A 57,671-nucleotide genomic window follows, 5' to 3' on the forward strand; every position below is an offset into this window, starting at 1 on the left:
GGCGACTTCGTCGCCGCGGCCGAGACGGCAGGGGCGCCCGTGGCCGGCGGTGAACAGTGGTGCGATGCCGAGGTGCTGCGCATCCTGCGGCGGCGGTCGCTGGCGGCGCTGCGGGCCCAGGTGGAGCCGGTCAGCACCGCCGCCTACGGGCGGTTCCTGCCGGCCTGGCATCGGGTGCGCACGGCCGAATCATCGCGCTCCCCAGGCCATTCGGGGTTGGACGGCCTGATGTCGGTGATAGATCAGCTGGCCGGCGTACGGATGCCTGCCTCGGCGATCGAGCCGCTGGTGCTGGCCCCGCGGGTCCGCGACTACTCCCCCGCGCTGCTCGACGAGCTGCTGGCCACGGGCGAAATCACCTGGTCGGGGGCAGGCTCTATTTCCAGCGGTGACGGCTGGATCACGTTGCACCCCAGCGAATCCGCGCCGTTGACGCTGCCCGGGCCCGCCGACATCGAATTGGGCGACGCCCACCGCGCCGTCCTGGACGCGCTTGCACCGGGGGGCGCCTACTTCTTCCGCCAGCTCACGCAAAGCGGGTTCGGTGAGTCCGAGCTCAAAGCGGCACTGTGGGAACTGGTCTGGGCCGGCTGGATCACCGGCGACACGTTCGCCCCGGTGCGCGCCCTGCTCGGTGGCACCGGAACCCGCAAGCGCTCGGCGCCCACGCACCGGTCGCATCGCCCGCCGCGCCTGAGCCGATATAGCCTCGCTCACCCGCAGTCCCGGCCCGCCGACCCGACCGTCGCCGGCCGATGGTCGATCCTGCCGCCCCCGGAGCCGGACTCCACGCTGCGCGCCCACTACCAAGCGGAACTCCTGTTGGGCCGCCACGGCGTGCTGACCCGTGGCGCGGTGAGCGCCGAGGGCGTACCCGGCGGATTCGCCACCCTGTACAAGGTGCTGAGCACGTTCGAGGACGCCGGCCGGTGCCAGCGCGGCTACTTCATCGAATCGCTGGGCGGGGCGCAATTCGCCGTCGTGTCAACCGTCGACCGGTTGCGCGCCTACTCCGAAGGGGTCGATCCCGAACGGCCCGAGTATCACGCGGTCGCGCTGGCCGCGGCGGATCCGGCCAACCCCTACGGCGCGGCGCTGCCCTGGCCCGATCCCCGCGGCGAGGGCTCGGGGTCCGGGGGGCCGGGAGCACGACCGGGCCGCAAGGCCGGTGCGCTGGTAGTGCTGGTCGACGGCGAGCTGGCCTGGTTCCTCGAGCGCGGCGGGCGCTCGCTGCTCACGTTCACCGACGACCCCGCCGCCCATCTCGCGGCGGCGACGGCGCTGGCCGATCTGGTCTCGTCCCGGCGCGTGGCGTCGATCCTGGTCGAACGCATTGACGGGATGCCGGCCTTACAGCCCCGGCCGGACGGACCCGGCCCGGTCGACGCGCTCTCCGACGCCGGTTTCGCCCGGACTCCACGCGGAATGCGGCTGCGCTGACATGCCCGAAGGTGACACCGTCTGGCACACCGCCGCCGTGCTGCGTGAGCGCCTGGTCGGCGCCACCCTGACCCGGTGCGACGTCCGGGTGCCGCGGTACGCCACCGTCGACCTCACCGGGCGGGTGGTCGACGAGGTGCTCAGCCGCGGAAAGCATTTGTTCATCCGGGTGGGGGACGCCAGCATTCATTCGCATCTGAAAATGGACGGCAGCTGGCGGGTCGGAAACCGCTCGGTCCGGGTCGACCACCGCGCGCGCATCATCTTGGAGACCGACACCGTCCGCGCCGTCGGCGTCGACCTGGGTGTGCTGGAGATCCTGGAGCGCGAGAGTGACGGCGAGGCGGTGGCGCACCTCGGACCCGATCTGCTGGGCGAGGATTGGGATCCCGCGCTCGCCGCCGCCAACCTGATGGCCGACCCGGACCGGCCGATCGCCGAGGCGCTGTTGGACCAGCGCCTGCTGGCCGGCGTCGGCAACGTCTACTGCAACGAATTGTGTTTCCTTTTCGGGCATCTACCCACCGCGCCGGTGCGCGACATCGCCGACCCGCATCGGCTGGTCTCACGCGCGCGGGACATGCTGTGGCTCAACCGCTTTCGTTGGAACCGGTGCACCACCGGCGATACCCGGGCGGGACGACAGCTGTGGGTCTACGGTCGATCCGGTCAGCCATGCCGCCGGTGCGGTACCCGGATCAACTTCGACGACTCCGGGGATCGGGTGACGTACTGGTGTCCCTCCTGCCAGCGCTGACGCGCGTGGCCGTGCTTGGCGGGCCTAGTCGCGGGCGTGGGCGAGGAAGAACTGGGCGATGGCCTCGGATCCGTCGAGCGCGCGGGTGGTGGGACCGATGACGGCCGCAGGCAGATACTGCTTGCCGCCCGGCCAGGTGTGCCCGCCGCTGTCGATCTTGCAGAACACCACTTCGGTATTGTCCGCGCATCCTGTGGACTGGTAGCGGCGCACGACCGTGCCGTCGCGGACATCGGGCAGCGCCTCCATCACCGGCTCTCCTTGGCAGCCATCGATCGAGCGCCACTTGTCCACCATGCTGTCGGCCGAGATCGAGTGGCTGACCCCGCCGCGGCCGCGCACCGTACCGCCTTTGAAGGGCACCAGCGGATCGGCGGTCCCATGGGCTTCCCAGACCGACACCGGTCGCGACGGATTACATGCCACCCCCACGCCCAGCGTCCCGGCCACCGGCGCGACCGCGGCGAAGACGTCGGCGCGGTCACACGCCAGCCGGTTGGTCATGAAGCCGCCGTTGGACATCCCGGTGACGAAAACGTGCCCGGGCGCGACGCCGTAGTCGTTCTGCAGCTTGTTCACCAGGCCAACCAGGAAGGCCACATCATTGATGTGGCGGCGATCGGCGGGCGAAGCACCACGCCCGTCGGCCCAGCTCTTGTCATAGCCGTCGGGGTAAACAACCAACAGGTTGTGGGCATCAGCAACGGTGTTGAAGCCCGTCAGGCCGCGCTGCGAGAACCCGGTACCGCCGCCACCGTGCAAACTGAGCACCAGCCCGACAGGGTCGCCCACCGGCACGTGCAACATGTAGGTTCGGTCCATGCCGCCGGATCGAAAGGTGCCGGAGATGTCTCGAGCGCTAGCGGCCGACACGTGCCGAACGCCGCAGCCGACCACGCATATCGCCACCACACCGAGCCACCACCACCGCGCGTACGCCATGTCGTCAGATCACCGGCGGCGCGTCGCCGATGGCTCGGCGGTGACGCGCGTCCGACTGCGGAGCAAACGCTTGTGTGGCATGCACCGCATTATCGGCGATACGGCGCCGGGCGACGCCGCGAGATGCAAGCATGCGAATTAGCCCGCCTTCAGCAAGCAACGGCACTTCTGTTCCACGGGAGTATCAGAAATGACGAGCACCCAGATGCGCAAGCCTGTCCGGCCGCTCCTGGCGATCTGCGTGCTGCCGGTGGCCGGGCTGCTCGGCATGCTGGGGGCGTCCGCGACCGCTCACGCCACGTCCGCCGATGACGCATTCCTGGCCGCACTGAAAGCCAAAGGCATCAACTACGAGTCGCCCGAAGCCGCGGTCAACTCCGGGCATACCGTCTGTCACGAACTCGATATGGGCCAGTCACCGGAACAGGTCGCCAACAACGTCCTGTCCAGCAGCAGCCTGGACAGCTATCACGCCGGCTATTTCGTCGGGGTAAGCATCAAGGCGTACTGCCCGAAATACGCGGATTCGGCGGCGTCGTCCGGGTCCTGAGATCGCTTCGGCTGAGCCCCTCAAGACAGGATCCAATCGAGCCGGCTGGCACGCCGCTAGCCCGAAGGACGGGGGCCACTGTCGCCAAAGCGATTGGGGAAACTCGTTGTTCACGATCGGTAAACCCACCAGCCACTCGCTCGCGCCGCGATCGCCGATTACACGTGATGGTCTTGACTCACCGGGGTCGTCGAACCCCGGAGATTCTGCGAGCAGGTGGGTGACATGGAGCAATCAAAGCGGTTGCAGCTCAAGCCATATCGGGCTGTGTCCGAGCACATCGACGGCGCCTGGTGGCCGCGGTCGACGAACCTGGCCGACGAGCTGCCGGGCCTGGTGGCGTCGTTGTCCGGTCGGCTGGGGCGGGTCGTCATGGTGGGCTACCGGCGCAATGGCTGGCACAATACGCCCGCGGTGGCGGAAATCGACGGGCACACAATCGAATTACTGGGCTTCGCCAGCGACGAGGAGGCCAGCGTCATCGTAATGGGCGGCAACGGCCGCCACCTCACCCTGCATGTCATCCGGCCGGACAGCGATGAGGACGACGCCCGTCGGGCACTCGACGCGGTGCGCGCTTCCACCGCTCCCGCTGCCGCGGTTCCCCCGGCCGCCCGGGCCACGGTTGGGCGATCGGCGGCGGACGTGGCCGACAAGCTGGCCCGTTACGAGGGGCTCGGTGACGAAAGGCGCAACGCCCAGATCAGGCGCTGGTGCGAAGAGACGGCGCAACGATTCATCGACGCCCCGGTGCAGACGTTCGTCCCCATCCTGGTCGAACACATCGTCCGCAACCGCATGATGGAGTCACGCATGCAGCGCTATCCCGCCGACGGCGGCCTGTGCATGACGGTGCCCGGCAGCTCCGCGCCGTACTCGATATCGTCGTAGTCGCGTCCCTTGCGCCGGCGGCCGCTCGCCGAATTACCCGTCGGACGCATCGGGACCATCGGGAGCATGGGGGTCTGACCGGTCCCGGTAGGCAGCGCGGAAACCGCCGACGCAAGCTGCACCGGCGCCGAAGATCCGAGCATTCCGACCGTCGCGGGCGGCATGGTCAGGTTGCCGAGCGAGATACCGACGCCCAGCGTGGCCTGGGGCGCCAACGATCCGGCTGCACCGAGCAGGGTCGCGTCCGCCGACGACAGCGCCGCGGTGCCTTCGGCCAGGCCGCCGATAATGTCGGGTCCCAGCGACCCTATCGACGCAAACCCCTGGGCGGTCTGCAATTGCGCGAACACACCGAGCAGGTTGATCGGAAATCCACTGGCGGCGAAGAATTGGTTCGCCCAGCTACTCCAGTATTTGAACCAGCCCGAATTGGGGTCGAAAGTCGTTGCGGCGGTAAGGTTTTGACTGACCTGACTGACCCCGGAGAGATTGACGGCGGTCTGCGTACCGGAATTGGCGGTGGTCGTAGCCGGCACCATGGCGGCCTGTCTCGTCGGCGCCGACGGATCCGAAACCGGAGGCGGCAAAGAGAACTGGGGCGGTTTGAGGGTGCTCGCCGAGGTCGCGGCGTAGCGGACCAACGCCGCCGAGTTGTTGACCCACATGGCGTTGTACTCGGCCTCGGTCTCGGCGATGGCCGGGTAGTTGATCCCAAAGAAGTTGGTGGCCAACAACACCGCCAGCCGCGCGCGGTTCGCGGCGACCCGCGAGGGGTGCACCACCGTCCAGTGCGTCGACTCGAATGCCGCGGTCATGACTTCGACCGACGTGGCGACCTCCTGGCACTGCTGCGCTGTGACGCGCAACCAGTCGAGGTAGGGCTCAAAGGCTTGGGCCATCGCCAGCGACGATGGGCCCTGGTACGTCGTCATCAGCCACGACAGCTCCGCGGTGTAGCTGCCTGCCGCCTGCTCCAGCTCGGCACTCAGCTCCTGCCAGGCGCCGGCCGCCGCGATCCATGACCAGGCGCCAGGTCCAGCATGGATCAGCGCCGACGTCGCCTCCGGCGGCAGCATCCAGAAATCCATGAACCTTTACCTTGGTGAAGAACGTGGGTCAGGCGAACGCTCCGCGTCGGCCCGTCCGGCGATTCGCGGTTGAACGAGGGCGGGACATCGAGGTGTCCTGCTGGTGGTCGCCGTTGACCTGCACGGTGGCGGAATCCGGCATCCGCGGTCGTGGGGCGCCATCGGCTCATCCCGCCGATGGGTTTCGAGGCATCACTTTGCCCTTGACCTCCTGGCCGACCGCGACGTCCTCGTACTTCTGCTGTTTGCGCTTGCGCCAGCCGGTTCCCGCAGAGGCCGTCGTCGGCGGCACCATCATGGGCATCAGGGGGATCCCCGATTCCCCCGCCGGCAGCGGCGAGGCGGCGGACGCGAGCTGCACCCCGGTCTGCGTGCCCGGCAGCAGCCCCACGACGGCGGGAGGCGCGGTCAGCTTGCCCAGCGACACCCCGACGCCCATTGCGCCCGTCGGCGCCATTCCCGCGCCGATACCCTTGACCGCGTTAGACAGGCTCGCCGTGGCCGCCCCGAGGCCCTCCGTGGCCGCCCCGAGTCCCTCCGACAGGCCGCTGCCGATGTCACCGCCCACCGACTGGACCCCTTGGGCGGTCGCCAACTGCGCCCACACACCGAGCAGGTTGATCGGGAAACCGGACGAGATGAACTGGTTGCCCCAGGTGCTGAAGTAGCCGAACCACCCTCCGTTGGGGTCTCCGCCGCTGCCGAAGAGGCCGCCGAGCGTCGAGTCTGCCGTGGACACATTTTGAGCCACGTTGCCGGCGGCCAAGAGGCCGGCATTGTTCACCGCCAGCGCTTGCCTGGACGTCCCACCCGGATCGACGGGGGACAGCGGCGAACTGAAGTTCGACAGCTGCGTGGTTGCCTGCGACGACGACGCCTGATAGCGGACCATCGCCGCCGAGTTGTTCGCCCAGATGGTCTGATATTCGTTCTCGGTCTCGGCGATCGCCGCCGTGTTGGTGCCGAACCGGTTCGTCGCCAGCAGCTGCGCCAGCCGCGTCCGGTTGGCGGCCACCACCGAGGGATGAACCACCGTGGACCGGACGGTGGCGAAGGCCGACGCGGCGGCCTCGGCGGACGTGGCCATCTGCGCGGATTGCTGGGCGGTCTCGCGCAGCCAGAGCAGGTAAGGCTGAACGGACTGCAGCATGGCCATCGCCGACGGTCCGTCCCAGGAATCGATGAGCGACGACAATGTCGAGGCATACGTGGAGACCGAATTCTCCAGCTCGACGGCCAGGCGCTGCCAGGCGCCGGCGGCCTCGATCAGCGAGCCCGCCCCCGGCCCGGTGTGGATGAGCGTCGAGGTGACCTCGGGAAGTGCAAACAGATCCATCACATCTCACAATGCCCATGCTGAGAACGCCTCAGCAAATTTGCGTTGGCCAGGCCGCGAAGAACCCTGAAACTCTGCACGTCGAAGCCTGTCACCTGCAGTCGGGACCTCCCAATTCGACCGCTACGTGTTAGGACACCCTATACCCAAAGCTGAGAGCGATTTGACATTTGCTGGCCAGGGGCACTTACGCGACACCGTCCGTTTTTCACACGGTCACCGAGGCGCCGCGGTTCACCACGACGATCCGGTCCCCCAGCCCTCGGTGCTGCATTTCCCGGGTGAAGTCGGCCAGCGGCGAGGCAAAGGCCGCGTAGTCGTCAAAGTGCACCGGGACGGCCTTCGGCAGGGCCAGCATCGCAACGAGTTCGGCGCCCTGACGGCCGTCCATCGTGACCGTCAGCCCGAACGGCAGCCGCCCGCCGGCCGGCAGCCGGGTGCCGCCGAGGTGCAGCATGCCCACGTCGATCGGGTCGAACCTGGTGGGAATCTCCCTGAGCTCCTCGATCAGCAGGGTGTCGCCGGAGATGTATAGCCGGCGCCGGGGCGAGCCATCGTCGGCGGCGACCTCCACCATGGTGCCCATCACGGGCGGGAGGAGCCGCTGACTCCACCCCGGCGCGTGACGCCCCGGCAACGACGTGAGGGTGAGCGTGGTGCCGCCCTTCGTGATCGTGTGCTGCTGCCAGGTGGTCAGGCCCCGCGCCTGCGCGAAACCTCGCTTGTGTAGCCGTTTGGCGGCGTGCGGGGTGGTGACGACGGGCAGCGCATGGTCGAGGCCCTTCTGCGACACCCGGTCCCAGTGATCGCCGTGCATGTGCGACAGCACGATCGCGTCGATCGGGGGAAGTTCGCTGATCTGTAACGCAGGCTCCTTGAGCCGCTTGGATACCAGCCCATGGCCGAGGTAGGCGCGTTGACCCTGGTGCAAGAAGTTGGGGTCGGTCAACAGCGTCAGCCCGCCCGCGGAAATGAGCGTGGTGGCGTTGCCTACGAACGTGACGGTGATGTCCATAGCCGCGGGCTACCCGGTCCCGCGCCTTCCATGCCGCCAGCAGGCTTCCATGCCGCTAGAAGGGTGGTGGATCGTCGGCGCCGGGCGGGCCGGGACCGCCGCTCGGGCTGCTGTCGGCCCGCCGGCCCAGGCGGGCATCGCGATTGTGCCGTCGCTCGGCCGCGATGCGTCCGGCGCGGTTCTGGGCGCGGGTGCGGCGCCGGGTGGGCATCATCGCCGTGCGGTCATCGCAGTAATCGGGCGCCACGTCGGACTCGGCGGCCGCGATCGCGCCGGCGCCCTGGCACAAACTTGGGAACAACAGTGCGCTGCCCGGCGTGGTGACATAGGTTCGGCCGGCCGGTGAGGTCAGGATCAGCGTCGCGTCGGGTAGTTGTATTTCGCGCCAGCCCCAAAAAGTTTTCACCAAATGATGTGTGCGGCAATAGCATTTGAGGTTCGACGCGTGCGTGCGCCCACCGTTCGCGTAGGGAATCGTATGGTCCACGTCGCAATTGACGGCGGGCTGGTCGCAGCCGGGCCAGCGGCACGTCAAGTCGCGGCAACGCACGAAATCGGCCAGCGCCTTCGACGGCACATAACCCGGCTCGGGCGGCGCATCGCCGGGGTGAGTCAGCGGCGCCAAGGTGGCCGAGGCGGCCAGCTCGGCGACCAACTCCGGCGCAATCAGGCCCTCGACGCCCAACTCGTAGCCCGGCACCGACCCGCTGCCATCCACACTGCCGCGCTCGGCGATCACGTGGATCACCACCGGGCCCGCGGACCGTTTGCCGGCCGGGCAATCGCGGCGCCCGCATCGGCATCCCAGCCGGTCGGCGCCGCCCGCCAACGCCCCCAACGCATCGGCGCGGCGCTGTTCTCGCGTGCGCGGGTCGTGCCCACACACCGTGGCGGCCAAGGCGTTCAGGCGCCGGTCCAGTAGATGCGCATCGGGGGCGAGCAGGCTGCCCTGGATATGCGACAGGCCGTCCCCCGCGTCACCGATCCAGATCTCCCGCTGCACCACGCGCTCCCGCCGGCGCCGCACCGCATCCGCGTCGGCGTGCGCGACGACCTTGTCGACTTGCGCGGCCAGCCGGCCGGGAGTCATCGACGGCCAGCGCGCCACGTTGGCCGCCAGCCGGGCGTCCACCGCCGCCAGCACCTGCGGGTCGGTGATTAGGTCCGTGCGGTACACCACCGTGGCGAACATCCGAAAGTCGATATCGCCGGCCCTGAAGACCTCGCCCACCGCGGCAGCCGCTCCCGCATGGCGCGGGCGTAGCGCACCTTGCTGCCGGCCAGGCCCTGACCGATCCGCAGCTCGGCGGCGACCTCCGCGCTGACCGCCGCCTCGGTGTCGACGGCCCAGCTCTCGGTCTCCGCGCAACGTGACAGCCGATACCCGAACAACTCACCGATGGCCGCGAGCTGTGCGGCCGCCGCCCGATTCTCGGCGCGCGCGGCCGCTCCGACGCTTTCCAGCAGTCCCATCGACACCGGCGTTCGCGACGGATAGTGCCGCTCGAACAGTTCGTCGAAGTATTCGATCACCTCAGGTGGTGAACGGTGACCCGACGCCTGCTCGAACATAGGTTCGACTATGCCACGGCCCACCGACAACCGTTCGGCGCAGCCTCACACCTATGGCTCGGCTCGGCGGCTGACGAATTCCCGCCGCACGCCGGTCAGCGGATCGGCGAACTCGATGCGCTGCGCCAATAGCCGCAGCGGCGTGCTGAAGTCGTCGGCCGCCACGTCAATGATGCTGGGATACAACGGATCGCCCTCGATCGGTATCCCCAGCGAGGCCATGTGCAGGCGCAGCTGATGGGTACGCCCGGTGCGGGGGCTGAGCCGGTACAGCCCGTCCGGTGACACCAGCTCCACGCGGGTCTCGGCATTGGGTGCGCCGGGCTCGCACACGGCCTGTAGGTGGCTGCGGCGCTTGATGAGCCGGTTCTTCACCACGCACGGGAGCTCCAGCTGCGGGTCGACGGCGGCCCTGGCCAGATATGTCTTACGGACCGATCCGCGAGAGAACAGCGTCTGATAGGCGCCGCGCACCTCGCGCCGTGCGGTGAACAGCAGCACCCCGGCGGTCAGCCGATCCAGCCGGTGCGCCGGGCTCAGCTCGGGCAGCTCCAGTTCCCGCCGCAGCCGCACCAGCGCGGTCTGCGCGACGTGGCGTCCGCGCGGCATGGTGGCCAGGAAGTGCGGCTTGTCGACGACCACGATGTCGGCGTCGCGGTGCAGCACCGGGATGTCGAACGGGACAGGCACCTCGTCCTGCAGCTCGCGATACAGGTAGACACTCGCGCCGGCGGGAAGCACGGTGGTGGCGTCGATTACCGCGCCATCGGCGCCGACGACCTCGCCGGCCAGCACCTTGGCGCCGGCCCGGGCGCCGAACCGGGCGGTGAGCTCGGCCAGCACCGGCCCGCCGCGCAGCCGCACCCGGGCTGGGCCGAGTCCGTCGCGCACGGGTAGCGGTGCGGGCTTCACCACAGGCTCAACTAAGCGGGACCGGCTCGAGGATCTCGGCGCGCGCCTCGGGTGCGCTGGCGCGCAGTTCGTCGGCGGACACGTCGTCGGGCTGGGCCTGGGACAGGATCTCGGCCTCCACCCGGGCGGTGTAATTCGCGACCTCGCGCCCGATCTCCTCTTCCGACCAGCCCAGCACCGGCGCGACGACGTCGGCGACCTCGCGCGCGCAGTCGACGCCGCGGTGGGGGTATTCGATGGAGACGCGCATCCGGCGGGCCAGGATGTCCTCCAAATGCAAAGCGCCCTCGGCGGTTACGGCATACAGCGCCTCCACCCGCAAATAGCCCGGCGCCTCCTTGATGGGCTCGAGCAGGTCGGGGCTCTGCGCCGCCAGCGCCAGCACGTCACCGATCAGCGAGCCATAGCGGTCCAGCAGGTGACGTACCCGGTAGGGATGCAGGCCCTGCAGTTGGGCGACGTGTTCGGCCTGGTTGATCAGCGCGAAGTAGCCGTCGGCGCCCAGCAGGCTGACCTTCTCGGTGATCGACGGCGCCACCCGGGCCGGAATGAATTGGGCCGCAGCGTCAATCGCGTCGGCGGCCATCACCCGGTAGGTGGTGTACTTGCCACCGGCGATGGCCACCAGGCCCGGCGCGGGCACCGCCACGGCGTGTTCCCGGGACAGCTTGGACGTCTCCTCGCTCTCCCCGGCCAGCAGCGGCCGCAGCCCCGCGTACACCCCGTCGATGTCGGCGTGCGTCAGCGGGATGGCCAGCACGGTGTTGACGGTTGAGAGGATGTAGTCGATGTCGGCCTTTGTGGCCGCGGGGTGGGCCAGGTCCAGGTTCCAGTCGGTGTCGGTGGTCCCGATGATCCAGTGGCTGCCCCACGGGATGACGAACATGACCGATTTCTCCGTGCGCAGGATGATCGCGACGTCGCTGACGATGCGGTCGCGGGGCACCACCACATGCACGCCCTTGGACGCCCGGACCTGAAAACGCCCGCGCTGCTTGGACAATGCCTGGATCTCGTCGGTCCACACCCCGGTCGCGTTGACCACCACGTGCCCGCGAACCTCGGTGATTGCGCCGTTCTCGGAGTCGCGGACGCGCACACCGGTCACCCGGTCGCCTTCGCGCAGCATGGCGACCACCTGAGTGGAGGTGCGCACCACCACGCCGTAATGCGCGGCGGTGCGCGCGACGGTCATGGTGTGCCGGGCGTCGTCGACAACCGTGTCGTAGTAACGGATTCCGCCGATCAGCGAGCTGCGCTTGAGACCCGGGCTCAACCGCAATGCGCCAGCGCGCGTCAGATGCTTCTGCGCCGGAACGGATTTCGCGCCGCCGAGCCGGTCGTACAGAAAAATCCCGGCGGCGATGTACGGGCGTTCCCACATGCGATTGGTCAACGGGAACAGGAACGGCATCGGCTTGACCAGATGCGGTGCCAGCGTCGTCAGCGACAGCTCACGCTCGTAGAGCGCCTCGCGCACCAGGCCGAACTCGAGCTGTTCGAGATAGCGCAGGCCGCCGTGGAACATCTTCGACGAGCGGCTCGAGGTGCCCGAGGCGAAGTCACGCGCTTCCACCAGCGCCACCTTGAGACCGCGGGTCGCCGCGTCCAGCGCGCAGCCCGAGCCCACCACGCCGCCACCGATCACCACCACGTCGAACTGCTCGGTGCCCAGCCGTTCCCAGGCGGCCTCGCGCTGCCGCGGCCCCAGCACGGAAACCGGTGAGCTGCGCTGGGTGGGCGCGTGAACGGATTCAGTCACGGCCAGGACTCCTCACTGGGGAAACTCTCGGTTACTCGTCAGTAGGACGTGCTGCACCAAGGCTAACCACTAATCCAGATCGTCGTGCGCCATGAGCCGCCGCGCGGCCTCGGTGACCGAGCCGGACAACGACGGGTAAACCGCCAGCGTCTGCGCCAGCTCGTTGACCGTGATCCGGTTGGTCACGGCCACGGCGATCGGCAGGATCAGCTCGGACGCGATGGGGGCCACCACCACCCCGCCGATGACCACGCCGGTGGCCTGGCGGCAGAACAGCTTGACGAAGCCCTGGCGCAGCCCCGACATCTTGGCCCGCGCGTTGGTGCGCAGCGGCAGCATGACCGTGCGGGCCGGCACCGAACCGTCATCGATCATGGTCTGCGGGACGCCGACGGCGGCGATCTCGGGCCTGGTGAACACCGTCGCCGCCACCGTGCGCAGCCGGATCGGGCTGACGCCCTCGCCCAGCGCGTGATACATCGCGATCCGGCCCTGCATGGCGGCGACCGAGGCCAGCGGCAAGAGACCGGTGCAGTCACCGGCGGCGTAGATGCCTGCCACCGAGGTCCGCGACACCCGGTCGACGGTCAGGTAGCCGCCGCGGCCCAGCTCGATGCCGACCCGGTCGAGGCCCAGGCCGCCGGTGTTGGGCACCGACCCGATGGTCATCAGGGCGTGGCTGCCCTCAACCGTGCGCCCGTCGGCCAGGGTGACCAGCACGCCGTTCTCGGTGCGGGTCACCGATTGCGCGCGGGCGTTCTTGACCAGCTCCACACCGCGTTCGGAGAACGCCTCCTCGAGGACCAGCGCCGCGTCGGCGTCCTCGTACGGCAGCACCCGGTCCCGGCTGGCCACCACGGTCACCGGCACGCCCAATTCGGTGTACGCGTGCACGAATTCGGCGCCGGTGACCCCCGACCCGACCACGATCAGGTGCTCGGGCAGCGCCTCCAGGTTGTAAAGCTGGCGCCAGGTGAGAATGCGCTCGCCGTCGGGCGGCGCCGACGGCAGCACGCGCGGGCTGGCGCCGGTGGCGATCAGCACGACGTCAGCCTCGTACTCGCTGGTGACGGGGCCGTCGGGCCCCGGATCGCTATGGGTCGCCCTGATGCGGTGGCAGGCCAGGCCCGGTGTGGGGTCGATCAGCTCGCCGTGGCCGGCCACCACGTGCACGCCCATGCTCAGCAGCTGGTCGGCGATGTCGGCGGACTGCTCGGTGGCGAGTTGCTTGACCCGGGCATGGATCTGCGGCAGCGAGATCTTGGCGTCGTCGATGTCGATCTCGAAGCCGAGTCGCGGCGCCCGGCGCAATTCGGTGCGCAGCCAGGTCGAGGCGATGAACGTTTTGGACGGCACGCAGTCATCCAGGACGGCCGCCCCGCCGATGCCCTCGGAGTCGATCACGGTGACGCGGGTTGTGTCCGGGTGCGAGGTCGCGGCCACCAGCGCGGCTTCGTAACCGGCCGGGCCTCCACCGAGGATCACGATGCGGGTCACCACAGCCACCAACCTAACGAAGCCGCGGTGGCCCTGCGAATGCTCAGGGAAGACCCGCCAGCATCGGCCGTCTAAGCTTTCCCCGTGCCGCTCTACGCCGCTTACGGGTCGAACATGGATCCCGAGCAGATGCAGAAACGCGCGCCACATTCGCCGATGGCCGGAACCGGCTGGCTGCACGGATGGCGGTTGACCTTCGGTGGCGAGGACATCGGCTGGGAAGGCGCGCTGGCCAGCGTCGTCGAAGACCCGGATTCGAAGGTGTTCGTCGTCCTCTACGACATGACACCGGCGGACGAGAAGAACCTGGACCGCTGGGAGGGCTCGGAGTTCGGCGTCCACAAGAAGATCCGGTGCCGCGTAGAGCGCATCTCGTCGGACACCGACACCGACCCGGTCCTGGCATGGCTGTACGTTTTGGACGCCTGGGAGGGCGGGCTGCCGTCGGCCCGGTACCTGGGTGTGATGGCTGATGCCGCCGAAATCGCCGGGGCACCAAGCGATTACGTGCACGGCCTGCGGACCCGCCCGGCCCGCAATATCGGCCCGGGCACCAGCGCCTGACCGGGCGGCCCGACGCCGTCCACCGAAAATCGTTCGCCCGACGGCGATCGGGCGGGTAGAAAGACAGACCGACGATGCGCGCCGCGATTCGCCGCGGCGCCGCCCAGGAAGGAAAAACGGCTGTCCATTCTGTCCATACCGCTGGTCGCCGACGCGGTGGCGCGCGCCTTCTCCGCCGCCATCAATCCCACCCCCAAGGCCGCCGTGCGATTCCCGGAGATCGCCGGCCACACCTCTGAAGTCACCATCGATACCCGCCACGGGCCGGTATCCGCCACCGTCTATCACCCGCCGGCGGCGACGAACCCGCCCGTCTACGTCAACGTGCACGGCGGCGGGTTCGTGGTCGGACACCGCGAGCAGGACGATCCCTGGTGCCGGTACCTGGCCGCCAACGCGGGCGTGCTGGTGATCAACCCCGACTACGTCCTGGCACCGGGGCACCGCTTCCCCACCGCGGTGTACCAGATTTATGACGTCGTGCGCTGGGCGGCCGGCCCCGACCGCGGGTGGGACGGCACCCGACTGTGCGTCGGCGGCCAAAGCGCGGGCGGCAACCTCAGCGCCGCGGCCGCGCGGCTCGCGCTGGAGAACGGTGGCCCCGACATCGCACTGCAGGTGCTGCATTACGCGCCGCTGGACCTGGTCACGCCCAGCCGCGACAAGGCGTCGACGGTCGGCCGCCGGGCGATCATGAAGCCGTGGATGAGCGAGGTCTTCGACACCGCCTACATCCCCGAGCCGGCCCAGCGGCGCGACCGCCTGGCCTCGCCCGCCTGGGGCGACAACGCCGATGCCATCGCGGGCATCGCACCCGCGCTCGTCGTGACGGCCGAGCACGATCGGCTGCGCGACGAAGCCCGCAGGTACGCAGCCAAACTCGACGCCGCCGGGGCGTTAGCGGAGTACCACGAGGTGGCCGGCGTCGACCACGGCTACAACATCATGAGCGGGGCCGGTGACGTGACGCGGCGCAGCTATGCCCATATCGCCGAACACGTCGTCCGCGCCACCGGCGCCTAGGACCGCTCGAAGGCGGCCGACTGCTCGACGATGTTCGTCATCACGCGGACGCCGATCGGCAGGGCCCGCTCGTCGAGGTCGAACGTCGGCTGGTGCAGGTCCAGCTGAGGCCCTACCCCCGGCCACACCCCCAGCCGGGCCATCGCACCGGGAACCTCCTCCAGGTACCAGGAAAAGTCCTCGCCACCGCCGGACTGACGGGTGTCGGCCAGCGCGTCGGGGCCGATCTGTTCGATCGCGTGGGTGAGGATGCGTGTCGAAACGTCCTCGTTGACCACCGGCGGTACGCCGCGCCGGTATTGCAGCGTGTGCTCGATGGCGAGCGGCGCCAGCAGCCCGGACACCGTCTCGCGGATGATCTCCTCCATACCCACCCAGGTCTGCCGGCTCGCGGTGCGCACGGTGCCGGCCAGCACGCCGGTCTGCGGAATGGCGTTGGCGGCCACGCCGGCGTTGACCGCGCCCCAGACCAGCACGGTGCCGTTGCGCGGGTCGATGCGCCGCGACAACACCCCGGGCAACCCGGTGATCAGCGTGCCCAGCCCGTACACCAGGTCGGCGGTCAGGTGTGGGCGCGACGTGTGGCCGCCGGGCGAGTACAGCGTGATCTCTATCTGGTCGGCCGCCGAGGTGATGGGGCCGTGCCGGACCGCGACCTTGCCGACCTCCAGCCGGGGGTCGCAGTGGAGGGCGAAGATTCGCGACACCCCGATGATGGCGCCGGCCGCAATGGCATCGATCGCCCCGCCGGGCATCAGCTCCTCGGCGGCTTGGAAGATCAGCCGCACCCCCACCGGAAGCTCGGGCACCGAGGCCAGCACCAAGGCGGTGGCCAGCAGGATCGCGGTGTGTGCGTCGTGACCGCAGGCATGGGCCACGCCCGGCATGGTGGAGGCGTACGGAACGCCGCTGAGCTCGGCCATCGGCAGGGCGTCCATGTCGGCCCGCAACGCGATCCTGGGCTCGTGCTGGGGTCCGATGTCGCAGACGAGTCCGGTTCCGCCCGGCAGCACCTTCGGGTTGAGCCCGGCTTCGGCCAGCCGCTCGGCGACGAACTGGGTGGTGGCGTACTCCTGGCGGCCCAGCTCCGGGTAGCGGTGAATGTGGCGGCGCCATTCGACCAGGTCTTGGTGATGGGTGGCCAGCCAGGAATCGGCGGCGCCGACCAGGCTCATGATTGCCCCCCGCCGCGCCTGCGCTCCTGCGCGTCCATCACCCGGTCGCGCTGGGCGGGCGTCTGGGCCAGCTGAACCACGGTGCGCGCCAGCATGATCGCGCCCTCGACTACCGCGCGGTCGGCGCTGGGTCCCGCGGCGGCGTCGGCGAAGGCGCGCTGGTGAACCATGGCGCCCCCGGCGTCGACCCCGACCACCGGGTGGATCCCCGGCAGCACGTGCGTGACGTTGCCCATGTCGGTGCTGCCCATGGGCAGCGTCGCCTCGTACTCGCGGGCCACCGGCTCCCGGCCGAGCCGGCACATCTCGTCACGGAAGGTGTCGGCCAGCCATTGGTCGGGCTTCAGTTCGTCGTACGGGGGCGCGGGGATGTCGATTTCGTATTCGCAGCCGGTGCCCAGCGCGCCCGCGGCGAAGCACGAGTACATCCTGCCCTCCAGCTCGCGCAGCGAGTCCGCTTCGACCGCTCGCATCGCGTACTGAAGCGCCGCGTGCCCGGGGATGACGTTGACCGCCTGGCCGCCGTTGGTGACGATGCCGTGCACCAGCTGCCCGGGCGCGAGTTGCTGGCGCAGCAGCCCGATGGCCACCTGCGCGACCGTGACCGCGTCGACGGCGTTGATTCCCAGGTGCGGCGCGACGGCCGCGTGGGATTCCTTGCCGCGGTAGTTGACCGTCGCCTCGGACAGCGCCAGCGAGCGCGCCCCGGCGATGTCGGCCGGGCCCGGGTGCAGCATGACCGCCGCGGCGATGTCGTCGAACACCCCGGCCTTCAGGAGCAGCGCCTTGCCGCCGCCGGCCTCCTCGGCCGGCGTCCCCAGCAGCGAAACCCGCAGGCCCAGGTCGTCGGCCACCTCGGCCAGCGCCAGGGCGGTGCCCACCGCCGACGCCGCGATGATGTTGTGGCCGCAGGCGTGGCCGATCTCGGGCAGCGCGTCGTACTCGGCGCAGATCCCGATGGTCAGTGGCCCGCTGCCGAAGTCGGCGCGAAAGGCGGTGTCCAGCCCACCGGCGGCCGCGGTGATCTCGAAGCCGCGCTCGGCGACCAGCGCCTGCGCCTTGGCGCAGCTGCGATGCTCGGCGAAGGCCAACTCGGGCTCGGCATGGATGTCATGGGACAACTCGACAAGGTCGGCACCACGCCGCCGCACGACATCTTCGACGCTGTCTAACGGGGTTATGGGCACTCTCGCAGTATGTCGCAGTATCTTTTCGCGGCCCAACCCCGCCGGGGCTACACCCGCCCGGCGATGAATCCGGCCGCCTGGCCAGGGTAGGGCGGCGCGGAGTAGTCGTGGTGCGCGTCCCGGTCGCGGCCCCCGACAACACAGACGGGATCACCCTCGCTGCACAGGTCGATGGCGCGGCCGGCGAAGGCGCCGGTCGACGACAACGGTGTGTTGAAGCGGTTGCCGGGGTTGCCGAACACCGCGACCGCCGCGATCTTGTCGGCCAGGCCGGGATCCAACGCGGGAGCCGATCCGAAGTTGCCGATGCGCTGTCCGACCGGCGGCACCCCGGCGAGCATCGAGACCGCGGCGGCGCCCTGCGAGAAGCCGCCCAGCACCAGCCGCGTGGACGGGCACTGGCCGACCATCTCGGCGATGTGGTCGCGCGCGTCGTTGGCGCCGTCGGCGGTGGTCAGAAAGTTGTAGCTGGCCGGATAGTTCACGGCATAGGAGTCGACGCTGCGCGAACCCAGCGCGGGCTGCAGCGCGCCGAACAGCGCATCACCCACCACCCCCAGGCCAGGCGGCTCGGCGGTACCGCGGGCGAAGATGAGTTGGACGTCCGGACAGTCGGCTTTGGCCGACGGCGCCGGGCCCACTGTGATCGAAACCACCGACAGCACAACACCGACGGCTATTCCCATGGCCGGGCCAACCACCGGCCACCTACGAAGATTCATACGGCAGATCCTGACACATGGCGGGGACACCGTCGCGCGGCCAGGTTGCATCGACCCCGCTGCCCACGGCGGGGGCTAGTCTGCCCACTGTGACCGAAACCCCGTCGGACCCAGGCGAGCTCGCTCGCCGGGCGGCCGAGGTCATCGCCGAAAGCACCGGAATCGCCGAGCACGACGTCGCGATCGTGCTCGGATCGGGGTGGCCGCCGGCGGTCACGGCGCTCGGCACGCCCACCGCCGTGCTGGCCCAGGCCGAGCTGCCCGGCTTCGCCCCGCCCACCGCGGTCGGGCACACCGGCGAGCTGTTGTCGATGCGCATCGGCGCACACCGGGTGCTGGTACTGGTCGGCCGCATCCACGCCTACGAGGGCCACGACCTGTGTCACGTCGTGCACCCGGTGCGGGCGGCCTGCGCGGCCGGCGTGCGCGCCGTCGTGCTCACCAACGCGGCGGGCGGCCTGCGCCCGGACATGGCCGTCGGCGAGCCCGTGCTGATCAGCGACCACCTGAACCTGACCGGCCGGTCGCCACTGGTCGGTCCGCAATTCGTGGACCTGACCGACGCCTACTCGCCGCGGCTGCGCGCGCTCGCGCGCCAGGCCGACCCCATGCTGACCGAGGGCGTCTACGCCGGCCTGCCCGGCCCGCACTACGAGACGCCCGCCGAGATCCGGATGCTGCGCACGCTGGGTGCCGACCTGGTCGGCATGTCAACGGTGCACGAGACGATTGCGGCCCGCGCCGCCGGCGCCGAGGTGCTGGGGGTGTCACTGGTGACCAACCTGGCCGCGGGGATCAGCGGCGAACCGCTGAGCCACACCGAGGTGCTGGCCGCCGGTGCCGCGGCGGCAACCCGGATGGGGGCACTGCTGGCCTTGATCCTTTCCCAGCTCCCGCGCTTCTAGTGCCATGACGCCCGAGGAGTGGATCGCCCACGATCCAGACCCGGCGACGGCGGCAGAGCTCGCCGCGTGCGAGCCCGACGAACTCGCCGAGCGGTTCGGCCGCCCGCTGACATTCGGCACCGCGGGCCTGCGTGGGCCGGTGCGCGGCGGGCCGGACGCCATGAACGTCGCGGTGGTCTCCCGGGCAACCTGGGCCGTCGCACAAGTGCTGATCGGCCGGGGCCTGCACGGCTCGCCGGCGATCGTGGGACGCGACGCCCGGCACGGCTCGGCGGTGTTCGCCACGGTGACCGCCGAAGTGCTTGCCGCCCAGGGGTTTTCCGTGCTATTGCTATCCGGCCCGGTGCCGACCCCGGTGGTCGCGTTCGCGGTGCGGCACACCGGCGCGACGGCCGGGATCCAGATCACCGCATCGCATAATCCGCCCGCCGACAACGGCTACAAGGTGTACCGGGACGGCGGAATCCAGATCGTCTCCCCCACCGACCGCGAGATCGAAGCCGCGATGGCCGCGGCCCCGCCGGCCGACCAGATCGGCAGAGCCCCCGTCGAACCCGCGCGGACCGATCTGGTCGAGCGCTATGTCGAGCGGGCCGCCGGGTTGCGGCGCGGCGACGGCTCGGTGCGGGTGGCGCTGACCGCGCTGCACGGGGTGGGCGGCGCGGTGGCCGTCGAGACGTTGCACCGCGCCGGGTTCATCGAAGTGCACTCCGTCGGAACGCAATTCGCACCCGATCCGGACTTCCCCACGGTCGCTTTCCCCAATCCCGAAGAGCCCGGCGCCACCGACGCGTTGCTGGCCCTGGCCGCGGACGTCCGCGCCGATGTGGCGATCGCGCTAGATCCCGATGCCGATCGTTGTGCCGTCGGCATCAAAGACGGGCCGCGCTGGCGGATGCTATCGGGCGACGAAACAGGTTGGCTGCTAGGCGATTACCTGCTGTCGACAACAAGGGCGAACAAACCGGTGGTGGCCAGCACGGTGGTCTCGTCGCGGATGCTGTCGGCGATTGCCGCGCGTTACGGCGCCGTCCACGTCGAAACCCTCACCGGTTTCAAATGGCTGGCCCGCGCCGATGCGAAAGTGCCTGGTGGAACCTTGATCTACGCCTATGAGGAGGCGATCGGGCACTGCGTCGACCCCGCCGCCGTGCGCGACAAGGATGGCATCAGCGCCGCGGTGCTGGTGTGCGACCTGGTGGCCACCGCCATGGGCCGGGGCCGTTCGGTCTTAGACCTGCTCGACGAACTGGCCCGGCGGTACGGGGTGCACGACGTCGCCGCGGTGTCGCGCCACGTCGCAGACGCCACGGAGGCGGCCGAACTGATGCAGCGGTGGCGGGCGCACCCACCGAAAACACTGGCCGATTATGCGGCGACCCTCACCGATATCACCGACGCGTTGATCTTCACCGCCGGCGACGACGACACGTCGATCAGGCTGGTGGTGCGGCCCTCCGGGACCGAGCCGAAGTTGAAGTGCTACTTGGAGATTCGCTGCGCGGTTGACGACGACCTGAACTTTTCGCGGCGGCGCGCCGGCGCCCTGCGCGAGTCGCTGGTTTCTGCTGTGCAGAGCTGGTGAACAGGTTGGGCCCGAATTGGCGATCGCCGGCATCGCCGAGACCCGGCACGATATAGGCCGTCTTGTTCAGCCCCTTATCGACCGCGGCGCAGAACACTCGCGCGTCCGGCGCCGCTAGCTCCACCGCCGCAAGGCCTTCCGGAGCAGCCACCACACAAAGCACGGTGATATCGGTCGCGCCGCGGCGCTGCAGCAGGCCGATGGTGTGCGCCATCGACCCGCCGGTAGCCAGCATCGGATCGAGGATGATCACCGGCCCCGCCAGCTTGTCCGGCAGCGCCTCCAGATACGGCACCGGCATGTGGGTTTGTTCGTCGCGGGCGACACCGACGAATCCCGCCTGCGCCTCCGGGATCGCGGCGTGTGCAGCGTCGAGCATGCCCAGCCCGGCCCGCAACACCGGCACCAGCAGCGGCGGCTTGACCAGGCGGGTCCCGACGGCCGGAGAAATCGGGGTGCGGATCCTCACCGACTTTCGCGGCGCGTCGCGGCTTGCTTCGTAGACCAGCATCAGCGTCAGCTCGCGTAGCGCGGCGCGAAAACCGGCGTTATCGGTGCGTTCGTCGCGCAGCACCGTCAGCCGAGTGGCGGCCAACGGGTGGTCGATGACGCGAATTTCCATGGGGTCGAGGGTATATAACGATCGGGCAAAGCCCTTCTGACACGCTCGCGCCCGTCCCGGAAACCGTCTGCGCCCGTTCATATACTCCGGGCGTGTTGCGCGAAATTCGAGGTCCGGTTGGCGGTGCTTATCGGGCCCTGCGGCTGCTGGGCGCGTGCGCGCTGGTGGCACTGGCGGCCAGCCCGTTGACACCGCGCATCGGCCTTGCGGCAGCGGCCATTCCGCAACCCGCGCACATCGTCATCGTGGTCGAGGAGAACCGCTCCGAGAACGGCATCGTCGGAAACAAGTCGGCGCCCTTCATCACCACGCTGGCCTCCGGCGGCGCCAACATGGTCCAGTCGTACGCCGAAACCCATCCCAGCGAACCGAATTACCTGGCGCTCTTCGCCGGCAATACGTTCGGGGTGACTAAGGACGTGTGTCCGGTCAACGGCGGTGCCGCACCGAACCTCGGCTCCGAACTGCTCGCCGCGGGTTACACATTCGTCGGTTTCGCGGAGGGTCTGCCTGCGGTCGGCTCACCGGTCTGCAGCGCGGGCAAGTACGCGCGCAAGCATGTGCCGTGGGCCAACTTCACCAATGTGCCGGCGGCGAACTCGCTGCCGTTCTCCGCGTTCCCGGTGGGCAACTACTCGAGCCTGCCGACCGTCTCGTTCGTCATCCCGAACAACGACGACAACATGCACGACGGTTCGATCGCGCAGGCGGATTCCTGGCTGAACCGCGAACTGTCCGGGTACGCGAACTGGGCGGTGGCCAACAACAGCCTGCTGATCGTGACGTTCGACGAGGACGACAATTCCAATGTCGGAGGCAGCCGCAACCAGATCCCCACGGTGTTCTACGGGGCCCACGTCCGCCCCGGCAACTACAGCGAACAGATCAACCACTACAACGTGCTATCCACGGTCGAGCAGATGTACGGATTGCCCAAGACGGGCTATGCCGCCGGCGCCGCGCCCATCACCGATATCTGGGGCTAACCCGATGGTGGCGACCCGCTTCACCCGGCTCCGCCGCGCTCGCGATCGCCACTAGCCCGATGGTGGCGACCCGCTTCACCCGGCTCCGCCGCGCTCGCGATCGCCACTAGCCCGATGGTGGCGACCCGCTTCACCCGGCTCCGCCGCGCTCGCGATCGCCACTAGCCCGATGGTGGCGACCCGCTTCACCCGGCTCCGCCGCGCTCGCGATCGCCACTAGCCCCGATGGCCCGGTAACGCGTTCGCCGGTCGTCGCTATTCTGTGCCGCATGGTTGCTGACCTCGTGCCCATTCGTCTGAGCCTGTCCGATGGTGACCGCTACACCGTGTGGGCACCCCGCTGGCGTGACTCGGGCGACGAGTGGGAAGCGTTCCTGGGCAAGGACGAGGACCTGTTCGCGTTCTCCTCCATCGCCGACCTGGTCGCGTTCGTGCGCGCGGACAACGACAACGACCTGACCGACCACCCGGCATGGAAGGAGCTGCGGGCTGCACACGCGCACGCGTTCGAGCCGGCCGACGACAAGCAGTTCGACCTGGTCGCCGTCGAGGAGCTGGTGGCCGAGAAGCCCACCGAGGAGTCGGTGTCGGCGTTGGCCGGCGCGCTGGCCATCGTGTCGTCCATCGGATCGGTGTGCGAGCTGGCGGCGGTGTCGAAGTTCTTCAACGGCAACCCCAGCCTGGGCACCGTGTCCGGCGGGATCGAACATTTCACCGGCAAGGCCGGCGCCAAGCGCTGGCATGCGATCGCCGAGGTGATCGGGCGCAGCTGGGACGACGTGCTCGCCGCGATCGACGACATCGTCACCGCCCCGGAGGTCGACTCCAAGCTGGCGGACAAGGCCGCCGACGAGCTGGCCGAAGAGCGCGAAGAGGACGAGCCGGACGAAGAACCCGGCACCGAGGACGCCGTCACCGAACAGACTCCCGAGGAGTCCGCGGACGACGCCGAGGCCGAAGACGAGGACACCGATGACGAGGCCGACCGGGCGACCGGCGACACCGTCGTGCTGGGCAGCGACAAGGACTTCTGGCTGCAGGTGGGTATCGATCCGATCCGCATCATGACGAGCTCGGGCACCTTCTACACGCTGCGCTGCTACCTGGACGACCAGCCGATCTTCCTGGGCCGCAACGGACGCATCAGCGTCTTCACGTCCGAGCGCGCGCTGGCCCGCTACCTGGCCGACGAGCACGACCATGACCTGGCGGACTTGAGCACCTACGACGACATCCGCACCGCCGCTACCGACGGCTCGCTCGCGGTCGAAATCAGCGAGGACAACATCTACGTGCTCAGCGGCCTGGCCGACGACCTGGCCGACGGACCGGACGCCGTCGACCGCGAGCAACTGGAACTCGCCGTCGAGGTGCTCCGCGACATCGGTGACTACTCGGAGGAGAGCACCGTCGACAAGGCGCTCGAAACCAACCGGCCGCTGGGCAAGCTGGTAGCCGCCGTGCTCGAGCCCGACTCGGTCACCAAGCCGTCGCCGCCGTACGCCGCGGCGGTGCGCGAGTGGGAGAAACTGGAGCAGTTCGTCGACGGGCGGCTGCGCCGCGAGTAGTGCCGTCGTTTGACGGCTCGGGCTTAGACGGGAAGGTTGGGTGACGTGTCGCTTCCCGGTATCGGCCCGTTGCCGCTGTACGGATTCCAGCGTCCCGCCCTGTTGTTGTTCGGGCTGGTGCCCCTGGCCCTGCTGGCCGTCTACGTCGTGGTCCAGGCGCGGCGGCGCCAACGGCTGCACCGGTACACCGATACCCCCGTGGCGCAGTCGCCGTGGCGGCACCTCCCGATCGCCGTGTCGCTGCTGTGCCTGGCGCTGTTGACCATCGCGCTGGCCACGCCCACCCACGACATGCGCATCCCACGCAACCGCGCGGTCATCATGCTGGTGATCGACATGTCGCAGTCCATGCGGGCGACCGACGTCGAACCCAACCGGCTCAAGGCCGCCGAACAGGCCGCAACCCAGTTCGCCGCTCAGCTCACACCCGGCATCAACCTCGGGCTGGTCGGATTCGCCGGCACGCCATACCTGCTGGTGCCCCCGACCCCGCAGCACCAGGCCACCATCGACGCCCTGAAGAAGCTGGATTTCGCCGACAGCACCGCCACCGGCGAAGCGATCTTCACCGCCCTGCACGCCATCAGCGCCACCGCGGTCGCCGGCGGCGACACCCCGCCACCGGCGCGCATCGTGCTGCTCTCCGACGGCGGCGAGAACAAGCCGTCCAATCCCAGCGATCCGCACGACGGTGTGTACACCGCGGCGCGGCTGGCCAAGGACGAGGGCGTGCCCATCTCGACGATCTCGTTCGGGACCAAGGGCGGTGAGATCGAGATGGACGGGCAGCGCCACGCCGTCCCGGTCTCCACCGACCAGATGAAGACGGTCGCCAAGCTGTCCGGCGGGCAGTCCTACACCGCCACCAACCTGGGTGAGCTGCAGAAGAGCTACAACGCCATCGAGAACGAAATCGGCTACCGCACCGTGCCGGGGCCGGGCAGCTCCGGCTGGCTGCGCCTCGGCGTGCTGACCGCCCTGATCGCGACCGCGCTGGCGCTGCTGATCAACCGGCGCCTGCCCAGCTGACGACTCAGGCGGGCAGCCTGCGGTTCAGCAGCAGACCGGCCAGGACGGCGCCGGCCATGACGAAGGCGCCGAGCAGCATCCAGGCCAGGCTCGCGTCACCCTTCACCGTCTCGTAGCCGATCTGGCGCTGCAGCGTCGAGTACACGCTCTTCAGCGAATCCAGGCTGTCGGCGTGGAACGACTGGCCGTCGGTGATCTCGCAGATCTTCTGCAGGGTCTGGTCATCCACCGGAACCGGGATGGTGGCGCCCTCGTAGTCGACCGTGCCGTACGGGGTGCCGAACGAGATCGTCGAGATCTGCACGCCCTCGGCCTTGGCGGCCCGGGCCGCGGTGAACGCCCCCTGCGGGGCATTGGGGTCCAGCGGCACGTTCTCGGCGCCGTCGGACTCCAGCACGATCCGCGCCGGCGGAGGGCCGTCGCCGCCGCCCATCACCGACCCCACCGTCGCGATCGCCTGCAGGGCGGTGAAGAGGCCTTCCCCGGTCGCGGTTTTGGGCATCGGCTTGAGGCTGTCGATGCCCGCCTTCACCGCGCCGCGGTTGGTCGTCGGGGGCACCAGCAGCGTGGCGTTGGCCGCGAACTCCACCAGTCCGAGATTGATCGCCGGGGTCAGTTGCTCGGCGAACTGCTTGCCGGCTTCTTTGGCCGCGTCCAGGCGGTTGGGTGGCACATCGGTGGAGGCCATCGACTCCGAGACGTCGATCACCAGCATCACGACAGCGCGGTTAAGCGGAATCCGGACGTCCGACGTCGGCCCCGCCATCGCGGTGGTCAGCAACACCAGCGACACGGCCAGCAGGATGGTCGGCACGTGCCGCCACTTGCCGGGCGCCGGCGGGGCCACCCGCTCGAGCACCTCCATGTTCGCAAAGCGCAGCACCCGGCGACGGCGGGCGAATTGCTGCACGACGTACAGGCCGATCACCAGCAGCACGATCAGCAGCACCAAAAAGAACCAGGCGTTCTGGAAGCCCGTGAGCGACACCGGTCCCAGCAGGGGCACCTTCATGTCCAGCCACACTATGCGTCGAACGTAGGCGGTGCATTGGGCCGGCGCCCCGGGACTATCCGGCGCCGAGATCGCGGCGCTGGGTGAACTTGATGTCCAGGCTGCGCAGGTGGGTCTGTAGCCCGGCGTCCTGGATCGGGATCAGGTGGGCGGGCTCGTCGGTCTCGTTGTAGTGGGCGTGCCACATTCCCGGCGGGGTGGTGAAGGCACAACCGGCCCGCCAGTCGACCCGGGTGGGGTTGATGATGTCGCCGCGGGAGTCGAGGCGGGTGCCCAGCAGCGTGTAGCAGCCGAACTCCGGCGCATCGAGGATGAGATCCAGAGCGACGGACTGGTGCCGGTGCGGGCGCTGCACCTGGTTGGGCGGCAGCACGCCGAACATGGCCCACAGCACGTGGGTGATGGTCAGCGTCTGCTCCTGGTCGGCGCTGGCCAGCAGCACGCTGACCCGGCTCTTGTCGTTGGCGCCGGGCCGGGAGGCGATCTCGTCGAGCTTGGCCACGGCGTCGGCGCGGCGAAACTTGGTCGCCGCAAAGCGCGGCTGGGTGGCTTCTGCGCCCAGGTACCGCATCAGCGGCTCGTCGTGCACCCAGTACATGGCCGTATCGGTGCCGGCGTAGAACACCGAGCGGCTGCCTGCGGGCAGCGTCACGAAGTCGCCCTTCTCCCACTCGATCAGCCGACCATTGACCGCTGCGAAGCCCCGGCCGTACAGCACGTAGTACAGCTGCGAGGTGGCGTTGGGGCTGGTATCCACCTGCTCGTCGGCGCGGATGCTGATGAAGTTGGCCAACAGCGCCGGGCTGGTCGCCGCGCCGGAGTGGATACCGAGTTCCGCGGACAGATCGAGCGGGATCACGCCCGTCGGGGCGTCGAGGTAGATCTCGGGATCGAACCGCCGGGTCGGCACCGGTGGGACGTGCCCGGACCCGATCGGGTTGGCCGCCTTGGAGTACTCGAAGTATTCGGCTTGCTGAGCCCACTCTTCGAATCGGCCCTCGAACCCGTACTCGGCCACGTTGATCATCGGTGCCGGAATCGTCGGATCAAGGTTCGGCGTCGCCAATTGTTGGGGCATCTGCGGGCTCCTCCCTCGCTGCACATCTCGTATCTGAATAGTATTTATCTTGTATCTTAGTGTCAATCGTAGCAGGTAGGTGCGGCGGTGTACGGTCATGATCACGCGTGAGATACGACTTGGCCACCAGAAGAGGGCGCGCATGGCAGCAAGGGAACGTCGGCCGGGCACGGCCAAAGACCGCGCGCTGAGCTACGTCAAGACGCAGGTACTCACCGGCGAGTTCCCCGGGGGTGAACTGATCAGCGAAGGCGACGTCGCCACCGCACTGGGCATGTCGCGCACCCCGGTGCGCGAGGCATTCCTGCGACTGGAGGCGGATGGGCTGTTGCGGTTGTATCCCCAGCGCGGCGCCCTGGTGGTCCCGGTCTCGCCCGAGGAGGTGCGGGCGGTCATGGAGGCCCGGTTGATGCTGGAGCAGTTCGCGGCCGGCAGGGTCATCGGAGGCGGCCCGGCCGTCTGCGCCGCGGTCTTCGAACGGCAGTCGGGCGAACTACGGCGGCAGCGCGACGCCGCGTCGGCGGCCGACTGGCGGGCATTCCTGGAATCCGACCGCGCCTTCCACGCCATCACCCTGGAAGAGTCGGGCAACACCATCCTGGCGAATTTCTATGCGACGCTGCGCGACCGGCAGATGCGGATGATCGGGGAATCGTCGCTGCGCGAGCCCGATCGGGTGGCCACGATCCTGGCGCAGCATCAAGGCATCGCGGAAGCGTTGCGCGACGGCGACCTACCGCGCGCACTGCAGGCGGTGCAAACCCACCTGGCCAGCACGGTGCGGGCCATGGGGCTTTCGGTCTTCTAGGGCTCGGGCCGCAGATCCGCGACGATTGTCGGTCGCGCCGTGAGGTGATCGACGGGTGTCCGCATCCGACCGCGGACGATCGGCACGCACTCGTCGGGGAACTGGGTGACGACCTCCACACCGGAGTCGGTGAGCTCGTCGAGAAATCTCGGTAGCTGATCCATCGCGCCGGTGGGCAGGTCATGCAGTACCACCACGGTGTGCTGACGGCGGCGGGCATCGGCGAGCGCCCGGGCTACCCATCCCTCGGGGTCGGCCCAGTCACGCGGGACGCTGTTCCACAGGACGCAGGTGTACTTTTCTGCGACCAGGTGGTCGACGGCCGTTGGATTCAGGCAGCGCCGGTCGAGTGCGCCCTCGGTTCCCCACGGTCTGAAGTATCGATCGACATCGGCGATGTCGGCCAAAAGCGTTTGGGTGCTGCTGATTTCGTGAATGGTTTCCGCCGGCGAAAGCTCCCCGAGGGGCAGTCCGTGGGTGTACGAGTGATTGCCGATCCGATGCCCCTCGCGCACGGTGCGCGCTAGCAGCCGGCGTCCCGCCGGCGCGCGAACGTTCTGACCGACGACGAAGAACACGGCGGACATCTGACGCTGGGCGAGCGCGTCGAGAACCTGATCTGTGACCCCGGGCGACGGGCCGTTGTCAAAGGTCAAGGTGATTTTCGAATGCATAAGGGTGCTCGCCCGTCACTAAATACTTGCCTGACTGATTGATCAGACAGTATGTTATCGGGCAGCCGGTGACGAAGAGAAGAGTCGATGTTGACCGCCACGGTCCCGAGGGGTGCGGGCGCCGGTCGTTCCACGGGGACGGCCGGCGACGCCCGACAGCGAATCCTGCAGACAACGGTGCGATGCTTCGGCGCGTACGGCTACGAAAAATCGTCGATGAAGCTGATCTCGAAAGAGGCCGGCGTTTCGCAGACGCTGCTGCACTACCACTTCGAGACTAAGGAAAAGCTCTTCCAGGCGGCGATCGACGACATGGCGAAGACCGTGTTCTCCACGGTGTCGACCCGCCTGGCTGAGGCGGTGTCGGTCGGTGACAGCCTGGCCAAAGCGGGCGATCTCGTCTACACACTGTTCATCGACAACGTCGCCGCGGTCACGTTCATGGTCGAGTTCGCCGCGGCGGCCAACCACAACGAGTTCTTGCGGACCGCGTACGTCGACTACCGCGATACCCAGCGCCGGCGGCTCGCTGAGCTACTGCGCACGATCGTCGGTAACGACACGCCGCCAACATTGATCGACGAGACGGTGCGTCTCTTCGAAACCGTGCTGCTGGGCATGTCGATGCAGCGCCCCTTCATTTCCGACACTGCACACTTCCGCGCCGATTTCGACGCGTTCGCCCGCATGATCACCACCCACACCACCGAAGTGTTGGATTCGAGGCGCGGATGACCCCTAACTCCACCACGCAGGCAATGCCGCCGATGGTCGAGGATGCGGTGGCCGGATCCGGCGCCAGACGAATCTTTTTGCGCCGCTACGACAACGACAACGCCGACTATGTCTTGGTGCTGGTGCACGGCACCGCCGGGAACAGCGAGGGTTACGACGCGTTCGCCGAGCACATGCGTCGCCACCATCGGGCGGCCGTCTATTCGTTCGACCTCACCGGGCACGGCCGCACCGAAAGCAAGGCGGGTGTCTTCACTTTCGAAGACTTCCTCGACGACACCAGGGCGGTAACCGATTACGCCGCGCGTCGCACCTCCCTACCCGTCATCGTGCACGGCGCGAGTCAGGGCGGCGAAGTCGCATTCCACGCGCTCAACGCGTGCCCCTCCGTGGTGGCCGGCGTGTGCATGAACATCTTGTTGAACCACGAGGCGCCAATGAGCTTGGCGATCCGGCTGTTTCAGTCGCGCCCGGCGCGATATGCGGCAGCGATGATCGGTGATCGGCTACGGATCCCGCTACGGCGGTTCATCGACTTCAAGGCCGCCTACCAAGAAGACCCCGGATTGCTGGAAACGAAAAAGACGGACCCGCTCTACGTCTGGTCGTATGGGTTCAGAAGCTACCACTCGGTGTTCAACTATGTACCGCCACTGCCCGCCGCGGCTAACACGAAGCCTGTCCTGATCACGTGCGGCGAGCACGATGAGATAGTCGGCGCCGAGCACTGCCGGGCATGCTTCGAGCGGATCGGCGGGATCAAAGACTTCTTCATGATGCCCGGCGGCGGCCATCAGCTCATGTTGTTCGACAAAGACGTCTACAGCCGGGTCATCGACTCGTGGATTCGGGAGCGTGTGCTCGGCCACGCCCAATCATGGGAGGCGCCAATCGAACCCGAAGAGCGAAGCTACTTCGAGTTCCTCGACCACGAACGGGCCAACGACGCAGTCGGTGAGCCCGAGTACCGCTATTCGATGATCGATCGCGCGCTGATGCGAATCAGCAACGGCACGATCGAGCGCGGTGTCCGCTACTTCTCCAACGCCGACGTCAGCGAGCAGTGGCGCTTCACCGCCGACTTGGTCAGCGAAATCGACTACACCGCATGGGATTTCCTCCGCGACTATCTACCCCCCACGGATGATCAACGCCCGACGATGGCAGTGGTCGGCTGCGGCGGCGGAGGCGCCATCGCGGGATTGCTGAAACGCTATCCGGAGCTGGGCGAGTGGGACATCGTCGGCGTCGACGTCGACTATAAATCGATCGACGCCGCCCGAAAGCGCTTCGTCGACCGGCCCGGGGTGAACTTCGTTGTCGGCGACGCACGAAACGCGGATGTGTTGGCGGCCGGTCGGTTCGACCTGATTTACCTGCACGGGGTCTTCGACCATTGCACCGAGCACCGCCGTCTGCTCGACAGCGTGTTCACCGCGTTGAAGCCGGGCGGCCGGATGTTCTACGTCACGCCGGATCGCAACCTGTTCACCTGGCTCAGCTTCGTCACGGTCGGGCCGCTGTACGTGTTCGGTCTACACAAGCCCAACCACGACTTTCGGCGGTTCCCCCGCCCGGCCGAGTTGAATACCATGCTGCGGCAGGCCGGTTTCGAGCTGCTGCCCAGGCGGGGCCGCCCGGGTGCACCGGCAATTGTCGGCCTCGAGTACAAGTCGGGGATGAATCCGTTCCCGGTCAAGAGATCGGTGCGCACCCGCGCCCTCGACGACGAGATCTTCAAGCACACCAGCCCCAGGTGGTGGTTGCGGAACGGCTTCATCGGTGAGTACGTGGGAGCGGCGCAAAAACCGAGCCGATGATATTCGGGTGTGACGCCCGCAGTCGCGCCGATTCACTGGCTTCTCGGTGCGGGGCATCCTTAGTATGCTTCTACGCGCGCGGGGCCGCCCGCAGACACGGAGGACTCATGGGTTGGGCTGTGGTTCCGAACATCCGCGACGCGATGACCAGAGCGGCCGTTGCCGCGGCGCTGCTCGGAGTCGCGGCGACGGGTGCGGCGGTCCCGGCGAACGCGATGCCCGCGCGCACACCCCTTGCGCCGCAAGATGATCCCGATCCCAACCTGCCCACCAACCCTTCCGATCCGCGTTGCGTGGCGATGCCCGAGGTAGCGCAATGTCAGGGTGGGCCATATGCCACCGGCGGCGCTCCCACCGGCCCGGCGGACTTGAGTTGCATCAGCCAGCCCACCAACCCGGTGTGCGCGGGAGGTCCGTACGCCCCGCCCCCGCCGGCGCCCCCCTTGGCACCGCCGCCGCCGCCCGTAGCCCCACCGCCGCCGGTAGACCCGCCGCCGATCGCACCGCCGCCCATCGCTCCCGCACCCATGGAAGCCCCGCCCATGGCGCCGCCACCCATGGAGCCGCCGGCCATGCCGGTCGCCCCGGCGGCTCCGGCCGACACCGGTATGGGGATCCCCGGGCACATCTAGCGGCGGAATCGCGCCGGCTGAGGCCGGCCTACCCGATCAGCACGGCGTAGCGCGGTTTGATCACCTCGTCGATGATCGCCAGCCGCTCGTCGAACGGGATGAAAGCGGACTTCATCGCGTTGATGGTGAACCGCTCGAGGTCGCTCCATCCGTAGCCGAAAGCCTGCACCAGCCGGTGCATTTCGCGGCTCATGAAGGTGTCGCTCATCAGCCGGTTGTCGGTGTTGACGGTCACCCGGAAGCGGGTGCGGGCCAGCAGATCGAACGGATGCTCGGCGATGCTTTTGACGGCACCGGTCTGCACGTTGGAGCTGGGACACAGTTCCAGCGGAATTCGCTTGTCCCGCAGGATAGATGCCTGTTGGCCCAGCCGGACCTTGCCGTCGTCGAGCACCTCGATGTCATCGACGATGCGCACCCCATGGCCGAGTCGGTCGGCACCGCAGAAGGCGATCGCCTCATGGATGGACGGCAACCCGAACGCCTCGCCGGCGTGAATGGTGAAGCGGGCGTTGTGGTCTCGCATGTACTCGAAGGCGTCGAGGTGCCGTGTCGGCGGGTTGCCGGCCTCGGCGCCGGCGATGTCGAACCCGACGACGCCCTTGTCCCGGAATCGGATTGCCAGCTCGGCGATCTCACGGGACACCGCCGCGTGCCGCATCGCGGTGACCAGCAGGCGCACCACGATCGGGCGCCCCGCCGCCGCACTCGCCTTCTCGCCGTCGGCGAAGCCGGCCAGCACGGCGTCGACGATCGCATCGAAGGACAACCCACGGTCGATGTGCAGCTCGGGCGCGAACCGGATCTCGGCATAGACCACCGAGTCGTCGGCCAGATCTTCCACGCATTCGTAGGCGACCCGATGCAGCGCCTCGGGTGTCTGCATCACGGCCACGGTGTGCGAGAACGGCTCCAGGTAGCGCTCCAGCGAGCCGCTGTGCGAGCGGGTGCGAAACCACCTCGCGAGCTCGTCGACGTCGGTGGCGGGCAGCCCGTCGTAGCCGATCTGCCCCGCGATCTCCAGCACGGTCGACGGGCGCAGCCCGCCGTCGAGGTGATCGTGCAGCAGGGCCTTGGGGGCCTTCCTGATCTGCTCCAGCCCCAGCGGTGCGGTCATCCGACGATCCGATCGATGATCAGCGGTCGGGACTCGATCCCGGCCGCGTCCCCGGCGATGCTCCAACCGCCGTCCAGCTCGGCAAGCGCGGCATCGAAACGCTTTGGGGTGTCGGTGTAGAGGGTGAACAACGGCTCACCGGCGGTGACCGGTTCGCCGGGGCGGCGGTGGATGCGGATGCCCGCGCCCGACTGCACCCGGTCGCCCGGACGGGACCTGCCCGCACCGAGCCGCCATGCCCCCAGCCCCACTGCCATCGCGTCGATATCGCCCATTGTGCCGCCACGCGGGGCGGTCACGTTCTCGGCATGCCGACCGATGGGCAACGGCGCCGCCAAGTCGCCGCCCTGGGCCGCGACGAGCTGGCGGAATCGGTCCATCGCGGTGCCGTCGCGCAGGGTGTCGCCGGGATCGCGGTCGTCGATCCCGGCCAGCTCGAGCATCTCGGACGCCAGCCGCAGGGTCAGCTCGACGACATCGGGCGGACCGCCCCCGGCGAGCACCTCGAGCGACTCGGCGACCTCGAGCGCATTGCCGACCGTCGCGCCCAGCGGGCGGCTCATGTCCGTCAGCAGCGCGCGGGTGGGCACGCCGTGCGCCGCCCCCAGTTCGACCATCGTGTGCGCCAGTTCGCGGCACTGCCGCTCGGAGCCCAGCAACGCCCCGGAACCGACCTTCACGTCGAGCACCAGCGCGCCGGCACCCTCGGCCAGCTTCTTGCTCATCACCGAGCTGGCGATCAGCGGCAACGACTCGACGGTGGCGGTGATGTCGCGCAGCGCGTACAGCTTGGCGTCGGCGGGGGCGAGGTTCCCGGCGGCGAAGATGACCGCGCCGATTTCGCGCAGCTGCTGACGCACGCGCTGATTGGACAGCCCGGCGGTGAACCCGGAGATGGATTCCAGCTTGTCCAGGGTGCCGCCGGTATGGCCGAGCCCGCGGCCCGAGGCCTGCGGCACCGCGGCCCCGCACGCGGCGACGACGGGCACCAGGGGCAGGGTGATCTTGTCCCCCACCCCACCGGTGGAGTGCTTGTCGACCGTCCGCAGGCCCAGGCCGGCGAAGTCGAGCGTGTCGCCCGACGCCAGCATCGCCGCCGTCCACCGGGCCGTCTCGCCGCGATCCATGCCGCGCAACAAAATCGCCATCAGCAGCGACGCCATCTGTTCTTCGGCCACCCGGCCGTCGGTGTAGGCGTCGATGACCCAGTCGATGGCGGCGTCGGACAACCGGCCGCCGTCGCGCTTGGTCCTGATCACCGTCGGCGCGTCGAACACGGGCTCAGTCAAGTGGGTCCCCACGGCTCAGGGTGTGATCCCATTCTCTTTGATGAACGACGCCAGCGCCCCGGTCAGTTGGCTGGAGAACGGTAGGGCCTTCGCATAGTTGGCGGGCGTTCTGCCGGTGTCCTCCTTGAGGACATGGTCCACGCCGGTCAGGCGGACATAGTCGGTCTTGGCGCCCGCGCTGTCCAGGCCGGACACCAGATAATCGACGTCCTGGCAGGTGATCTGAAGATCGGCGTCGCTGCAGGTGACCAGCACCGGCATCGCGCGCGGCAGCTTCGCGGCCAGCGCCGCCGGGTCGATTGCGTCTTCCTGCAACAGAGCATGCGCGTTGGCGGCATTGATCACCGGCCTCAGTGCCGCCGGTTCATCCGGCGGGACCTGCCCGGTCGTGCGGAACTCCTGTATCGCCTTGTCGATCGCAGCCGTGCTTTCGGCCGCCTGCGCGGCGCTGAGCCGCCCGGACCTGACCGCCGCGTCGGCCTGGGCGCGGACCTGCACGGACACGTGGTCGAGGATGCGGCGGCTGGCCGGCTCCACCAGCCCCAGGGCCTGCACCGCGGGAGCGGTCCCGGGCGCGGCGGCGGCGAGCATCATCGCGTAGAGGGCGCCCTCACTGTGGCCGAGCACCATCAGATGGGTCCGGTCGATGCCGGATTGACCGGCCAGGAAGCCCAGCGCGCCGGTCGCCTCGTCTTGGAACACGCCGATATCGACCTTTGCCGGGTCCGCCGCGTAGGGGCCGAGTCCGGTCTGGCCGGTGCCGAGCTTGTCGTAGCGCAAGCTGGCGACGCCGTCGTCGGACAGCGCCTGCGCCAGGTTTCGCAGCGTGTCGAGGTGACCCGGCAGGACGGCCGAGTCACCGTTGCGATCCGTCGGACCGCTGCCCGCGATCAGCAGCGCCCCCGGCACCGCCCTGCCACGCCCCGCGGGATGACGGAACGTGCCGTACACCGTCATATCGGCCACCGAGAATGAGACGGCGTCCTCCACCCAGGATGCCGGCGCCGACGACGCGGTCGCCGATGGCGACTTCGCGGTGGGCGATTGCGACGCGCATCCCGCCGCCGCGATGAGCACCGCACCCAAGACTCTGGGCAGCGATCCCGTCGGCCTCATCGGTGCGCTCCCCCGTTGCACACGGATGACGGTAAGCGGACCGTCAACACTCAGCAAGCGGCGGCGCCGCGGTTCGGCGAAGGCGTTCAGCCGCGGCCCGCGGCCAGGTCGTCGGGCCCGAAGGCGTCCGGCAACAGGTCGCCGAGCCGGCGCGGCCCGCGCGGGTGGTCGATCAGCAGCTCGGGTCCGCCGTGTTCGGCCAGCACCTGCCGGCATCGGCCGCACGGCATCAGCACCGAGCCGCGCCCGTCCACGCACGCCAGCGCCAGCAGCCGGCCGCCGCCGGTGGAATACAGGGCACACACCACGGCGCATTCGGCACAGAGACCAAGCCCATATGAGACGTTCTCCACATTGCAGCCGGTGACGACCCGGCCGTCATCGACCAGCGCGGCCGCCCCGACCCGAAACCGCGAGTACGGTGCATACGCACCCGCGGAGGCATCGATTGCCTTGTCCCGCAATGACTTCCAGTCGATCTCAGGCATAACGAAACCCCGCTCACCCATCGCCGATTCCGACAGTCACCCTAGCCGCAAAACGGCATTTCGCTTGACGGACATTGGCGCAAGCCACACCGTGTCCGGGCTAAGCTCAAGTGCCCGGCGTGACTGACGTTGAAGCCGGAAGAAGGCGGTGAGGACTGGGGTGACTACGCAACCGACAACCGCGGATCCGGCGGCACCGGTATCGGCTCGCAAACGCAGGCCACCACGGACGCTGTACCGGGGCGACCCCGGCATGTGGTCGTGGGTGCTGCACCGGATCAGCGGCGCGACGATCTTCTTTTTCCTGTTCGTCCACGTTTTGGACGCCGCGATGCTGCGGGTGAGCCCCCAGACTTACAACGCGGTGATCCACGATTATCAGATGCCCATCGTCGGCCTGATGGAGTACGGCCTGATCGCCGCGGTGCTCTTCCACGGCCTGAACGGGATCCGGGTGATCCTGATCGACTTCTGGTCGGAAGGCCCACGCCACCAGCGCCTGATGTTCTGGATCGTCGGCATCGTGTTCCTGCTGCTGATGGTCCCGGCCGGAGTGGTGACGGTCATCCACATGATGGAGCACTTCCGATGAGCGAGCTTCAGCAGCTGGGCTCCCAATCCCGTCGGGGCGACCTCGCCCCGGTCAAACAGCGCCTGTATGACCGCCCCACCAGCCTGGACAACCCCCGCTCGCCGCGGCGGCGGGCCGGCATCCCCAACTTCGAGAAGTTCGCCTGGCTGTTCATGCGGTTCTCCGGGATCGCGCTGTTCGTACTGGCGATCGGCCACATGTTCATCATGCTGATGTGGGATAACGGCGTTTACCGCATCGATTTCAACTACGTGGCGCAGCGCTGGGCGTCGCCGTTCTGGCAGTTCTGGGACCTGGCGCTGCTGTGGCTGGCGCAGCTGCACGGCGGTAACGGGCTGCGCACCATCATCGACGACTACAGCCGCAAGGACAGCACCCGGTTCTGGCTCAACAGCCTGCTGCTGTTGTCCATGGGGTTCACGTTGGTGCTGGGCACCTACGTGCTGCTGACTTTCGACCCGAATATCGGAGGCTGACCCGTGATCTCCCAACACCGGTACGACGTCGTGATCGTCGGCGCGGGGGGTGCCGGCATGCGGGCCGCGGTGGAGGCCGGGCCGCGGGTGCGCACCGCGGTGCTGACCAAGCTCTACCCCACCCGCAGCCACACCGGTGCCGCCCAGGGCGGCATGTGCGCGGCGCTGGCCAACGTCGAAGAGGACAACTGGGAATGGCACACCTTCGACACGGTCAAGGGTGGCGACTACCTCGCCGACCAGGACGCCGTGGAGATCATGTGCAAGGAAGCCATCGACGCGGTGCTTGACCTGGAGAAGATGGGGATGCCGTTCAACCGCACCCCCGAGGGCCGCATCGACCAGCGCCGCTTCGGCGGGCACACCCGCGACCACGGAAAGGCCCCGGTGCGCCGGGCCTGTTACGCGGCCGACCGCACCGGTCACATGATCCTGCAGACGCTGTACCAGAACTGCGTGCGGCACGACGTGCAGTTCTTCAACGAGTTCTATGCGCTGGACCTGGTGCTCACCCAGACCCCGAGCGGGCCGGTCGCAACCGGGGTGGTCGCCTACGAGCTGGCCACGGGCGACATCCACGTCTTCCACGCCAAGGCGGTGGTGCTCGCCACCGGCGGTTCGGGCCGCATGTACAAGACCACCTCCAATGCGCACACGCTGACCGGTGACGGCATCGGCATCGTCTTCCGCAAGGGGCTTCCCTTGGAAGACATGGAGTTTCACCAATTCCATCCGACCGGCCTGGCGGGCCTGGGCATCCTGATCTCCGAGGCGGTGCGTGGTGAGGGCGGCCGGTTGCTCAACGGCGAGGGTGAGCGCTTCATGGAGCGCTACGCCCCGACGATCGTCGACCTGGCGCCGCGCGACATCGTCGCCCGCTCCATGGTTTTGGAGGTCCTGGAGGGACGCGGCGCCGGCCCACACAAGGACTACGTCTACATCGACGTCCGCCACCTCGGCGAGGACGTGCTGGAGGCCAAGCTGCCCGACATCACCGAGTTCGCGCGCACCTATCTCGGCGTGGACCCGGTGCACGAGCTGGTCCCCGTCTACCCGACCTGCCACTACGTGATGGGCGGCATCCCCACCACCGTCACCGGACAGGTGTTGCGGGACAACACTTCTACGGTGCCGGGGCTGTATGCGGCCGGCGAGTGCGCGTGTGTGTCGGTGCACGGAGCCAACCGGCTGGGCACCAATTCGCTGCTGGACATCAACGTGTTCGGCCGCCGGGCCGGGATCGCCGCGGCCAATTACGCGCGGGGCCACGACTTCGTGGACATGCCGCCGGAGCCGGCGGCGATGGTCGTCGGCTGGGTAGGCGACATCCTCTCCGAGCACGGCAACGAGCGCGTCGCCGACATCCGCAACGCGTTGCAGCAGTCGATGGACAACAATGCCGCAGTGTTCCGCACCGAGGAAACGCTCAAGCAGGCGCTCACCGACATCCACGCGCTGAAGGAGCGGTACGCGCGAATCAGCGTGCACGACAAGGGAAAACGGTTCAACAGCGACCTGCTGGAGGCCATCGAGCTGGGCTTTTTGCTCGAGCTCGCCGAGGTGACCGTGGTCGGCGCATTGAACCGCAAGGAGTCTCGCGGCGGCCACGCCCGCGAGGACTACCCCAACCGCGACGACGTCAACTACATGCGCCACACCATGGCGTACAAGCAGGGCAGTGACCTGCTGAGCGACATCGCGCTGGACTTCAAGCCCGTGGTGCAGACGCGCTACGAACCCAAAGAACGGAAGTACTGATGGCCGAGAGCGTCGGAACCGAAGGGGAAGCCGAGGTCGACACCAGCCTGGAGCCGCCGCTGCCGGCGATCCCCGACGGGGCGGTGATGGTGACCGTCAAGATCGCGCGATTCAACCCCGATCAGCCCGACGCCTTCGCGGAAACCGGTGGCTGGCAGAGCTTTCGGGTGCCGTGCCTGCCGAGCGACCGGATGCTCAACCTGCTGATCTACATCAAGAGCTACCTGGACGGGACGCTCACCTTCCGGCGCTCGTGCGCGCACGGGGTGTGCGGCTCGGACGCCATGCGCATCAACGGTGTCAACCGGCTGGCCTGCAAGGTGCTGATGCGCGACCTGCTGCCCAAGAAGCCGGGCAAGGCGCTCACCATCACGGTCGAGCCGATACGTGGGCTGCCGGTGGAGAAGGACCTGGTGGTCGACATGGAGCCGTTCTTCGACGCCTACCGGGCGGTCAAGCCGTACCTGGTCACGACCGGCAACCCGCCGACCCGCGAACGCATTCAGAGCCCGACCGACCGGGCCCGTTACGACGACACCACCAAGTGCATCCTGTGCGCGGCGTGCACCACGAGTTGCCCGATCTTCTGGCATGAGGGCAGCTACTACGGCCCGGCCGCGATCGTCAACGCGCACCGGTTCATCTTCGACAGCCGCGACGAGGCCGCCGCCGAGCGCCTGGACATCCTCAACGAGGTGGACGGCGTGTGGCGATGCCGCACCACGTTCAACTGCACCGAGGCCTGCCCGCGGGGCATCGAGATCACCAAGGCGATCCAGGAGGTCAAGCGCGCGATCATGTTCTCGCGCTAGTCGGGAGCACCTCTCCGAGACCGAGAGGTCCTTCCCGAAAGCGCTATCGCATGCGCCGGCGCGTTTGAAACTCACGTGATGGTTCCCAAGGCCCGTCACACATCGCGGCGCTGTCTCGTCTGACGGGTATGACACAGAAAACCCGCATCGAGCCCCTGCCGCCCAAGCGCACCGGATTGCTGACCCGGGCCATGTACCGGATCGCCAAGCGGCGCTACGGCCAAGTTCCCGAACCTTTCACCGTTACCGCGCACCATCGCGGGCTGATGATCGCCGGCGCCATGCACGAGACCATGCTGGACCGCGCGTCGAAGACACTGCCGGTCAGCGTGCGCGAGCTCGCGGTGTTCTGGACCGCCCGCACGATCGGCTGCTCGTGGTGCGTCGACTTCGGCTCCATGCTGCAGCGACTGGACGGCCTGGACATGCAGCGGCTCAAGGACATCGACAATTACGCCACGTCAACGGCATTCACTGACGACGAGCGCGCCGCCATCGCCTACGCCGACGCGATGACCACCGATCCGCACACCGTCACCGACGAGCAGGTCGCCGATTTGCGTGCCCGCTTCGGCGATGCCGGAGTGATCGAGCTGACCTACCAGGTCGGGGTGGAGAACATGCGGGCGCGGATGAACACCGCGCTGGGCATCACCGAGCAGGGCTTCAACTCCGGTGACGCGTGCCGCGTTCCCTGGGCTAGCGACGATCGCCAGCGCGGCCTAGCCGGGCGCAGCGGGTCGTCGCCATCGGCGACAGAGCTCAACCAGCACGCAGCGGGGAGCCGGTGAACTTATCCGGGTTGGCGACATCCCATAGGGCGCAGACCTTTCCGTCTCGCACGGTCGCCGCCATGATCCGCGGCATCATCTCGCGATACCCATCACCGGCGGGGCAGCCCGCCGTGTAGCCGCCCAGCTCGCCATTGACCAGCCCCAGCTGATACGAGGTGAACATCGCCGGGCCGTAGCGCTGGGCCAGACCGAAGAAAAATCGCGCCACCTTGTCCGCGCCGTGGATGACGTTGATTGCCGTGGGCGCCTTGCCATTCGCGTCGCCGGTCAGGATCACGTCGGGGTGCAGCAGCGCGACCACGGCTTGCAGATCGCCGGATGCCATGGCCGCCAGCAACTTCCCCACCACCTCGGCGTGCGAGGGGTCGGGCTTGGGTGGCGCCTCGGAAGCGACGGCCTTGCGGGCCCGCGACGCCAGCTGCCGGGCGGCGGCCTCGTTGGTGCCCAGCACCTGCGCCACCTCGGCGAACGGCACGGCGAAGCCGTCGTGCAGCACGAAGGCGACTCGCTGATCGGGTGAGAGCCGCTCCAGCACCACCATCGCCGCGAACCGCGCGTCCTCGCCGGCCACCACCGCGGACAGCGGATCGGTCGCGTCAAACCCGGTGACCACCGGCTCGGGCAGCCAATTGCCGGTGTAGGTTTCGCGACGATGCGCCGCCGACCGCAGCCGGTCCAGGCCCAGCCTGCTCACCACCGTGGTCAGCCAGGCCCGCAGGTCGGTGATCTCCGTTGCCTTTCCGGGGTCCTGCCGGTGCCAGCGCAGCCAGGCGTCCTGGACGATGTCCTCGGCGTCGGCCACCGTGCCGGTGAGCCGGTAGGCGACCGACATGAGATGGGGCCGTAGCGACTCGAACTCGCTGACCTGCTGGGCTGAGGTCATGCCGACGAGCCTAGCGCGGCGACGCCGAGCGCCGAACGGCGCGAGGAAGGAGCCGGGCCGACGAACCTAGCGCGGCGACGCCGAGCGCCGAACGGCGCGAGGAAGGAGCCGGGCCGTCGAGCCTAGCGTTAGGCTCCACACAACATGACAGATCACCTCTGGCTGCACTTCGCAAGGCACGGCCCGGACATCACCGCGCCGATCATCACCCGCGGCGAGGGTGTCACCATCTTCGACGACCGCGGCAAGAGCTACCTCGACGGCCTGTCCGGACTGTTCACCGTGCAGGTCGGCCACGGCCGCACCGAACTCGCCGAGGTCGCTGCCCGCCAGGCAGGCACGCTGGCGTTCTTCCCGCTCTGGGGGTACGCGACTCCTCCCGCGATCGAGCTCGCCGAGCGCCTCGCCCGCTACACGCCCGGCGATCTGAACCGCGTCTTCTTCACCACCGGCGGCACCGAGGCCGTCGAGACCGCATGGAAACTGGCCAAGCAGTACTTCAAACTCACCGGGAAACCCGGTAAGCACAAGGTGATTTCGCGCGCGGTCGCCTACCACGGCACCACCCAGGGCGCCCTGGCGATTACCGGGCTGCCCCGCTTTAAGGCCCCCTTCGAGCCGGTGACGCCCGGCGGCTTCCGGGTGCCCAACACCAATTTCTACCGCGCGCCTGAGCCCTTCGGAACCGACCCGAAGGCCTTCGGGCAATGGGCCGCCGACCGGATCGCCGAGGCCATCGAGTTCGAGGGCCCCGACACCGTGGCGGCGGTGTTCCTCGAGCCGGTGCAGAACGCGGGTGGCAGCATCCCGCCTCCCCCAGGCTATTTCGAGCGGGTGCGCCAGATCTGCGACGAATACGACGTGCTGCTCGTGTCAGACGAGGTGATCTGCGCGTTCGGCCGGATCGGGTCGATGTTCGCCTGCGACGACTTCGGCTACGTGCCGGACATGATCACCTGCGCCAAGGGAATGACGTCGGGCTACTCGCCGATCGGCGCCATGATCGCCAGCGAGCGGTTGTTCGAACCGTTCAACGACGGCGCCACCATGTTCCCGCACGGGTATACCTTTGGCGGACACCCGGTTTCGGCGGCCGTAGGTCTGGCGAACCTCGACATCTTCGAGCGCGAGGGCCTGTGCGACCACGTCCGAACCCACGCCCCCGCCTTACGCGCCACCCTGGAAAAGCTCTACGACCTGCCCATCGTCGGCGACGTGCGCGGCGAGGGCTACTTTTACGGCATCGAACTCGTCAAGGACAAGGTGACCAAGCAGACCTTCACCGACGACGAACGCCGCACGCTGCTCGGCCGGGTGTCCTCGGCTCTGTTCGAGGCCGGCTTGTACTGCCGCACCGACGACCGCGGCGATTCCGTAATCCAGTTGGCGCCGCCGCTGATCAGCGGCCAGGCTGAGTTCGACACCATCGAAGCCATCCTGCGCGATGTGCTGACGGGAACCCAGGCGCGCATCTAGGGTCCAGGGCATGGCGCGCAAACCCCGTATCCACCCGGTGCGGTGGCTGCCGCCGCCGGTCGACGCACTGCCGGACATGCCGGCGCCGAACATCACCGTCGTTCCCCTCGCGGGTAACGGTCCCGAAGATGTCGTCGTCGACCCGGCCGGCCAGTTGTGGACGGGCCTCGAGGACGGACGCATCGTGCGGATGTCCCCCGGCGGCGAGCAGACCGTCGTCGCCGACACCGGTGGTCGGCCACTCGGCCTGCACATCGCCCGCGACGGCCGGGTACTGATCTGCGACAGTCATCGCGGATTGCTCGCGCTGGACCCGGCCAGCGGCAGGCTGGATGTGCTTGTCGAATCGGTCGGCGGCAGACGGCTCAAGTTCTGCTCGAATGTCACCGAAACAGCCGACGGCACAGTCTATTTCACCGAGTCGACGAGCGACTTTCATTTCGAGCACTACACCGCCCCGATCGTGGAGGCGCGCGCGACCGGCGGCCTCTTCCGGCTCGACGTGGACGGTACCGTCAGCACGCTGGTCGACGGGCTGTACTTCGCCAACGGGGTGACGCCGACGGCGGACGGTTCGGCGCTGGTATTCGCCGAGACGCTGGCGCGGCGGCTGTCGAAGTACTGGCTGAGCGGACCCCAGGCCGGATCGGTGACGCCGCTGGCGGTACACCTGCCCGGCATGCCCGACAACCTGTCCACCGGTGCCGACGGCCGCATCTGGGCCGCGCTGGTCACCGAGGCGAACCCGGCCTTGGAGTCCCTGTTCCCGCGGGCACCGCTCATCCGCAAGGTGGTGTGGCGGCTGCCCGAGCGGCTGCAACCACAGATCAAGCCGGAGATCTGGGCGGTCGCGTTCGACCCGGACAGCGGCGCGCCCGTCGCCGGCCTGCGCGCCGAGCATCCGGAATTCGGATCCGTCACCGGCTTGGTCGAGGCGGCCGGCAAGCTCTGGATGGGCACGATCGGCTTCGCAGCGCTGGCCCACGTGGACCTGGTCGCCACCAAGCTGTGAGCCCGCTAGCCGGCGGGCACCCGCCTGACCGCGTCGGCGGCCATCACCATCTCACGGGCGTGCGTGGCGGTCGGGTTGTTCCCGAACCGCGATACGGCGTTGCACAGCCAGGCCAGCGCCGACCGCAGCTCCGGGTCGGTGGCGGCGTCACGGTGCAGCTTCAGCTCCGCAAGCACCCGGTCGAACCCGGAACGTCGTACCTGCGTTGCCTTCTCGACCTGCTTGAGCAGGTCGGTCAACGGGCGGACACTCCGGGAAGCGCCGCCAGGATTCCGCCGCCAGGCGGACCAAAACCGTTCGCGTGAAATGGCAAAACCCCTGGGATTCGGCGCGGTGGGCGGCTTTCGGATTGACCGCAGGCCCAGCGTATCGCGGCCTCGCCGGCACCGCTCAGTAACTTCCGTCTCACCAGTCACAGCGCGGCTCCCCGGATTCGGGCCGCCCATCGCTTACTGTGCACAGACGATGACCCTGTTACGTTCCGCATCATGCCTGGCAGCGGCGCTTTTCCTGATGGCCGCCCCGGTCACGTTGGCGGCACCGGCGACACTGCCGCTGGGGGTGCCGCTCGCGACGGCCGAGCCCGGCGCCGAACCCAATGCCGCGCCGCCGGACTGCCCCTACAAGGTGAACACCCCGAAGGCCGTGGACTCATCGGAGGCCCCCACCGCCGGCGACCCGCCGATCCCGCTGGCGGTGCCCGCCAAGCCGGTCGGCGGTGACGCGCTGGGCAGCTGCGGCATCGTCGTCGCGCCGAACACGCCGGCGCTGCCGAATGACGTCTCCGCCGACGCCTGGCTGGTGGCGGACCTGGACAGCGGCGCGGTCATCGCGGCCAAGGACCCGCACGGGCGACACCGCCCCGCCAGCATCATCAAGGTGCTGGTCGCGATGGCCTCCATCAACGCGCTCAACCTGAACAAGTCGGTCCCCGGAACCGCCGACGACGCGGCCGCCGAGGGCACCAAGGTCGGCGTCGAGGAAGGTGGCGTCTTCACCGTCAACCAATTGCTGCACGGGCTGCTGATGCACTCCGGCAACGACGCCGCCCACGCGCTGTCCATGCAGCTGGGCGGCATGCAGCAGGCGCTGGAGAAGATCAACGTGCTGGCCGCCAAGCTTGGTGGCTCCGACACCCGGGCGGCATCGCCGTCGGGCCTGGACGCGCCCGGCATGAGCACCTCGGCCTACGACATCGGGCTCTTCTACCGCTACGCCTGGCAGAACCCGACGTTCGCCGACATCGTCGCGACGCGGACCTTCGACTTCCCGGGCCACGGCGACCACCCGGGCTACGAGCTGGAGAACGACAACCAGCTGCTCTACAAGTATCCCGGCGCCCTTGGCGGCAAGACCGGTTACACCGACGACGCGGGCCAGACGTTCGTCGGTGCTGCCAACCACGACGGCCGACGCCTGGTGGCGGTGCTGCTGCACGGGACGCGGGTGCCGATCGCCCCGTGGGAACAGGCCGCGCACCTGCTCGACTACGGCTTCTCCACCCCGCAGGGCACACAGGTCGGCTCGCTGGTCGCGCCCGACCCGTCCCTGGCACCCGCGAAGCACGACGCCGACGCGGACCCGCTCGCCAACAACGCCGCGGCGGGCGGGATCATCGGATCCGCGGACGCGATGCCGATCCGGGTGGGCGTGGCTGTGATCGGCACCGTCGTGGTGTTCGGGCTGATCATGATGGCCCGCTCGATGAACCGCCGACCACTTCACCGCTGAACGCCGTGTGCGGATCGCGGCGCGGACTGCTGGTCGGGCTGACCGCCGCCAGCGTGGGCGTCATCTACGGCTACGACCTGTCCATCATCGCCGGGGCGCAGTTGTTCGTCACCGAGGACTTCGCGCTGTCCACCCGCCAGCAGGAACTGCTGACGACGATGGTCGTGATCGGCCAGATCGCCGGGGCGCTGGGCGCCGGCGTGCTGGCGAACGTGATCGGCCGAAAACGCTCGATGGTGCTGATCCTGTTCGCCTACACGGTTTTCGCGCTGCTGGCCGCGTTCTCGGTGTCGCTGCCGATGTTGCTGACGGCGCGGTTGCTGCTCGGGCTGACCATCGGCGTGACGGTGGTCGTCGTCCCGGTCTACGTCGCGGAATCGGCGCCGACGGCGGTGCGCGGTTCGCTGCTGACGGCCTATCAGCTGGCGATCGTCAGCGGCCTGATCGTCGGCTATTTGACCGGCTACCTGCTGGCCGGCACCCACAGCTGGCGGTGGATGCTGGGGCTGGCCTGCGTGCCCGCAATGTTGTTGCTGCCGTTAATAATTCGGATGCCCGACACGGCGCGATGGTACGTACTGAAGGGCCGGATGGACGACGCCCGGCGGGCGCTGGTGCGGATCGAACCCACCGCGCAGGTCGACGACGAGCTCACCGAGATCGAACGCGCGTTGCGCGAGGCCTCGCCCGGGGCCGGGGGCGGGTTCTCCGAGATGCTGCGGCCCCCATACCTTCGGGCCACCGCCTTCGTGGTCGTCCTCGGCTTCTTGATCCAGATCACCGGCATCAACGCGATCATCTACTACAGCCCCCGGATCTTTCAGGCCATGGGCTTCACCGGCAATTTCGCGCTGCTGGGGTTGCCGGCGCTCCTTCAGGTCGCCGGGTTGGCGGCCGTTGGCGCCGCGCTGCTGTTGGTCGATCGGGTGGGCCGGCGGCCAATCCTGTTGTGGGGCACCGCGATGATGATCGTCGCCGACGTCGTGCTGATGGCCGTGTTCGGACAGGGATTCGGTGGCACGGTCGTCGGGTTCGCCGGCATCCTGTTGTTCATCATCGGCTACACCATGGGCTTCGGCTCCCTGGGCTGGGTGTACGCCAGCGAAAGCTTCCCGTCCCGGCTACGCTCGATCGGGTCGAGCACCATGTTGACCTCGAACCTGGTGGCTAACGCCATCATCGCCGCCGTCTTCCTGAGCCTGCTCCATTCCCTGGGCGGCGCAGGTACTTTCGCGCTGTTCGCGGCGCTTGCGGCGGTCGCGTTCGTCTTCGTGTACCGGTTCGCACCGGAAACCAAGGGTCGCCAGCTGGAGGACATCCGCCACTTCTGGGAGAACGGCGGCCGATGGCCGTGATCGCCGCGGGCACCACGGTGCTCGACGGTCGGGTCTGCCGCCCCGGCTGGGTGCAGACCTCCGGCGGACGGATCGTCGCCTGCTCGCCCGGCCCGCCGCCGCGTCCGGCCGACTTCGAATTCCCCGGTTCCACGGTGGTGCCGGGCTTTATCGACATGCATGTGCATGGCGGCGGCGGCGCCTCCTACACCGACGCCGACGGCATCCGCGACGCCGCCGCGTTTCACCTGCGGCATGGCACCACCACCACGCTGGCCAGCCTGGTGACCGCCGCGCCGTCCGAACTGCTGGACGGGGTGCGCGCGCTCGCCGACGCGACCCGGCGCGGCACCGTCGCGGGCATTCACCTCGAAGGGCCGTGGCTGAGCCGGGCGCACTGCGGAGCCCACGACCGCACCAAGATGCGTGACCCGGAGCCGGCGGAGGTCGACGCGGTGCTGGCCGCGGCCGACGGCACGATCCGGATGGTGACGCTGGCGCCCGAGCTGCCCGGCGCCGGGGAGGCCATCAGGCGGTTCGTGGACGCGGGAGTCGTTGTGGCGGTAGGGCATACCGATGCCACCTACGTACAGACCAAGGACGCCATCGCGCTGGGCGCCACCGTCGGCACCCATCTGTTCAACGCGATGCCGCCGCTGCACCATCGCGAACCCGGCCCGGCGCTGGCCCTGCTGCGCGATCCGCTAGTGACGGTCGAGGTGATCGCCGACGGCGTGCACCTACACCCCGACGTGGTCCAGGCGGTGATCGCGGCGGCGGGCGCGGACCGGGTCGCCATGATCACCGACGCGATCGCCGCCGCCGGCCGCGCCGATGGCGCATTTCGGCTCGGCGCGGTGCCGATCGATGTCGTGGCCGGTGTCGCCAGGGTGCACGGAACGTCGACGATCGCGGGCAGCACCGCCACCATGGATCGGCTGTTCCGCACGGTGCATGCGGCCGCCGGCCTGGCCACCGCGGTGCAGACGACGGCCGCGACGCCGGCTCGAGCGCTCGGCCTGCAGCGGGTGGGCGCTCTGGGCGTCGGCTACGACGCCAATCTCGTTGTGCTGGATGAACGTTTAGGCATATCGGACGTGATGGTGCGCGGCGCCTGGCTGAAGCCGGCCGGCTAGCGATCACGGCGGGTCAAGCGGGCGATCCAGGAAAGGGTGAGCGCACCAACGGCTCCCAGCGCCATCGCGGTCAGCGTCTGGCGGGTATTGAGGCCCTCATCCATCTACACGCGCGGCGCGATGATCGCCGGGGCCGGAGGGGCGACGGGTTGGCTGCGCGGATCGTTCGACGCGGTCGCCGCCCACGCGGTGCAGAACAGGACGAGATACGCGGTGATGTAAGCGAACACCATCAACCCCAGCACCGGGCCGAACGCCGCGCCGGCCGGGCTGCGCAGCACCGCCTTGAGATAGATGGAGGCGACCTGTTTGAACACCTCGAAGCCGATCGCCGCGATCAACCCGGCCCGCATCGAATGGACAAGGCTGACCTTTTCGCGTGGCAGTCGGGCGATCATCCAGGTGAACAGCAGCCACGACACCAGCGTCGCGATGAGGATCGAGAACAGCCAGAAGAGCCAGTCGAGCACCACGAACTGCGGTATGCCAAGCCATTTCAACAGCGCCGCCAGGGGTGCGGCGTGGCCGACGGTGCTCAGCGCGACTGTCGCCACGATGATCGCGAATGTCCCCAGCATCGCCAGCAGGTCGGAAAGCTTGTTGTGCACGAAACCCGGCGACTCGATGTGTTCGTCCCACCACATCTCCGTCAGCGCCTGGCGCAGGTGCGATATCCAGCCCAGTCCCGCCCACACCGCGGTGGCCAAACCGATCACCCCGACCGACGTCCGGGCATCGATGGCCGAGTTCATCAACTCGTGCAGTTGATTACCCAGCGTGCCGGTCACCTGAGAGCGGATGTGGTCGTCGATGGTGCTCAGCAGCTGGGGTTTACGGGCCAGCACGAATCCGAAGACCGCGAAACCGACCATGAGCAAAGGAAACAACGCGAAGATCGTGTAATAGGTGAGGCCGGCGGCAAAGAACCCGCCGTTGCGATCGTCGAAACGCTGGTAGGCGCGGATGACGTGATCGATCCACCCGTACCGCGCCCGCAACCGATCAAAGACGCCCGCCTTGGCCGGCTCGCTCATCGCACGACTCCAATGAGAGCGGTACTAGCTCCGTTGTGGAAGAAACCCAAGCCGATCGTAAACCCGCCGAACCGTTTTCGCGGCCACATCGTTGGCCTTTTCCGCTCCGGTCGCGAGCACGGCCTCCAATTCGGCGAGATCGGTGGTCAGTTCGTCGACTCGGGCCTTGATCGGGGCGACGAACTCGACGACCGCCTCGGCGGTGTCCTTCTTCAAATCGCCGTAACCCCTTCCGGCATAGCCCTCCACGAGCGTATCGATCCCGACGCCGGTGACCGCGGACTGGATGCTGAGCAGATTGGACACACCCGGCTTGGCCTCGGTGTCGAAGCGGATCTCGCGCTCGCTGTCGGTGACCGCGGAGCGAATCTTCTTGGCCGACAACGCCGGTTCGTCGAGCAGGTTGATCAGGCCGGCATCGGTCGCCGCCGACTTGCTCATCTTCGAGGTCGGGTCTTGCAAATCGTAGATCTTCGCGGTGGCCTTGGGAACGAACATGTCCGGCACCACGAACGTCTCCGGGAAGCGGCTGTTGAACCGGTCGGCGATGTCGCGCGCCAGCTCGAGATGCTGACGCTGGTCCTCACCCACGGGCACCAGATCGGTGTCGTAGGCCAGCACGTCGGCCGCCTGCAGCACCGGGTAGGTGAACAGCCCCACGGTGGTGGAGTCGGCGCCCTGGCGCAGCGACTTGTCCTTGAACTGCGTCATCCGCGACGCCTGCCCGAACCCGGTGAAGCAGCCCAGCACCCAGGCCAGCTGAGTGTGGGCCGGCACGTGGCTCTGCACGAACACCGTGCTGCGGGCCGGGTCGATGCCCAGCGCCAGATACTGGGCGGCGGTGATCAGGGTGCGGCGGCGCAGCGCCTCGGGATCCTGGGCGACGGTGATGGCATGCAGGTCGACCACGCAGAAGAACGCGTCATGGTCGTCCTGCAGCGCGACCCACTGCGTGATGGCGCCCAGCGCGTTACCCAGGTGAAGCGAATCGGAGGTGGGTTGCACGCCGGAGAAAATCCGGCTTGATCCGGTAGCGGTGCTCATGATGCACCGATCTTTTCACGGGCGACCGCCGGGGCCGCACAGACCGACCCCGATGTTGCGATACCGGCGGTACCGCATTTAATGTCGGGTTATGCGCAAGCTCGTCTGCTCGGCTCCTTCCTCGTGAGCCCCGCTCACTCGGCGTCGCCTTCGGCCCGCTCGCCGATCCACCTTGGTTCCGGAGAGCCGGTCCTGATGCTGCACGGGTTCCTGATGTCGCAGACGGTGTGGGACCCGGTCGCGCCGCGGCTGGCCGAGACCGGCCGCTTCGAGGTCTTCGCCCCCACCATGGCCGGGCACAACGGCGGGCCCTACGCGGGCACCTGGCTGCTGAGCTCGTCGGTGCTGGCCGACCATGTCGAGCGCCAGCTCGACCAGCTCGGCTGGGAAACCGCGCACATGGTGGGCAACTCGCTGGGCGGCTGGGTCGCCTTCGAACTGGAGCGGCGCGGCCGGGCCCGCAGCGTGACCGGCATCGGCGCCGCGGGCGGATGGACGCGGTGGAGTCCGGTGAAATTCGAGGTCATCAGCAAGTTCATCGCGGGCATGCCCCTGCTGGGGCTGGCGCGGCTGCTCGGCGAGCGGGTGCTTGCGCTGCCGCTCAGCCGGCGGCTGGCGACCCTGCCGCTCACGGCGACGCCGGACGGCATCAGCGAGGACCAGCTGCGCGTCGTCATCGACGACGCCGCGCACTGCCCCGCGTACTTCCAGCTGCTCGTCAAATCGCTGCTGGATCCGGGCCTGCTGCAGTTGGCCGACACCGCGGTGCCCGTCCAGCTGGTGCTGTGCGAGAAGGACCGGGTGGTCCCCGCGAGCAGATTCAATCGGCACTTCACCAACTTCCTGCCCCCGGGAACGAAGCTCACCGAGCTCAAGGGCGTGGGCCACGTCCCCATGTTCGAGGCGCCCGACCGGGTCGCCGCGGCGATCGCCGACTTCGTCGACGAGTGCGGCACCGGGGCCGACCGACGGCACCCGCCGGCCAGCTAGCCAGCCGCTTTTCGGAGGTTCTCCGCGATCGAGTTCAGGAACTCCTCGCTGCGCTGCCACTTCTGGTCGGGGCCGATGAGAATAGCCAGGTCCTTCGTCATCTTCCCGCTCTCGACGGTGGACACCACCACGTTCTCCAGCGTCTGCGCGAACTCCGTCACCTGAGGGGTGTCGTCCAGCTTGCCGCGGTGCGCCACTCCGCGCGTCCAGGCGAAGATCGAGGCGATCGGGTTGGTCGAGGTCGGCTTGCCGGCCTGATACTGGCGGAAATGCCGGGTGACGGTGCCGTGCGCGGCCTCGGCCTCGACCGTCTTGCCGTCGGCGGTCATCAGCACCGACGTCATTAGCCCCAGTGAGCCGTAACCCTGCGCGACGAGGTCCGACTGCACGTCGCCGTCGTAGTTTTTGCAGGCCCACACATACCCGCCCTCCCACTTCAGGCAGGCCGCGACCATGTCGTCGATCAACCGGTGCTCGTAGGTCAGCCCCTCGGCCTCGAACTGGTCTTTGAATTCCTCCTCGTAGACGCGCTCGAACTCGTCTTTGAACATGCCGTCGTACGCCTTGAGGATGGTGTTCTTGGTGGACAGGTACACCGGCCACTTGGCGTTCAGCCCGTACTTCAACGAGGCGCGGGCGAAGTCGCGGATGGAGTCTTTGAAGTTGTACATCCCCATCACGACGCCGCCGTCTTCGGGGATGGACACCACCTCGTGCACCATCGGCTCACCACCGTCGGCCGGGGTGAAAGTGATTGCGACGGTGCCCGGTTTGTCCACCTTGAAGTTGGTCGACCGGTATTGGTCGCCAAAAGCGTGACGGCCGATCACGATTGGCTTGGTCCAGCCCGGGACCAGCCGCGGTACGTTCGAGATCACAATGGGCTCGCGGAAGATGGTGCCGCCCAAAATGTTTCGAATCGTTCCATTCGGCGAGAGCCACATCTTCTTGAGATTGAACTCCTGAACGCGGGCCTCGTCGGGTGTGATGGTGGCGCACTTGACACCCACGCCGTGCTTCTTGATGGCGTAGGCCGCGTCGATGGTCACCTGGTCGTCGGTGCGGTCGCGGTGCTCGATGCCCAGGTCGTAGTAGTCCAGATCGATGTCGAGGTACGGCAGGATCAGCATGTCCTTGATGAACTTCCAGATGACGCGGGTCATTTCGTCACCGTCGAGCTCTACGACGCGGCCTTTGACCTTGATTTTGGCTTCGCCCATGTCAAGTCCGGCTTCCTGCTTGCGGGCCCTAGCCTGTCGACGCCGCCAGTGCCTCATTGAGGGTCTTGCTCGGGCGCATGATCGCCGTCGTCTTCTCGCTGTCCGGGTAGTAGTAGCCGCCGATGTCGACCGCCTCGCCCTGCGCTTCGCCGAGCTCGGCCACGATGGTGTCCTCGTTCTCGCTCAGCGAGTCGGCCAGCGCGGCGAAGTGCTTGCGCAGCTCCTCGTCGTCGGATTTCGCGAGCTCCTGCGCCCAGTACAGCGCCAGGTAGAACTGGCTGCCACGGTTGTCGAGTTCACCGGTCTTTCGCGACGGGCTCTTGTTGTTCTCCAGCAGCTTGCCGATCGCGGCGTCCAGCGTCTTGCCCAGGACCTTGGCCCGCTCATTGTCGGTCTTGATGCCGATGTCCTCGAAACACGCTCCGAGAGCAAGGAATTCACCCAGGGAATCCCAGCGCAGATGGTTCTCCTCGACGAGTTGGTGAACGTGCTTGGGCGCCGAGCCGCCGGCGCCGGTTTCGTACATCCCACCGCCGGCCATCAGCGGCACGATGGACAGCATCTTGGCGCTGGTGCCCAGCTCCAGGATGGGGAACAGGTCGGTGAGGTAATCGCGCAGGATGTTGCCGGTCGCGGCGATCGTGTCCTGCCCGCGCATCGCGCGCTCGATCGTGTACCTCATGGCCCACACCTGCGGCATGATCTGGATCTCGAGGCCCTCGGTGTCGTGTTCCTTGAGGTATGCCTTGACCTTCTTGCGCAACTCGACCTCGTGCGGCCGCTCGGTGTCCAGCCAGAACAACACCGTCATGCCGGAGTTCCGCGCACGGGTCACCGCGAGCTTGACCCAGTCGCGAATTGCCGCATCCGTGACGATGGGCATGCGCCAGATGTCGCCCTCCTCGACGTTCTGGGTCAGCAGAACTTCCCCGGTGTCGAGGTCGACGATGTTGGCGACACCGTCCTCGGGAATCTCGAACGTCTTGTCGTGCGAGCCGTACTCCTCGGCCTGCTGCGCCATCAGGCCGACGTTGGGAACCGTGCCCATGGTCCGCGGATCGAACTGCCCGTGGGTCTTACAGAAGTTGATGATCTCCTGGTAGATACGGGAGAAGGTGGATTCGGGGTTGACGGCCTTGGTGTCCTTCTGCCGCCCGTCGGCGCCCCACATCTTGCCGCCCGCGCGGATCATCGCCGGCATCGACGCATCCACGATCACGTCGCTGGGCGAATGGAAGTTGGTGATGCCCTTGGCGGAATCGACCATGGCCAGCTCTGGGCGGTGCTCGTGGCAGGCGTGCAGGTCGCGGATGATCTCCTCGTGCAGCGACGCGGGCAGCGACTCGATTTTGTTGTACAGATCGACCAACCCGTTGTTGACGTCGACGCCGAGCTCGTCGAAGAGCTCCTGGTGCTTGGCGAAAGCGTCCTTGTAGAAGATCTTCACCGCGTGACCGAAGACGATGGGGTGCGACACCTTCATCATCGTCGCCTTGACATGCAGCGAAAACATCACGCCGGTCTCGTAGGCGTCCTGCATCTGCTCCTCGTAGAACTCGACGAGGGCCTTCTTGCTCATGAACATGGAATCGATGACGTCGCCCTCGCGCAGCTCGACCTTGGGCTTCAGCTCGAGGGTCTGACCGCTCTTGGTCTCCAGCACCATCTTCACGTTGCGCGCGCGGTCCAGCGTCATCGACTTCTCACCGTGGTAGAAGTCGCCGTGCCGCATGGTGGCGACGTGGGTGCGCGAGGCCGGCGACCAGTCCGCCATGCTGTGCGGGTGCTTGCGGGCGTATTCCTTCACGGCCTTGGGCGCACGCCGGTCCGAGTTGCCCTGCCGCAGTACGGGGTTGACCGCGCTACCGAGGCATTTGGCGTAGCGCGCGCGGATCTCCTTGTCCTCGTCCGTCTTTGGGCTCTGCGGAAAGTCCGGAATCTTGTATCCCTTGCCCTGCAACTCCTTGACGGCGGCGATCAGCTGGGGTACCGAGGCGCTGATGTTGGGCAGCTTGATGATGTTGGTGTCGGCGAGCTCCGTCAGCCGGCCCAGCTCGCCGAGGTTATCCGGCACCCGCTGCTCCTCGGTCAGGTCATCGGGGAACTCCGCCAGAATCCGGGCGGCCACGGAGATGTCGCTGGTCTTGATCTCGATGCCCGCCGGCTCGGCAAAGGCGCGCACGATCGGCAGGAAAGCGTAGGTCGCCAGCAGCGGCGCTTCGTCGGTCAGTGTGTAGATGACGGTCGGCTGTTCGGCGCTCACGGTCCCTCTCCCGGAAATGATGGGTTGAAAATTTTGGGGGCTCAGCGTTCTGACTGCCACGTTAGCAAGGGTGTTTGGACAGGTGTCGACCTGCAGGCGCACCGCGATAGTTGGCACCGACTCGGCACAGTAAGATAACCTTCTTATTGGTCATGAGCGCCAGCATCAAGCCCCGGCTTGCTGGCCGGCAACCCTCCAACCGCGGTGGGGTGCCCCGGGTGATGACCAGGTTGAGTAGCCACACAACCGGCTATCCGGCAAGCGCGGGTCCGCCATGACGGGCCCCTGAGCAGACAGGGAAACGTGATGTGCCTTTTCCCGACTTTTTCGCGCCTCATCGTGTGTCGCTGCTAAACCGCCGTGCCGGCTGACGCCCCGGCGTCCCGGCCGTCGATGAGCAAATTTCCCTACCAGCAGAAAGCAACCCCGTGACCTCCGACAACGCCGATCACGACGTCGACCTGACCGCCAATTGGTCGTTCGACACCAAGCAGGTGCACGCCGGCCAGCAGCCGGACACCGCCACCAGCGCCCGCGCCCTGCCGATCTACCAGACCACGTCATACACCTTCGACGACACCACGCACGCCGCCGCGCTGTTCGGTCTGGAAGTACCGGGCAACATCTACACCCGGATCGGCAACCCGACCACCGATGTCGTCGAGCAGCGCGTCGCCGCGCTCGAGGGCGGGGTGGCGGCGCTCTTCCTCAGCTCCGGGCAGGCCGCCGAGACCTTCGCGATACTGAACCTGGCTTGCGCCGGTGATCACATCGTCTCCAGCCCGCGGCTCTATGGCGGTACGTACAACCTGTTCCACTACTCGCTGGCCAAGCTCGGCATCGACGTCACCTTCGTGGAGGACCCCGATGACCTGGATTCGTGGCAGGCCGCGGTCCGGCCGAACACCAAAGCATTCTTCGGCGAGACCATCTCCAACCCGCAGATCGATGTGCTGGACATCCCCGGGGTCGCCGGGGTCGCGCACGCCAACGGCGTCCCGCTGATCGTCGACAACACCATCGCCACGCCCTACCTGATCCAGCCGTTCAAGCACGGCGCCGACATCGTCGTGCACTCCGCCACGAAGTACCTCGGCGGGCACGGCTCGGCGATCGCCGGGGTCATCGTCGACGGCGGCACCTTCGACTGGACGCAGGGCCGCTTCCCGGGATTCACCACTCCCGACCCGAGCTACCACGGCGTGGTGTTCGCCGAGCTCGGCCCGCCGGCCTACGCGCTTAAGGCGCGCGTGCAGCTGCTGCGCGACCTCGGTTCGGCCGCGTCGCCGTTCAACGCGTTCCTGGTCGCCCAGGGCATCGAGACGCTGAGCCTGCGCATGGAGCGCCACGTCTTTAACGCCCAGCGCGTGGCCGAGTACCTGGCCGGCCACGAGGGCGTGGTGTCGGTCAACTATGCCGGCCTGCCCAGCTCGCCCTGGCATGAGCGGGCAAAGAAGCTGGCGCCCAAGGGAACCGGCGCGGTGCTGGCCTTCGAGCTGGACGGCGGCGTCGAGGTCGGCAAAGCCTTCGTGAACGCGCTGAAGCTGCACAGCCATGTCGCCAACATCGGCGACGTGCGCTCGCTGGTGATCCACCCGGCGTCCACGACACACGCCCAGCTGAGCCCGAAGGAACAGCTGAGCACCGGCGTCAGCCCCGGGTTGGTGCGCCTGGCCGTGGGCATCGAGGGCATCGACGACATCCTCGCCGACCTGGAGCTCGGCTTCGCCGCGGCGCGCAAACTCGGCGTGACGGCGGAGGCCTCGGGCACCGATCCGCAAGCCGTGGCGGCGTTTTGAGGAAACCGGCGGTGACGATCTCAGACGCTGCGACCCAGCCGCTGCCGGCCGAAGGCGAGGTCGGCGTGGTGCGCATCGGCTCGCTGACCACCGAAAACGGCGCGGTGATCGACGATGTCCGCATCGCCGTCCAGCGCTGGGGCGAGTTGTCCCCCAATCGCGACAACGTGGTGGTGGTGCTGCACGCGCTCACCGGTGATTCGCACCTGACTGGACCCGCCGGCCCCGGGCATCCCACGCCTGGTTGGTGGGACGGTGTTGCCGCACCGGGTGCCCCAATCGACACGAATCGCTGGTGCGCGGTGGTCACCAATGTGCTGGGCGGTTGCCGCGGCTCCACCGGGCCGAGCTCGATTGCCCCGGACGGAAAGCCGTGGGGCTCTCGGTTTCCGCATATTTCGGTGCAGGATCAGGTTGCGGCGGACGTCGCCGCACTTGCGGCGCTGGGCATCGACCGGGTTGCCGCCGTCATCGGCGGATCCATGGGCGGGGCAAGGGCTTTGGAGTGGATCGTCGCCCAGCCCGACCGGGTTCGGGCGGGGCTGGTGATAGCGGTAGGCGCGCGCAGCACCGCCGACCTGATCGGCCACCTGGCCACGCAGATATCGCTGATCAAGGCCGACCCGAACTGGCAGGGCGGCGACTATTACGGCACCGGGCGTAAGCCCGACACCGGAATGGCGCTCGCGCGGCAATTCGCCCACCTGACCTACCGCGGCGAGCTGGAGCTCGACACCCGGTTCGGCAACGGCATCCAGGGTGGTGAAGACGCGACGGACGGCGGCCGCTACGCGGTGCAAAGCTACCTGGAGTATCAGAGCGACAAGCTGGTCGACCGATTTGACGCCGGCAGTTACGTGGCGTTGTCGGACTCGATGCGCAGCAATGACGTGGGCCGCGGCCGTGGTGGAGTGCGAAAAGCCCTGAGCGAGTGTCCGGTACCGGTCGTGGTCGGCGGGATCACCAGTGACCGGCTTTACCCGCTGCGTCTGCAGGAAGAGCTCGCCGAGCTGCTGCCGGGCTGCACCGAACTGGACGTCATCGAGTCCATTTACGGGCACGACGGGTTCCTGATCGAAGCCGACGCGGTCAACGGTTTGATTGGGAAAACCCTCAAATTGGCCGATGAGCAAGGCGCGTGACGACCGTGACCCGCTCTCGCCACGACCGTTCCCTATCATTCGGTTCGGCGGCCGCGGCCTATGAGCGGGGACGCCCTTCCTATCCGCCGGAAGCAATCGACTGGCTGTTGCCGGTCGGGGCGCGCCAGGTGCTCGATTTGGGCGCCGGCACCGGGAAGCTGACGACGCGGCTGGTGGAACGCGGCCTGGACGTGGTGGCCGTCGACCCCATCCAGGACATGCTGGAGGTGCTGCGCGCCTCGCTGCCGGAGACTCGGGCGCTGCTGGGCACGGCGGAA

50 protein-coding genes, 4 pseudogenes and 1 riboswitch (1 of these 55 running past the window's edge) are annotated in these 57,671 nt (G+C 68.2%); of the genes and pseudogenes, 29 read left to right on the plus strand and 25 right to left on the minus strand.

Annotation, left to right across the window (positions count from 1 at the left end; genetic code table 11):
* Positions 1–1,440: Lhr family helicase (locus tag AC5Y4H_RS22860; RefSeq protein WP_499985450.1), on the plus strand; the 1,440-nt coding region annotated here is incomplete at its 5' end.
* 1 nt (position 1,441) lies between these two features.
* The gene (gene nei2, locus AC5Y4H_RS22865; protein WP_499985454.1) at positions 1,442–2,197 is read left to right on the plus strand and encodes an endonuclease VIII Nei2; all 756 of its coding nucleotides are present in this window, start codon (positions 1,442–1,444) and stop codon (positions 2,195–2,197) included.
* A gap of 24 nt (positions 2,198–2,221) precedes the next feature.
* Here nei2 and AC5Y4H_RS22870 read toward each other — a convergent pair whose 3' ends face one another.
* A complete protein-coding gene (locus tag AC5Y4H_RS22870) occupies positions 2,222–3,139 on the minus strand; it encodes an extracellular catalytic domain type 1 short-chain-length polyhydroxyalkanoate depolymerase (protein WP_499985457.1) in 918 nt (305 codons plus the stop codon).
* Between the two features lie 190 nt (positions 3,140–3,329).
* Between AC5Y4H_RS22870 and AC5Y4H_RS22875 the strand changes: the two genes are divergently transcribed.
* A complete protein-coding gene (locus tag AC5Y4H_RS22875; RefSeq protein ID WP_499985460.1) occupies positions 3,330–3,689 on the plus strand; it encodes a DUF732 domain-containing protein in 360 nt (119 codons plus the stop codon).
* A 225-nt stretch (positions 3,690–3,914) separates the two neighbouring features.
* Complete coding sequence (locus tag AC5Y4H_RS22880) at positions 3,915–4,580, plus strand: DUF5994 family protein (protein WP_499985462.1); 666 nt, start codon at positions 3,915–3,917, stop codon at positions 4,578–4,580.
* On the opposite strand, the gene AC5Y4H_RS22885 is transcribed toward AC5Y4H_RS22880, so the two are convergent.
* The 7 genes and pseudogenes from AC5Y4H_RS22885 to AC5Y4H_RS22915 all read right to left on the minus strand — a co-directional run bounded on the left by AC5Y4H_RS22885 (position 4,511) and on the right by AC5Y4H_RS22915 (position 13,765).
* Positions 4,511–5,668, minus strand: coding sequence for a PPE family protein (locus tag AC5Y4H_RS22885; RefSeq protein WP_499985464.1), 1,158 nt, complete (start codon positions 5,666–5,668; stop codon positions 4,511–4,513). The genes AC5Y4H_RS22880 and AC5Y4H_RS22885 overlap by 70 nt on opposite strands.
* A gap of 166 nt (positions 5,669–5,834) precedes the next feature.
* Positions 5,835–7,004: a PPE family protein gene (locus AC5Y4H_RS22890; protein WP_499985468.1), complete on the minus strand. Its 1,170-nt coding sequence runs from the start codon at positions 7,002–7,004 to the stop codon at positions 5,835–5,837.
* A gap of 208 nt (positions 7,005–7,212) precedes the next feature.
* The gene (locus tag AC5Y4H_RS22895; protein ID WP_499985472.1) at positions 7,213–8,019 is read right to left on the minus strand and encodes an MBL fold metallo-hydrolase; all 807 of its coding nucleotides are present in this window, start codon (positions 8,017–8,019) and stop codon (positions 7,213–7,215) included.
* A gap of 55 nt (positions 8,020–8,074) precedes the next feature.
* Positions 8,075–9,591, minus strand: a pseudogene (locus AC5Y4H_RS22900) (HNH endonuclease signature motif containing protein).
* Positions 9,592–9,642: 51 nt separating this feature from the next.
* Positions 9,643–10,503 (minus strand): pseudouridine synthase, encoded by an 861-nt coding sequence (locus tag AC5Y4H_RS22905; RefSeq protein ID WP_499985475.1) that lies wholly within the window; start codon positions 10,501–10,503, stop codon positions 9,643–9,645.
* 7 nt (positions 10,504–10,510) lie between these two features.
* Positions 10,511–12,265, minus strand: a complete 1,755-nt coding sequence (locus tag AC5Y4H_RS22910) for a glycerol-3-phosphate dehydrogenase/oxidase (protein ID WP_499985478.1) — start codon at positions 12,263–12,265, stop codon at positions 10,511–10,513.
* A gap of 69 nt (positions 12,266–12,334) precedes the next feature.
* Entirely contained in the window at positions 12,335–13,765 is a 1,431-nt protein-coding gene (locus AC5Y4H_RS22915) for an NAD(P)H-quinone dehydrogenase (protein WP_499985584.1), read from the minus strand.
* Positions 13,766–13,846: 81 nt separating this feature from the next.
* Between AC5Y4H_RS22915 and AC5Y4H_RS22920 the strand changes: the two genes are divergently transcribed.
* Positions 13,847–14,326 carry a gamma-glutamylcyclotransferase family protein gene (locus AC5Y4H_RS22920; RefSeq protein WP_499985481.1) on the plus strand — a complete coding sequence of 160 codons (480 nt, stop codon included), beginning with the start codon at positions 13,847–13,849 and terminating at the stop codon, positions 14,324–14,326.
* A 204-nt stretch (positions 14,327–14,530) separates the two neighbouring features.
* Positions 14,531–15,349: an alpha/beta hydrolase gene (locus AC5Y4H_RS22925; protein WP_499985586.1), complete on the plus strand. Its 819-nt coding sequence runs from the start codon at positions 14,531–14,533 to the stop codon at positions 15,347–15,349.
* Here the strand turns inward: AC5Y4H_RS22925 and AC5Y4H_RS22930 are convergent.
* The 3 genes from AC5Y4H_RS22930 to AC5Y4H_RS22940 are packed head-to-tail and all read right to left on the minus strand — an operon-like array spanning position 15,346 to position 18,373.
* Positions 15,346–16,524, minus strand: a complete 1,179-nt coding sequence (locus tag AC5Y4H_RS22930) for a M20 family metallopeptidase (protein ID WP_499985485.1) — start codon at positions 16,522–16,524, stop codon at positions 15,346–15,348. The genes AC5Y4H_RS22925 and AC5Y4H_RS22930 overlap by 4 nt on opposite strands.
* Complete coding sequence (locus AC5Y4H_RS22935) at positions 16,521–17,711, minus strand: M20 family metallopeptidase (protein ID WP_499985489.1); 1,191 nt, start codon at positions 17,709–17,711, stop codon at positions 16,521–16,523. Before AC5Y4H_RS22935 ends, AC5Y4H_RS22930 begins: the two co-directional genes overlap by 4 nt.
* A gap of 47 nt (positions 17,712–17,758) precedes the next feature.
* Positions 17,759–18,373 carry a cutinase family protein gene (locus AC5Y4H_RS22940; RefSeq protein ID WP_499985588.1) on the minus strand — a complete coding sequence of 205 codons (615 nt, stop codon included), beginning with the start codon at positions 18,371–18,373 and terminating at the stop codon, positions 17,759–17,761.
* A 149-nt stretch (positions 18,374–18,522) separates the two neighbouring features.
* On the opposite strand from AC5Y4H_RS22940, the gene AC5Y4H_RS22945 reads away from it, so the two are divergent.
* Positions 18,523–19,338, plus strand: a complete 816-nt coding sequence (locus AC5Y4H_RS22945; RefSeq protein WP_499985491.1) for a purine-nucleoside phosphorylase — start codon at positions 18,523–18,525, stop codon at positions 19,336–19,338.
* A 4-nt stretch (positions 19,339–19,342) separates the two neighbouring features.
* Entirely contained in the window at positions 19,343–20,923 is a 1,581-nt protein-coding gene (locus AC5Y4H_RS22950; RefSeq protein ID WP_499985495.1) for a phospho-sugar mutase, read from the plus strand.
* A gap of 7 nt (positions 20,924–20,930) precedes the next feature.
* Here the strand turns inward: AC5Y4H_RS22950 and upp are convergent.
* Positions 20,931–21,545 (minus strand): annotated as a pseudogene (gene upp, locus AC5Y4H_RS22955) (uracil phosphoribosyltransferase); the annotation flags it as partial.
* A gap of 92 nt (positions 21,546–21,637) precedes the next feature.
* On the opposite strand from upp, the gene AC5Y4H_RS22960 reads away from it, so the two are divergent.
* From AC5Y4H_RS22960 to AC5Y4H_RS22970, 3 genes are all read left to right on the plus strand, one after another.
* A complete protein-coding gene (locus AC5Y4H_RS22960; protein ID WP_499985497.1) occupies positions 21,638–22,531 on the plus strand; it encodes an alkaline phosphatase family protein in 894 nt (297 codons plus the stop codon).
* 269 nt (positions 22,532–22,800) lie between these two features.
* Positions 22,801–24,099, plus strand: a complete 1,299-nt coding sequence (satS, locus tag AC5Y4H_RS22965; RefSeq protein WP_499985499.1) for a protein export chaperone SatS — start codon at positions 22,801–22,803, stop codon at positions 24,097–24,099.
* Positions 24,100–24,144: 45 nt separating this feature from the next.
* On the plus strand, positions 24,145–25,128 hold the full coding sequence (locus AC5Y4H_RS22970) for a VWA domain-containing protein (protein ID WP_499985503.1): 984 nt from the start codon (positions 24,145–24,147) through the stop codon (positions 25,126–25,128).
* A gap of 4 nt (positions 25,129–25,132) precedes the next feature.
* On the opposite strand, the gene AC5Y4H_RS22975 is transcribed toward AC5Y4H_RS22970, so the two are convergent.
* Together AC5Y4H_RS22975 and AC5Y4H_RS22980 are read right to left on the minus strand one after the other, a co-directional pair.
* Positions 25,133–26,140, minus strand: coding sequence for a VWA domain-containing protein (locus AC5Y4H_RS22975; RefSeq protein WP_499985507.1), 1,008 nt, complete (start codon positions 26,138–26,140; stop codon positions 25,133–25,135).
* A 55-nt stretch (positions 26,141–26,195) separates the two neighbouring features.
* Entirely contained in the window at positions 26,196–27,218 is a 1,023-nt protein-coding gene (locus AC5Y4H_RS22980; protein WP_499985509.1) for a cupin, read from the minus strand.
* 142 nt (positions 27,219–27,360) lie between these two features.
* Here AC5Y4H_RS22980 and AC5Y4H_RS22985 point away from each other — a divergent pair, with 142 nt between their 5' ends.
* Entirely contained in the window at positions 27,361–28,026 is a 666-nt protein-coding gene (locus AC5Y4H_RS22985; protein ID WP_499985513.1) for a GntR family transcriptional regulator, read from the plus strand.
* Here the strand turns inward: AC5Y4H_RS22985 and AC5Y4H_RS22990 are convergent.
* A complete protein-coding gene (locus tag AC5Y4H_RS22990) occupies positions 28,023–28,682 on the minus strand; it encodes a polysaccharide deacetylase family protein (protein ID WP_499985517.1) in 660 nt (219 codons plus the stop codon). The two genes, AC5Y4H_RS22985 and AC5Y4H_RS22990, sit on opposite strands and share 4 nt — an antisense overlap.
* Positions 28,683–28,787: 105 nt before the next feature.
* Between AC5Y4H_RS22990 and AC5Y4H_RS22995 the strand changes: the two genes are divergently transcribed.
* From AC5Y4H_RS22995 to AC5Y4H_RS23005, 3 genes are all read left to right on the plus strand, one after another.
* Positions 28,788–29,435, plus strand: a complete 648-nt coding sequence (locus AC5Y4H_RS22995; protein WP_499985519.1) for a TetR/AcrR family transcriptional regulator — start codon at positions 28,788–28,790, stop codon at positions 29,433–29,435.
* On the plus strand, positions 29,432–31,255 hold the full coding sequence (locus AC5Y4H_RS23000; RefSeq protein ID WP_499985521.1) for an alpha/beta fold hydrolase: 1,824 nt from the start codon (positions 29,432–29,434) through the stop codon (positions 31,253–31,255). The genes AC5Y4H_RS22995 and AC5Y4H_RS23000 overlap by 4 nt, the downstream gene beginning before the upstream one ends.
* Before the next feature lie 107 nt (positions 31,256–31,362).
* Positions 31,363–31,887, plus strand: a complete 525-nt coding sequence (locus tag AC5Y4H_RS23005) for a hypothetical protein (protein ID WP_499985525.1) — start codon at positions 31,363–31,365, stop codon at positions 31,885–31,887.
* 28 nt (positions 31,888–31,915) lie between these two features.
* On the opposite strand, the gene AC5Y4H_RS23010 is transcribed toward AC5Y4H_RS23005, so the two are convergent.
* From AC5Y4H_RS23010 to AC5Y4H_RS23025, 4 genes are all read right to left on the minus strand, one after another.
* A complete protein-coding gene (locus AC5Y4H_RS23010; RefSeq protein ID WP_499985527.1) occupies positions 31,916–33,004 on the minus strand; it encodes an adenosine deaminase in 1,089 nt (362 codons plus the stop codon).
* Positions 33,001–34,293, minus strand: a complete 1,293-nt coding sequence (locus AC5Y4H_RS23015) for a thymidine phosphorylase (RefSeq protein ID WP_499985528.1) — start codon at positions 34,291–34,293, stop codon at positions 33,001–33,003. The genes AC5Y4H_RS23010 and AC5Y4H_RS23015 overlap by 4 nt, the downstream gene beginning before the upstream one ends.
* A 15-nt stretch (positions 34,294–34,308) precedes the next feature.
* Positions 34,309–35,409: an alpha/beta hydrolase family protein gene (locus AC5Y4H_RS23020; RefSeq protein WP_499985530.1), complete on the minus strand. Its 1,101-nt coding sequence runs from the start codon at positions 35,407–35,409 to the stop codon at positions 34,309–34,311.
* 86 nt (positions 35,410–35,495) lie between these two features.
* Positions 35,496–35,897 carry a cytidine deaminase gene (locus AC5Y4H_RS23025; RefSeq protein WP_499985532.1) on the minus strand — a complete coding sequence of 134 codons (402 nt, stop codon included), beginning with the start codon at positions 35,895–35,897 and terminating at the stop codon, positions 35,496–35,498.
* 253 nt (positions 35,898–36,150) lie between these two features.
* Between AC5Y4H_RS23025 and sdhC the strand changes: the two genes are divergently transcribed.
* The 5 genes and pseudogenes from sdhC to AC5Y4H_RS23050 form a co-directional block, all read left to right on the plus strand.
* Positions 36,151–36,489 carry a succinate dehydrogenase, cytochrome b556 subunit gene (gene sdhC / locus AC5Y4H_RS23030; protein WP_499920754.1) on the plus strand — a complete coding sequence of 113 codons (339 nt, stop codon included), beginning with the start codon at positions 36,151–36,153 and terminating at the stop codon, positions 36,487–36,489.
* Positions 36,486–36,965 carry a succinate dehydrogenase hydrophobic membrane anchor subunit gene (locus AC5Y4H_RS23035; protein WP_499985535.1) on the plus strand — a complete coding sequence of 160 codons (480 nt, stop codon included), beginning with the start codon at positions 36,486–36,488 and terminating at the stop codon, positions 36,963–36,965. The genes sdhC and AC5Y4H_RS23035 overlap by 4 nt, the downstream gene beginning before the upstream one ends.
* A gap of 3 nt (positions 36,966–36,968) precedes the next feature.
* Entirely contained in the window at positions 36,969–38,723 is a 1,755-nt protein-coding gene (gene sdhA / locus AC5Y4H_RS23040) for a succinate dehydrogenase flavoprotein subunit (protein ID WP_499985537.1), read from the plus strand.
* Complete coding sequence (locus AC5Y4H_RS23045; protein WP_499985539.1) at positions 38,723–39,535, plus strand: succinate dehydrogenase iron-sulfur subunit; 813 nt, start codon at positions 38,723–38,725, stop codon at positions 39,533–39,535. Before sdhA ends, AC5Y4H_RS23045 begins: the two co-directional genes overlap by 1 nt.
* Positions 39,536–39,648: 113 nt before the next feature.
* Positions 39,649–40,245: pseudogene (locus AC5Y4H_RS23050) on the plus strand (carboxymuconolactone decarboxylase family protein); the annotation flags it as partial.
* A 52-nt stretch (positions 40,246–40,297) separates the two neighbouring features.
* On the opposite strand, the gene AC5Y4H_RS23055 reads toward AC5Y4H_RS23050, so the two are convergent.
* Complete coding sequence (locus AC5Y4H_RS23055; RefSeq protein ID WP_499985541.1) at positions 40,298–41,212, minus strand: sigma-70 family RNA polymerase sigma factor; 915 nt, start codon at positions 41,210–41,212, stop codon at positions 40,298–40,300.
* Positions 41,213–41,356: 144 nt separating this feature from the next.
* Between AC5Y4H_RS23055 and AC5Y4H_RS23060 the strand changes: the two genes are divergently transcribed.
* Positions 41,357–42,688 (plus strand): aspartate aminotransferase family protein, encoded by a 1,332-nt coding sequence (locus AC5Y4H_RS23060; protein ID WP_499985543.1) that lies wholly within the window; start codon positions 41,357–41,359, stop codon positions 42,686–42,688.
* Between the two features lie 10 nt (positions 42,689–42,698).
* Positions 42,699–43,700, plus strand: coding sequence for an SMP-30/gluconolactonase/LRE family protein (locus AC5Y4H_RS23065; RefSeq protein WP_499985548.1), 1,002 nt, complete (start codon positions 42,699–42,701; stop codon positions 43,698–43,700).
* A gap of 5 nt (positions 43,701–43,705) precedes the next feature.
* Here AC5Y4H_RS23065 and AC5Y4H_RS23070 read toward each other — a convergent pair whose 3' ends face one another.
* The gene (locus AC5Y4H_RS23070) at positions 43,706–43,939 is read right to left on the minus strand and encodes a hypothetical protein (protein WP_499985550.1); all 234 of its coding nucleotides are present in this window, start codon (positions 43,937–43,939) and stop codon (positions 43,706–43,708) included.
* 226 nt (positions 43,940–44,165) lie between these two features.
* On the opposite strand from AC5Y4H_RS23070, the gene AC5Y4H_RS23075 reads away from it, so the two are divergent.
* From AC5Y4H_RS23075 to nagA, 3 genes are read left to right on the plus strand one after another with little or no spacing between them, the layout of a single operon-like run.
* On the plus strand, positions 44,166–45,431 hold the full coding sequence (locus tag AC5Y4H_RS23075) for a D-alanyl-D-alanine carboxypeptidase family protein (RefSeq protein ID WP_499985552.1): 1,266 nt from the start codon (positions 44,166–44,168) through the stop codon (positions 45,429–45,431).
* Positions 45,432–45,436: 5 nt separating this feature from the next.
* Positions 45,437–46,786, plus strand: a complete 1,350-nt coding sequence (locus AC5Y4H_RS23080) for a sugar porter family MFS transporter (RefSeq protein ID WP_499985554.1) — start codon at positions 45,437–45,439, stop codon at positions 46,784–46,786.
* On the plus strand, positions 46,777–47,901 hold the full coding sequence (gene nagA, locus AC5Y4H_RS23085; protein ID WP_499985556.1) for an N-acetylglucosamine-6-phosphate deacetylase: 1,125 nt from the start codon (positions 46,777–46,779) through the stop codon (positions 47,899–47,901). The genes AC5Y4H_RS23080 and nagA overlap by 10 nt, the downstream gene beginning before the upstream one ends.
* On the opposite strand, the pseudogene yhjD reads toward nagA, so the two are convergent.
* Together yhjD and trpS are read right to left on the minus strand one after the other, a co-directional pair.
* Positions 47,898–48,935, minus strand: a pseudogene (gene yhjD, locus AC5Y4H_RS23090) (inner membrane protein YhjD). The gene nagA and the pseudogene yhjD sit on opposite strands and share 4 nt — an antisense overlap.
* Positions 48,936–48,959: 24 nt before the next feature.
* Positions 48,960–49,979, minus strand: coding sequence for a tryptophan--tRNA ligase (gene trpS / locus AC5Y4H_RS23095; protein WP_499985558.1), 1,020 nt, complete (start codon positions 49,977–49,979; stop codon positions 48,960–48,962).
* A 192-nt stretch (positions 49,980–50,171) separates the two neighbouring features.
* On the opposite strand from trpS, the gene ephH reads away from it, so the two are divergent.
* Positions 50,172–50,969: an epoxide hydrolase EphH gene (ephH, locus tag AC5Y4H_RS23100; RefSeq protein WP_499985592.1), complete on the plus strand. Its 798-nt coding sequence runs from the start codon at positions 50,172–50,174 to the stop codon at positions 50,967–50,969.
* Here ephH and AC5Y4H_RS23105 read toward each other — a convergent pair.
* Together AC5Y4H_RS23105 and AC5Y4H_RS23110 are read right to left on the minus strand one after the other, a co-directional pair.
* On the minus strand, positions 50,966–52,189 hold the full coding sequence (locus tag AC5Y4H_RS23105; protein WP_499985560.1) for an NADP-dependent isocitrate dehydrogenase: 1,224 nt from the start codon (positions 52,187–52,189) through the stop codon (positions 50,966–50,968). The genes ephH and AC5Y4H_RS23105 overlap by 4 nt on opposite strands.
* 28 nt (positions 52,190–52,217) lie before the next feature.
* Entirely contained in the window at positions 52,218–54,452 is a 2,235-nt protein-coding gene (locus AC5Y4H_RS23110) for an NADP-dependent isocitrate dehydrogenase (protein WP_499985562.1), read from the minus strand.
* A gap of 148 nt (positions 54,453–54,600) precedes the next feature.
* Positions 54,601–54,722: riboswitch (SAM riboswitch) on the plus strand.
* Positions 54,723–54,880: 158 nt separating this feature from the next.
* On the opposite strand from AC5Y4H_RS23110, the gene AC5Y4H_RS23115 reads away from it, so the two are divergent.
* The 3 genes in view from AC5Y4H_RS23115 to AC5Y4H_RS23125 are tightly spaced (at most 11 nt apart) and all read left to right on the plus strand, a layout consistent with a single transcriptional unit that may run on beyond the window.
* Complete coding sequence (locus AC5Y4H_RS23115) at positions 54,881–56,251, plus strand: bifunctional o-acetylhomoserine/o-acetylserine sulfhydrylase (RefSeq protein WP_499985564.1); 1,371 nt, start codon at positions 54,881–54,883, stop codon at positions 56,249–56,251.
* 11 nt (positions 56,252–56,262) lie between these two features.
* A complete protein-coding gene (gene metX / locus AC5Y4H_RS23120; RefSeq protein ID WP_499985566.1) occupies positions 56,263–57,393 on the plus strand; it encodes a homoserine O-acetyltransferase MetX in 1,131 nt (376 codons plus the stop codon).
* Positions 57,394–57,398: 5 nt separating this feature from the next.
* Positions 57,399–57,671: the 5' portion of a class I SAM-dependent methyltransferase gene (locus AC5Y4H_RS23125; protein ID WP_499985594.1), read on the plus strand. The gene runs 462 nt beyond the window's last position; 273 of the gene's 735 nt are visible here — the first part of the coding sequence; the start codon lies at positions 57,399–57,401; its stop codon lies off the right edge, out of view.

This window comes from Mycobacterium sp. NGS58 (genome assembly GCF_059812385.1).

Excerpts from the sequence above, each read along its gene's own strand:
- AC5Y4H_RS22995 (WP_499985519.1), top strand. The coding sequence starts at position 28,788 with ATGTTGACCGCCACGGTCCCGAGGGGTGCGGGCGCCGGTCGTTCCACG.
- AC5Y4H_RS23020 (WP_499985530.1), bottom strand. The coding sequence starts at position 35,409 with ATGAGGCCGACGGGATCGCTGCCCAGAGTCTTGGGTGCGGTGCTCATC.
- AC5Y4H_RS22975 (WP_499985507.1), bottom strand. The coding sequence starts at position 26,140 with ATGAAGGTGCCCCTGCTGGGACCGGTGTCGCTCACGGGCTTCCAGAAC.
- AC5Y4H_RS23000 (WP_499985521.1), top strand. The coding sequence starts at position 29,432 with ATGACCCCTAACTCCACCACGCAGGCAATGCCGCCGATGGTCGAGGAT.
- nagA (WP_499985556.1), top strand. The coding sequence starts at position 46,777 with ATGGCCGTGATCGCCGCGGGCACCACGGTGCTCGACGGTCGGGTCTGC.
- nei2 (WP_499985454.1), top strand. The coding sequence starts at position 1,442 with ATGCCCGAAGGTGACACCGTCTGGCACACCGCCGCCGTGCTGCGTGAG.
- AC5Y4H_RS23075 (WP_499985552.1), top strand. The coding sequence starts at position 44,166 with ATGACCCTGTTACGTTCCGCATCATGCCTGGCAGCGGCGCTTTTCCTG.
- AC5Y4H_RS22890 (WP_499985468.1), bottom strand. The coding sequence starts at position 7,004 with ATGGATCTGTTTGCACTTCCCGAGGTCACCTCGACGCTCATCCACACC.
- AC5Y4H_RS22885 (WP_499985464.1), bottom strand. The coding sequence starts at position 5,668 with ATGGATTTCTGGATGCTGCCGCCGGAGGCGACGTCGGCGCTGATCCAT.
- sdhC (WP_499920754.1), top strand. The coding sequence starts at position 36,151 with ATGTGGTCGTGGGTGCTGCACCGGATCAGCGGCGCGACGATCTTCTTT.
- trpS (WP_499985558.1), bottom strand. The coding sequence starts at position 49,979 with ATGAGCACCGCTACCGGATCAAGCCGGATTTTCTCCGGCGTGCAACCC.
- AC5Y4H_RS22870 (WP_499985457.1), bottom strand. The coding sequence starts at position 3,139 with ATGGCGTACGCGCGGTGGTGGTGGCTCGGTGTGGTGGCGATATGCGTG.
- AC5Y4H_RS22950 (WP_499985495.1), top strand. The coding sequence starts at position 19,343 with ATGACGCCCGAGGAGTGGATCGCCCACGATCCAGACCCGGCGACGGCG.
- AC5Y4H_RS23045 (WP_499985539.1), top strand. The coding sequence starts at position 38,723 with ATGGCCGAGAGCGTCGGAACCGAAGGGGAAGCCGAGGTCGACACCAGC.
- AC5Y4H_RS23005 (WP_499985525.1), top strand. The coding sequence starts at position 31,363 with ATGGGTTGGGCTGTGGTTCCGAACATCCGCGACGCGATGACCAGAGCG.
- AC5Y4H_RS23035 (WP_499985535.1), top strand. The coding sequence starts at position 36,486 with ATGAGCGAGCTTCAGCAGCTGGGCTCCCAATCCCGTCGGGGCGACCTC.
- satS (WP_499985499.1), top strand. The coding sequence starts at position 22,801 with ATGGTTGCTGACCTCGTGCCCATTCGTCTGAGCCTGTCCGATGGTGAC.
- AC5Y4H_RS22980 (WP_499985509.1), bottom strand. The coding sequence starts at position 27,218 with ATGCCCCAACAATTGGCGACGCCGAACCTTGATCCGACGATTCCGGCA.
- AC5Y4H_RS22930 (WP_499985485.1), bottom strand. The coding sequence starts at position 16,524 with ATGAGCCTGGTCGGCGCCGCCGATTCCTGGCTGGCCACCCATCACCAA.
- AC5Y4H_RS23060 (WP_499985543.1), top strand. The coding sequence starts at position 41,357 with ATGACAGATCACCTCTGGCTGCACTTCGCAAGGCACGGCCCGGACATC.
- AC5Y4H_RS22875 (WP_499985460.1), top strand. The coding sequence starts at position 3,330 with ATGACGAGCACCCAGATGCGCAAGCCTGTCCGGCCGCTCCTGGCGATC.
- AC5Y4H_RS23065 (WP_499985548.1), top strand. The coding sequence starts at position 42,699 with ATGGCGCGCAAACCCCGTATCCACCCGGTGCGGTGGCTGCCGCCGCCG.
- AC5Y4H_RS23105 (WP_499985560.1), bottom strand. The coding sequence starts at position 52,189 with ATGGGCGAAGCCAAAATCAAGGTCAAAGGCCGCGTCGTAGAGCTCGAC.
- AC5Y4H_RS22895 (WP_499985472.1), bottom strand. The coding sequence starts at position 8,019 with ATGGACATCACCGTCACGTTCGTAGGCAACGCCACCACGCTCATTTCC.
- AC5Y4H_RS22985 (WP_499985513.1), top strand. The coding sequence starts at position 27,361 with ATGGCAGCAAGGGAACGTCGGCCGGGCACGGCCAAAGACCGCGCGCTG.
- AC5Y4H_RS23010 (WP_499985527.1), bottom strand. The coding sequence starts at position 33,004 with ATGACCGCACCGCTGGGGCTGGAGCAGATCAGGAAGGCCCCCAAGGCC.
- AC5Y4H_RS23055 (WP_499985541.1), bottom strand. The coding sequence starts at position 41,212 with ATGACCTCAGCCCAGCAGGTCAGCGAGTTCGAGTCGCTACGGCCCCAT.
- AC5Y4H_RS22880 (WP_499985462.1), top strand. The coding sequence starts at position 3,915 with ATGGAGCAATCAAAGCGGTTGCAGCTCAAGCCATATCGGGCTGTGTCC.
- AC5Y4H_RS23025 (WP_499985532.1), bottom strand. The coding sequence starts at position 35,897 with ATGCCTGAGATCGACTGGAAGTCATTGCGGGACAAGGCAATCGATGCC.